Origin of the sequence: Aeromicrobium sp. A1-2 (genome assembly GCF_003443875.1) — a bacterium.
GTDB lineage: Bacteria > Actinomycetota > Actinomycetes > Propionibacteriales > Nocardioidaceae > Aeromicrobium.
Map to the genome: position 1 here is coordinate 2,839,552 of NZ_CP027482.1, position 55,866 is coordinate 2,895,417.

56 protein-coding genes and 1 tRNA gene (2 of these 57 cut by a window edge) are annotated in these 55,866 nt (G+C 68.1%); 19 read left to right on the top strand and 38 right to left on the bottom strand.

Translation table 11 applies throughout. From position 1 onward, the window contains the following. Nucleotides 1–115 carry the 3' portion of a diacylglycerol kinase family protein gene (locus C6I20_RS13945; protein ID WP_118396853.1) on the top strand. Its footprint begins 776 nt before the window's first position, so the window shows 115 of its 891 coding nt (coding positions 777–891); the start codon falls outside the window, past its left edge; the stop codon is at nucleotides 113–115. Between the two features lie 13 nt (nucleotides 116–128). Here the strand turns inward: C6I20_RS13945 and C6I20_RS13950 are convergent, their stop codons facing one another. From C6I20_RS13950 to C6I20_RS13985, 8 genes are all read right to left on the bottom strand, one after another. Beyond that, on the bottom strand, nucleotides 129–542 hold the full coding sequence (locus C6I20_RS13950) for a DUF3151 domain-containing protein (protein ID WP_118396856.1): 414 nt from the start codon (nucleotides 540–542) through the stop codon (nucleotides 129–131). A gap of 129 nt (nucleotides 543–671) precedes the next feature. Beyond that, nucleotides 672–1,664 carry a type IV toxin-antitoxin system AbiEi family antitoxin domain-containing protein gene (locus tag C6I20_RS13955; RefSeq protein WP_118396859.1) on the bottom strand — a complete coding sequence of 331 codons (993 nt, stop codon included), beginning with the start codon at nucleotides 1,662–1,664 and terminating at the stop codon, nucleotides 672–674. Nucleotides 1,665–1,839: 175 nt separating this feature from the next. After that, a complete protein-coding gene (gene fbaA / locus C6I20_RS13960; protein ID WP_118396862.1) occupies nucleotides 1,840–2,859 on the bottom strand; it encodes a class II fructose-bisphosphate aldolase in 1,020 nt (339 codons plus the stop codon). A gap of 68 nt (nucleotides 2,860–2,927) precedes the next feature. Beyond that, nucleotides 2,928–4,304 (bottom strand): FAD-dependent oxidoreductase, encoded by a 1,377-nt coding sequence (locus C6I20_RS13965; RefSeq protein WP_118396865.1) that lies wholly within the window; start codon nucleotides 4,302–4,304, stop codon nucleotides 2,928–2,930. 35 nt (nucleotides 4,305–4,339) lie between these two features. After that, on the bottom strand, nucleotides 4,340–4,960 hold the full coding sequence (locus C6I20_RS13970) for a TrmH family RNA methyltransferase (RefSeq protein WP_118396869.1): 621 nt from the start codon (nucleotides 4,958–4,960) through the stop codon (nucleotides 4,340–4,342). Further along, the gene (pyrE, locus tag C6I20_RS13975) at nucleotides 4,957–5,613 is read right to left on the bottom strand and encodes an orotate phosphoribosyltransferase (protein WP_118396872.1); all 657 of its coding nucleotides are present in this window, start codon (nucleotides 5,611–5,613) and stop codon (nucleotides 4,957–4,959) included. Before pyrE ends, C6I20_RS13970 begins: the two co-directional genes overlap by 4 nt. A 16-nt stretch (nucleotides 5,614–5,629) precedes the next feature. Continuing rightward, nucleotides 5,630–6,307 carry a sortase gene (locus C6I20_RS13980; RefSeq protein WP_118396875.1) on the bottom strand — a complete coding sequence of 226 codons (678 nt, stop codon included), beginning with the start codon at nucleotides 6,305–6,307 and terminating at the stop codon, nucleotides 5,630–5,632. Nucleotides 6,308–6,535: 228 nt separating this feature from the next. Continuing rightward, complete coding sequence (locus C6I20_RS13985; RefSeq protein WP_118396878.1) at nucleotides 6,536–7,702, bottom strand: MFS transporter; 1,167 nt, start codon at nucleotides 7,700–7,702, stop codon at nucleotides 6,536–6,538. 39 nt (nucleotides 7,703–7,741) lie between these two features. Here C6I20_RS13985 and C6I20_RS13990 point away from each other — a divergent pair, with 39 nt between their 5' ends. Beyond that, nucleotides 7,742–8,908 carry a pyridoxal phosphate-dependent aminotransferase gene (locus C6I20_RS13990; protein WP_118396881.1) on the top strand — a complete coding sequence of 389 codons (1,167 nt, stop codon included), beginning with the start codon at nucleotides 7,742–7,744 and terminating at the stop codon, nucleotides 8,906–8,908. A gap of 39 nt (nucleotides 8,909–8,947) precedes the next feature. On the opposite strand, the gene C6I20_RS13995 is transcribed toward C6I20_RS13990, so the two are convergent. Next, complete coding sequence (locus C6I20_RS13995; RefSeq protein ID WP_118396884.1) at nucleotides 8,948–9,451, bottom strand: Lrp/AsnC family transcriptional regulator; 504 nt, start codon at nucleotides 9,449–9,451, stop codon at nucleotides 8,948–8,950. Between the two features lie 120 nt (nucleotides 9,452–9,571). Between C6I20_RS13995 and hppD the strand changes: the two genes are divergently transcribed. Next, nucleotides 9,572–10,771, top strand: coding sequence for a 4-hydroxyphenylpyruvate dioxygenase (gene hppD, locus C6I20_RS14000; protein WP_118396887.1), 1,200 nt, complete (start codon nucleotides 9,572–9,574; stop codon nucleotides 10,769–10,771). Between the two features lie 251 nt (nucleotides 10,772–11,022). Here hppD and C6I20_RS14010 read toward each other — a convergent pair whose 3' ends face one another. Next, on the bottom strand, nucleotides 11,023–11,460 hold the full coding sequence (locus C6I20_RS14010; RefSeq protein WP_118396892.1) for an Lrp/AsnC family transcriptional regulator: 438 nt from the start codon (nucleotides 11,458–11,460) through the stop codon (nucleotides 11,023–11,025). Between the two features lie 135 nt (nucleotides 11,461–11,595). Here C6I20_RS14010 and C6I20_RS17645 point away from each other — a divergent pair, with 135 nt between their 5' ends. Genes C6I20_RS17645 through C6I20_RS14020 form a run of 3 tightly spaced genes read left to right on the top strand, consistent with a single transcriptional unit; the run spans nucleotide 11,596 to nucleotide 13,479 of the window. Continuing rightward, nucleotides 11,596–11,934, top strand: a complete 339-nt coding sequence (locus C6I20_RS17645; RefSeq protein WP_254052146.1) for a hypothetical protein — start codon at nucleotides 11,596–11,598, stop codon at nucleotides 11,932–11,934. Then, nucleotides 11,897–12,439, top strand: coding sequence for a dimethylarginine dimethylaminohydrolase family protein (locus tag C6I20_RS17650; RefSeq protein ID WP_254052147.1), 543 nt, complete (start codon nucleotides 11,897–11,899; stop codon nucleotides 12,437–12,439). The genes C6I20_RS17645 and C6I20_RS17650 overlap by 38 nt, the downstream gene beginning before the upstream one ends. Further along, nucleotides 12,436–13,479, top strand: coding sequence for an ornithine cyclodeaminase (locus tag C6I20_RS14020; protein WP_118396895.1), 1,044 nt, complete (start codon nucleotides 12,436–12,438; stop codon nucleotides 13,477–13,479). Before C6I20_RS17650 ends, C6I20_RS14020 begins: the two co-directional genes overlap by 4 nt. A gap of 94 nt (nucleotides 13,480–13,573) precedes the next feature. Here the strand turns inward: C6I20_RS14020 and C6I20_RS14025 are convergent. Then, nucleotides 13,574–13,649 (bottom strand) — tRNA-Thr (locus C6I20_RS14025). Nucleotides 13,650–13,745: 96 nt separating this feature from the next. On the opposite strand from C6I20_RS14025, the gene C6I20_RS14030 reads away from it, so the two are divergent. Then, on the top strand, nucleotides 13,746–14,033 hold the full coding sequence (locus tag C6I20_RS14030) for a chorismate mutase (RefSeq protein WP_216822898.1): 288 nt from the start codon (nucleotides 13,746–13,748) through the stop codon (nucleotides 14,031–14,033). Between the two features lie 3 nt (nucleotides 14,034–14,036). Here the strand turns inward: C6I20_RS14030 and C6I20_RS14035 are convergent, their stop codons facing one another. The 6 genes from C6I20_RS14035 to topA are packed head-to-tail and all read right to left on the bottom strand — an operon-like array spanning nucleotide 14,037 to nucleotide 21,753. Continuing rightward, a complete protein-coding gene (locus C6I20_RS14035; RefSeq protein WP_118396920.1) occupies nucleotides 14,037–15,557 on the bottom strand; it encodes an alpha/beta hydrolase in 1,521 nt (506 codons plus the stop codon). Beyond that, nucleotides 15,554–16,696, bottom strand: a complete 1,143-nt coding sequence (locus C6I20_RS14040; protein WP_118396923.1) for a DNA polymerase III subunit delta' — start codon at nucleotides 16,694–16,696, stop codon at nucleotides 15,554–15,556. Before C6I20_RS14040 ends, C6I20_RS14035 begins: the two co-directional genes overlap by 4 nt. Next, entirely contained in the window at nucleotides 16,693–17,331 is a 639-nt protein-coding gene (gene tmk / locus C6I20_RS14045; protein ID WP_118396926.1) for a dTMP kinase, read from the bottom strand. The genes C6I20_RS14040 and tmk overlap by 4 nt, the downstream gene beginning before the upstream one ends. A gap of 9 nt (nucleotides 17,332–17,340) precedes the next feature. Then, a complete protein-coding gene (locus C6I20_RS14050) occupies nucleotides 17,341–17,751 on the bottom strand; it encodes an MmcQ/YjbR family DNA-binding protein (protein ID WP_118396929.1) in 411 nt (136 codons plus the stop codon). 9 nt (nucleotides 17,752–17,760) lie between these two features. Beyond that, the gene (locus C6I20_RS14055) at nucleotides 17,761–18,936 is read right to left on the bottom strand and encodes a low temperature requirement protein A (RefSeq protein WP_118396932.1); all 1,176 of its coding nucleotides are present in this window, start codon (nucleotides 18,934–18,936) and stop codon (nucleotides 17,761–17,763) included. 30 nt (nucleotides 18,937–18,966) lie between these two features. Beyond that, on the bottom strand, nucleotides 18,967–21,753 hold the full coding sequence (topA, locus tag C6I20_RS14060; RefSeq protein WP_118396935.1) for a type I DNA topoisomerase: 2,787 nt from the start codon (nucleotides 21,751–21,753) through the stop codon (nucleotides 18,967–18,969). Nucleotides 21,754–21,819: 66 nt separating this feature from the next. Between topA and C6I20_RS14065 the strand changes: the two genes are divergently transcribed. Further along, entirely contained in the window at nucleotides 21,820–23,037 is a 1,218-nt protein-coding gene (locus C6I20_RS14065) for an MFS transporter (protein WP_162891337.1), read from the top strand. 10 nt (nucleotides 23,038–23,047) lie between these two features. Then, nucleotides 23,048–23,542: a GNAT family N-acetyltransferase gene (locus C6I20_RS14070; RefSeq protein ID WP_118396941.1), complete on the top strand. Its 495-nt coding sequence runs from the start codon at nucleotides 23,048–23,050 to the stop codon at nucleotides 23,540–23,542. A 1-nt stretch (nucleotide 23,543) separates the two neighbouring features. Here the strand turns inward: C6I20_RS14070 and C6I20_RS14075 are convergent, their stop codons facing one another. The 5 genes from C6I20_RS14075 to C6I20_RS14095 all read right to left on the bottom strand — a co-directional run bounded on the left by C6I20_RS14075 (nucleotide 23,544) and on the right by C6I20_RS14095 (nucleotide 30,180). Further along, nucleotides 23,544–24,434 (bottom strand): maleylpyruvate isomerase N-terminal domain-containing protein, encoded by an 891-nt coding sequence (locus C6I20_RS14075; RefSeq protein WP_118396944.1) that lies wholly within the window; start codon nucleotides 24,432–24,434, stop codon nucleotides 23,544–23,546. Between the two features lie 46 nt (nucleotides 24,435–24,480). After that, entirely contained in the window at nucleotides 24,481–25,590 is a 1,110-nt protein-coding gene (locus C6I20_RS14080) for an ice-binding family protein (protein ID WP_118396948.1), read from the bottom strand. Between the two features lie 199 nt (nucleotides 25,591–25,789). Then, on the bottom strand, nucleotides 25,790–27,256 hold the full coding sequence (locus tag C6I20_RS14085; RefSeq protein ID WP_118396951.1) for a methyltransferase: 1,467 nt from the start codon (nucleotides 27,254–27,256) through the stop codon (nucleotides 25,790–25,792). An 80-nt stretch (nucleotides 27,257–27,336) separates the two neighbouring features. After that, the gene (locus C6I20_RS14090; RefSeq protein WP_118396954.1) at nucleotides 27,337–29,727 is read right to left on the bottom strand and encodes a sodium-translocating pyrophosphatase; all 2,391 of its coding nucleotides are present in this window, start codon (nucleotides 29,725–29,727) and stop codon (nucleotides 27,337–27,339) included. 111 nt (nucleotides 29,728–29,838) lie between these two features. Continuing rightward, the gene (locus tag C6I20_RS14095) at nucleotides 29,839–30,180 is read right to left on the bottom strand and encodes an STAS domain-containing protein (protein WP_118396957.1); all 342 of its coding nucleotides are present in this window, start codon (nucleotides 30,178–30,180) and stop codon (nucleotides 29,839–29,841) included. A 92-nt stretch (nucleotides 30,181–30,272) separates the two neighbouring features. Between C6I20_RS14095 and C6I20_RS14100 the strand changes: the two genes are divergently transcribed. After that, nucleotides 30,273–32,702 carry a DEAD/DEAH box helicase gene (locus tag C6I20_RS14100; RefSeq protein WP_118396961.1) on the top strand — a complete coding sequence of 810 codons (2,430 nt, stop codon included), beginning with the start codon at nucleotides 30,273–30,275 and terminating at the stop codon, nucleotides 32,700–32,702. Here the strand turns inward: C6I20_RS14100 and C6I20_RS14105 are convergent. From C6I20_RS14105 to ssd, 8 genes are all read right to left on the bottom strand, one after another. Further along, on the bottom strand, nucleotides 32,608–32,967 hold the full coding sequence (locus C6I20_RS14105) for an Rv3654c family TadE-like protein (protein WP_118396964.1): 360 nt from the start codon (nucleotides 32,965–32,967) through the stop codon (nucleotides 32,608–32,610). The genes C6I20_RS14100 and C6I20_RS14105 overlap by 95 nt on opposite strands. Next, nucleotides 32,964–33,314, bottom strand: a complete 351-nt coding sequence (locus C6I20_RS14110) for a TadE family protein (protein ID WP_118396967.1) — start codon at nucleotides 33,312–33,314, stop codon at nucleotides 32,964–32,966. The genes C6I20_RS14105 and C6I20_RS14110 overlap by 4 nt, the downstream gene beginning before the upstream one ends. After that, entirely contained in the window at nucleotides 33,311–33,520 is a 210-nt protein-coding gene (locus C6I20_RS14115) for a DUF4244 domain-containing protein (protein ID WP_118396970.1), read from the bottom strand. Before C6I20_RS14115 ends, C6I20_RS14110 begins: the two co-directional genes overlap by 4 nt. 57 nt (nucleotides 33,521–33,577) lie before the next feature. Next, entirely contained in the window at nucleotides 33,578–33,751 is a 174-nt protein-coding gene (locus C6I20_RS14120; protein ID WP_118396972.1) for a DUF4244 domain-containing protein, read from the bottom strand. Nucleotides 33,752–33,865: 114 nt separating this feature from the next. Next, nucleotides 33,866–34,561 carry a type II secretion system F family protein gene (locus C6I20_RS14125; RefSeq protein ID WP_118396976.1) on the bottom strand — a complete coding sequence of 232 codons (696 nt, stop codon included), beginning with the start codon at nucleotides 34,559–34,561 and terminating at the stop codon, nucleotides 33,866–33,868. Next, on the bottom strand, nucleotides 34,561–35,355 hold the full coding sequence (locus C6I20_RS14130; protein WP_118396979.1) for a type II secretion system F family protein: 795 nt from the start codon (nucleotides 35,353–35,355) through the stop codon (nucleotides 34,561–34,563). The genes C6I20_RS14125 and C6I20_RS14130 overlap by 1 nt, the downstream gene beginning before the upstream one ends. Beyond that, a complete protein-coding gene (locus tag C6I20_RS14135; protein ID WP_118396982.1) occupies nucleotides 35,352–36,494 on the bottom strand; it encodes a TadA family conjugal transfer-associated ATPase in 1,143 nt (380 codons plus the stop codon). Before C6I20_RS14135 ends, C6I20_RS14130 begins: the two co-directional genes overlap by 4 nt. Beyond that, nucleotides 36,491–37,531 carry a septum site-determining protein Ssd gene (gene ssd, locus C6I20_RS14140; RefSeq protein ID WP_162891339.1) on the bottom strand — a complete coding sequence of 347 codons (1,041 nt, stop codon included), beginning with the start codon at nucleotides 37,529–37,531 and terminating at the stop codon, nucleotides 36,491–36,493. The genes C6I20_RS14135 and ssd overlap by 4 nt, the downstream gene beginning before the upstream one ends. Nucleotides 37,532–37,636: 105 nt before the next feature. Here ssd and C6I20_RS14145 point away from each other — a divergent pair, with 105 nt between their 5' ends. Continuing rightward, nucleotides 37,637–38,440: an HAD family phosphatase gene (locus tag C6I20_RS14145; RefSeq protein ID WP_118396987.1), complete on the top strand. Its 804-nt coding sequence runs from the start codon at nucleotides 37,637–37,639 to the stop codon at nucleotides 38,438–38,440. 335 nt (nucleotides 38,441–38,775) lie between these two features. Continuing rightward, nucleotides 38,776–39,636 (top strand): TylF/MycF/NovP-related O-methyltransferase, encoded by an 861-nt coding sequence (locus tag C6I20_RS14150; RefSeq protein WP_118396990.1) that lies wholly within the window; start codon nucleotides 38,776–38,778, stop codon nucleotides 39,634–39,636. A 35-nt stretch (nucleotides 39,637–39,671) separates the two neighbouring features. Here the strand turns inward: C6I20_RS14150 and C6I20_RS14155 are convergent, their stop codons facing one another. Then, complete coding sequence (locus C6I20_RS14155) at nucleotides 39,672–40,889, bottom strand: oligosaccharide flippase family protein (protein WP_162891340.1); 1,218 nt, start codon at nucleotides 40,887–40,889, stop codon at nucleotides 39,672–39,674. A 237-nt stretch (nucleotides 40,890–41,126) separates the two neighbouring features. Between C6I20_RS14155 and C6I20_RS14160 the strand changes: the two genes are divergently transcribed. Then, nucleotides 41,127–41,774, top strand: coding sequence for a CatB-related O-acetyltransferase (locus C6I20_RS14160; protein WP_118396996.1), 648 nt, complete (start codon nucleotides 41,127–41,129; stop codon nucleotides 41,772–41,774). 57 nt (nucleotides 41,775–41,831) lie between these two features. On the opposite strand, the gene C6I20_RS14165 is transcribed toward C6I20_RS14160, so the two are convergent. From C6I20_RS14165 to C6I20_RS14190, 6 genes are all read right to left on the bottom strand, one after another. Then, the gene (locus C6I20_RS14165; protein WP_118396999.1) at nucleotides 41,832–43,061 is read right to left on the bottom strand and encodes a hypothetical protein; all 1,230 of its coding nucleotides are present in this window, start codon (nucleotides 43,059–43,061) and stop codon (nucleotides 41,832–41,834) included. Then, on the bottom strand, nucleotides 43,058–43,822 hold the full coding sequence (locus tag C6I20_RS14170; RefSeq protein ID WP_162891341.1) for a bifunctional 2-polyprenyl-6-hydroxyphenol methylase/3-demethylubiquinol 3-O-methyltransferase UbiG: 765 nt from the start codon (nucleotides 43,820–43,822) through the stop codon (nucleotides 43,058–43,060). The genes C6I20_RS14165 and C6I20_RS14170 overlap by 4 nt, the downstream gene beginning before the upstream one ends. Before the next feature lie 104 nt (nucleotides 43,823–43,926). Next, nucleotides 43,927–45,141, bottom strand: a complete 1,215-nt coding sequence (locus tag C6I20_RS14175) for a DUF563 domain-containing protein (RefSeq protein ID WP_118397005.1) — start codon at nucleotides 45,139–45,141, stop codon at nucleotides 43,927–43,929. Then, nucleotides 45,138–45,947 carry an FkbM family methyltransferase gene (locus C6I20_RS14180; RefSeq protein ID WP_118397008.1) on the bottom strand — a complete coding sequence of 270 codons (810 nt, stop codon included), beginning with the start codon at nucleotides 45,945–45,947 and terminating at the stop codon, nucleotides 45,138–45,140. Before C6I20_RS14180 ends, C6I20_RS14175 begins: the two co-directional genes overlap by 4 nt. Further along, nucleotides 45,944–47,275: an O-antigen ligase gene (locus C6I20_RS14185; RefSeq protein ID WP_162891342.1), complete on the bottom strand. Its 1,332-nt coding sequence runs from the start codon at nucleotides 47,273–47,275 to the stop codon at nucleotides 45,944–45,946. Before C6I20_RS14185 ends, C6I20_RS14180 begins: the two co-directional genes overlap by 4 nt. Nucleotides 47,276–47,297: 22 nt before the next feature. After that, the gene (locus C6I20_RS14190) at nucleotides 47,298–48,755 is read right to left on the bottom strand and encodes a polysaccharide biosynthesis tyrosine autokinase (protein WP_118397015.1); all 1,458 of its coding nucleotides are present in this window, start codon (nucleotides 48,753–48,755) and stop codon (nucleotides 47,298–47,300) included. Between the two features lie 283 nt (nucleotides 48,756–49,038). Here C6I20_RS14190 and C6I20_RS14195 point away from each other — a divergent pair, with 283 nt between their 5' ends. Both C6I20_RS14195 and C6I20_RS14200 read left to right on the top strand, forming a co-directional pair. Beyond that, nucleotides 49,039–50,004, top strand: a complete 966-nt coding sequence (locus C6I20_RS14195; protein ID WP_118397018.1) for an NAD-dependent epimerase/dehydratase family protein — start codon at nucleotides 49,039–49,041, stop codon at nucleotides 50,002–50,004. Between the two features lie 4 nt (nucleotides 50,005–50,008). After that, nucleotides 50,009–51,226 carry a glycosyltransferase family 4 protein gene (locus C6I20_RS14200; protein WP_162891343.1) on the top strand — a complete coding sequence of 406 codons (1,218 nt, stop codon included), beginning with the start codon at nucleotides 50,009–50,011 and terminating at the stop codon, nucleotides 51,224–51,226. Here the strand turns inward: C6I20_RS14200 and C6I20_RS14205 are convergent. Next, complete coding sequence (locus C6I20_RS14205; RefSeq protein WP_118397026.1) at nucleotides 51,214–52,224, bottom strand: GDP-mannose 4,6-dehydratase; 1,011 nt, start codon at nucleotides 52,222–52,224, stop codon at nucleotides 51,214–51,216. The genes C6I20_RS14200 and C6I20_RS14205 overlap by 13 nt on opposite strands. 110 nt (nucleotides 52,225–52,334) lie before the next feature. Here C6I20_RS14205 and C6I20_RS14210 point away from each other — a divergent pair, with 110 nt between their 5' ends. The 4 genes from C6I20_RS14210 to C6I20_RS14225 all read left to right on the top strand — a co-directional run. Continuing rightward, nucleotides 52,335–53,207, top strand: a complete 873-nt coding sequence (locus C6I20_RS14210) for an SGNH/GDSL hydrolase family protein (RefSeq protein ID WP_118397029.1) — start codon at nucleotides 52,335–52,337, stop codon at nucleotides 53,205–53,207. A 200-nt stretch (nucleotides 53,208–53,407) separates the two neighbouring features. Continuing rightward, complete coding sequence (locus C6I20_RS14215; RefSeq protein ID WP_118397031.1) at nucleotides 53,408–54,244, top strand: methyltransferase domain-containing protein; 837 nt, start codon at nucleotides 53,408–53,410, stop codon at nucleotides 54,242–54,244. A 76-nt stretch (nucleotides 54,245–54,320) separates the two neighbouring features. Then, nucleotides 54,321–54,578: a phosphopantetheine-binding protein gene (locus tag C6I20_RS14220; RefSeq protein ID WP_118397034.1), complete on the top strand. Its 258-nt coding sequence runs from the start codon at nucleotides 54,321–54,323 to the stop codon at nucleotides 54,576–54,578. Next, on the top strand, nucleotides 54,575–55,866 hold the 5' portion of the coding sequence (locus C6I20_RS14225) for a class I adenylate-forming enzyme family protein (RefSeq protein ID WP_118397037.1). 61 nt of this gene lie beyond the right edge of the window; the window shows 1,292 of its 1,353 coding nt (coding positions 1–1,292); its start codon is at nucleotides 54,575–54,577; the stop codon falls past the right edge of the window. The genes C6I20_RS14220 and C6I20_RS14225 overlap by 4 nt, the downstream gene beginning before the upstream one ends.

Consider the following 55,866-nt stretch of genomic DNA (forward strand, 5'->3'; position numbering starts at 1 on the left):
GGTCACCGTGCGGGGCGACGAGCTGGCGTGCACCAGCGACGGCGAGCTCAGCCCACCAGCCGCCGAGCACGCCTGGCGGATCGAGCCGGGCGCGCTGACGATGTACGTGCCCTAGTCGTTCGGGGCGGTCAGGCCTTCGGGGCGACGAGCTCTTCGTACGCCTCGGGGCTCGACTCGTGCAGGAACTCGCGGCAGCGGTGCGCCTCACCGTCGTCGCCGAACCGTTCGGAGGCGTCGGCGAGGGCGACCAGCGCACGCAGGAAGGCGCGGTTGGGCTCGTGGTTCCACGGCAGCGGACCGTGCCCCTTCCAGCCGTTGCGTCGCAACAGGTCCAGCGACCGGTGGTAGCCGGTGCGGGCGAAGGCGTAGCCCTCCAGGTCCTTGCCGTCGGCCAGCGCCAGCTCCGACAGCACGATCCACGCGAGTGCCGAGTCGGGGTGGCTTGCGGCGACGTTCTGCGGCGAGTCACCAGCGTCCAGCGACGCGGCCCCAGGATCTTCGGGCAGCAGGGTTGCGGGCGGTTCACCGAACAAGTTGGTCATGTCCGCACCCTACGGCCCGGCCGCAACCGGATCCCGCACCCACCTGGACGGTTTACCAGGAGATCCGGGTAAACCGCCATCTCTCGAGGCAAATTTGCCCGGCGCGGCGGCGCCTTGCCCGGAGAAGTGTCAAACAGCCAGCGGGATGTGGGTCGCGTTGCGGGCGTACAGGCGCTTCGAACGCTCAAGGCCGCGGTGGATGTCCCGGGCAGTGGACTGGCGGCGGTCGGGGTTGAGCCCTTCCCACGTCCATCGGGACATGCCGAGCATCAGGGAGCGGACGAGGTCCTCGCGCTTCTTCTCGTCGGTCACGGCGCGCCCAAGATCATCACGGTAGGGGTTGAGGCGCCCGTACTTGAACAACCCGTCAAACTCACCGGTGTGCCGGTGGAGCAGCCAGGCAAAGTCTGTCCGCGCGACTACTCGGCCGTCCTCCGTGCGGACAACGACCTGGAGCTCCGGTCGGGGGATGCCTTCGCGCCAGAACATGTGGAGCGACCGGGACTCGCCGACCGACTCGCAGCGGCTGTCGGCCAGCCGGATGGCCAACCGGGCATGGCGGCCACCTGGCCACCGCTCGAGCCGCTCGCCGACCTCGACCAGCTCCTCGCGAGTGCAGTGACGGTCGTGTAGCACCGCGCTCATCGTGACCATCCCGGACTCGGTCGGTGCGATGCAGGCGGTCTCGAAGGCAGCGCGCGCCGGCGCCACGATCAACCGGCCGCCGATCTCGACGAGGTCCGCGTCACGAACATGCCCGACGTGAAACACCACACCCGCTTCCCGCCGCCCGTGGACACCATTGAGCTGGGTGACGTGAACCGTCTTGAGGTCCAGGCCGAACGAGTGACCGCTGTGGACCAACGCCGCCGAGTGGTGACTCAGCGCCACACCCGGACCGAGCTTGTCGGCTACCGAGTACGCGACGAGGACATGCCGCTCCTCGGGGCTGAGCGGCGCGACGAGCGCGGAGGGCGCGTAGGTGCCATGCCTCAACCGGGCCAGCCGACCCGCTCGAACCGCGGCACGGATCTGCGGATCTCCGAAGCCGCACGCGATCAGGTCGTGGCGGAAGAAGTAGCCACCGCGTTGTACGGCGAGGGCCAAAAAGACGTCGTCCATGCCTCGACCCTCGTACGAACGACTCTGCGTCGGTGACCTTCGCCGCCGCGCTGTGGACAGCGCTGTCGGCCACCCGGCGTGTGGACGGAGGAACTCCACCGGGTGAGCCTCCACTCATCCGGGTGAATTCACCCGGATGAGTGGGGTTTACCAGGATCTCCTGGTAAACCGTGGGTCAGAGACGGGTGCCGGCACTCCGCAGCGCGGCGCAGGCCTCGGCGACGCGGGTCGCCATCCCGGCCTCGCCGGCCTTGCCCCAGGCCCGCGGGTCATACGCCTTCTTGTTGCCGACCTCGCCGTCGACCTTGAGGACACCGTCGTAGTTCGCGAACATGTGCCCGACGACGGGTCGGGTGAAGGCGTACTGCGTGTCGGTGTCGACGTTCATCTTGACGACGCCGTAGTCGACCGCGGCCGAGATCTCCTCGGGCAGCGAGCCCGATCCGCCGTGGAACACCAGGTCGAACGGGGCGTCCTTGCCGTACTTCGCGGCGACGGCCTGCTGTGCGGCCTGCAGGATCTCTGGGCGCAGCGTGACGTTGCCCGGCTTGTAGACACCGTGCACGTTGCCGAAGGTCAGCGCCGTCAGGTAGCGGCCCTTCTCACCCAGGCCCAACGCTGCGGCGGTCGCGAGCGCGTCCTCGGGTGTCGTGTAGAGGTGCTCCCCCATGCCGCCCTCGACACCGTCCTCCTCGCCACCCACGATGCCGATCTCGACCTCGAGGATGATGTTCGCGGCGACGCAGCGGGCCAGCAGGTCCTGCGCGATCTCGAGGTTCTCCTCCAGCGGTACCGCCGAGCCGTCCCACATGTGCGACTGGAAGTACGGCAGCCCGCCACCCTTGACCCGCTCCTCCGACGCCGCGATCAGCGGACGGACGAAGCCGTCGAGCTTGTCCTTGGGGCAGTGATCGGTGTGCAGAGCGACGTTGACGGGGTACTTCTTGGCGACCTCCTGGGCGAAGGCCGCAAACGCCAGCGAGCCGGACACCATGTCCTTGACCGTCGGGCCGGAAAGGTATTCCGCGCCACCGGTCGACACCTGGATGATGCCGTCGCTCTCGGCCTCGGCAAACCCGGCGAGCGCGGCATTGAGCGTCTGCGAGGACGAGACGTTGATGGCCGGATAGGCGAACGACTCGCTCTTGGCCTTGTCGAGCATCGCGGCGTAGACCTCGGGTGTGGCGACGGGCATGCAGTTCTCCTGGAATGGCTGGCGGGGGTGGCAGAGCCAGTATCCCAGTCCGTTCGGCTATTGGCGAGTCACCCTCGCAGCGCCTTGACCATCGCGCGCGCAGCAACTTGGATCGGGCTCCAGACCGAGGAGAACGGCGGAGCGTACGCCAGGTCGAGCATCACGACGTCGTCGACGGCCAGCCCCGCGGCGAGCGCCGTGGCCGCGACGTCGATGCGCAACGCAGCGTCCTCGGCCCCGACGATCTGGGCGCCCAGCAGCCGGCGTGTCGAGCGGTCGGCAACCATCACGACGGTCATCGTGCCCGCACCCGGCATGTAGCCGGCAAAGTTGGTGGTCTCGACGTGCACCATCACGGGGTCGAAGCCGGCGTCGCGGGCCTGTTGCTCCCCCAGGCCGGTCCGCGAGATCTCCAACGAGCAGAACTTCGTGATCGCGGTCTGCACGACCCCGGGGAAGGTCAGCGAGGGCTCACGGTCCAAGAGGTCCGCGCTCAGGCTGTCCGCCGCGACCATGCCCTGCTTGTTTGCGTGAGTGCCCAACGGCAGGTGGATCTGCTCCCCCGTGACGCGATCCTTCGACACCACGCAGTCTCCGGCCGCCCACATCTCGGGAAACCCGATGACGCGCTGGTGCTCGTCGACGACGATCCCACCCTTGACCCCGAGCGGTAGTCCGGCCTGCGCCGCGAGCGCCGAGCGGGCCGTCACGCCGAGGCCGAGCACGACCAGGTCGGCCGCGAGCGTTCCACCGTCGGTCATGACCCCTTCCACCTGGCCCGAGGCATCGAGGGCGAACCCCGTCACATTGGTGCCGACCCGCAGGGTGATGCCCCGGCCGCGCATCGCCTCGGCAATCTGGGTGCCGAGCAGGGGCTCGACGATGGCTAGAGGCGCCGAGCCGCGTTCGACCACCGTCGTGTCGAAGCCGCGGATCACGCACGCCTCCGCGATCTCGAGCCCGACGTACCCGGAGCCGACCACCACGACGCTCCCCGGGCCCGCCGCAAGGCCGTCGATCAGGGCCTGCCCGTCGTCCAGGGTCTGCACGCCGTAGATGCCGGTGCCGTCGATACCGGGAAGCGCCGGGCGTACGGGCTCTGCCCCGGTCGCAATGACCAGGCGGTCGTACGTCAGGACGTCGACCGATCCGTCGGGGTCACGGAAGGTGACCGTACGACGTGCCGGGTCGATCGCGGTCGCTTCGACACCGAGCCTCAGGTCGATGCCGTTCGCGACGTGCTCAGCGGCGGTGCGCGCGACGAGATCCTGCGGCTCGGCGACCTCCCCCGCAATCCAGTAGGGGATGCCGCACGCGGAGTACGAGGTCCACCCCCCCCGCTCGAGGACCACGACCTCGTCACCTTCTGGCAACGTCCGGCGGAGTGTGGCGGCGGCCGTCATGCCGGCCGCGTCACCACCGATGATGACCACGCGGGAGCTCATGCCGACGAGCCTAGAGGGCATGCGCCAACCGCGGATCAGAGCTCGGCGTGCTGACGGATCCAGGCGTGCATCGCGATCGCTGCCGCGGCGCCCGCGTTGATCGACCGGGTCGAGCCGAACTGTGCGATCGAGAGAGTCCGTTCGCACGCGGCGCGCGCCTCGTCCGAGAGCCCCGGCCCTTCCTGACCGAACACCAGCACGCATGCCCCGGGCAGGTCGGCGGTCTCGATCGGGGTGGAGTCCGCGACGTTGTCGATGCCGATCACAGCCAGTCGCGCCTCCCCGGCCCACGCGGCGAAGTCCTCGACCGATCCGTGGTGCCGGACGTGCTGGTAGCGGTCGGTGACCATCGCGCCGCGCCGGTTCCACCGCCGCCGCCCCACGATGTGCACCTCGGCGGCGGCGAAGGCGTTCGCGGTCCGCACGATCGAGCCGATGTTGAAGTCGTGCTGCCAGTTCTCGATCGCGACGTGGAACCCGTGGCGACGCAGGTCGAGGTCGGCGACGATCGCCTCCAGGCGCCAGTAGCGGTAGCGGTCGACCACGTTGCGGCGGTCTCCGTCGCGCAGCAACTCATGGTCATAGCGCTCCTCAGCGGGCCACTCGCCGTCCCACGGACCGACCCCGACCTCGGCCACGATCTCGGGCTCGGTCATGCCGGCGCGGTCGCGATCCCGAACTCGTCACGGTAGGCCCGGATCGAGTCCAGGTGCTCGGCGTGCTGGCCGGACTCCTGGACGTATTCGATGATCTGCCCGAAGTCGATGATCGAGAGAACTGGTACGCCGAAGTCGCGTTCGACCTCCTGGATCGCCGAGAGCTCCCCGCGGCCCCGCTCCTGCCGATCCAGGGCGACCAGGATGCCTGCCACCTGTGCGCCCTCGGCCTTCACGATCTCCATGACCTCACGGATCGCGGTGCCGGCAGTGATGACGTCGTCCACGACGAGGACCCGCCCGGCCAGCGGAGCGCCGACGATCAGACCACCCTCGCCGTGGTCCTTGGGCTCCTTGCGGTTGAAGCACCACGGCACGTCCCGGCCGAGCTGCTCGGAGAGCTGGACCGCCGTCGCCGACGCAATCGGGATGCCCTTGTACGCCGGGCCGAGCAGCACGTCGAACGCGATCTCGCTCCGATCGATCGCCGCTGCGTACGACCGGCCCAGGGCAGCGAGTCGCCCGCCGGTGTTGAACAGGCCCGCGTTGAAGAAATACGGTGAGGTCCGGCCCGACTTCAGGGTGAACTCCCCGAACCGGAGCACCTCGTGGTCGAGGGCGAACTCGATGAACTCACGCTGGTAGTCGTGCATGCGCCCAGCGTAGGGCTCAGTCGGTCTCGACCGGACGGGGCTTGCTCTTGTCGATCGTCTCGACCAGATCGCCAATCACGATGTTGCGGTTGTTGGTGTGGAACAGCTCCGAGCAGGTCAGCATCGTGATGACGGCCCGGTCCGGCTTCTTGTTGCGCGCGTCCGGGTCGGGGACCCGCCACAGCGGCCAGGACACCGAGAAGTCGACCTTGATCGAGGTGCCGGAGTTGCGCAGCTGGTAGGTGTAGATGTGCGTGCGGGTCTCGACCTCGACTTTGTCGCCGCGCTTGAGCTTGGGGAACTTGCTGAACGGCTCGCCGTGGGTCACCCGGTGGCCGGCGATCGCGAAGTTCCCGATCTCGCCGGGCTTGGCGCTCTTGGTGTCCCAGCCGACGCCCCGTGCCAACGCCTCGTCGTCGAAGCCCTTCACGATCGGCACCTCGAACTTGTCGCCGAACCGCTTGACCCGCAGGAGTCCTATCGCGTCGCTGTCGATGCCCTTGCCCCAGTCGACGGCAAGGCTCTGCTTGATCTCGGACTGCTTGTGCTTCGAGACGACGTTGGTGCCGTAGTACTGCCAGCCGAAGTAGACCAGAAGTCCGAGCCCGGCCAGGATCAGCGTCACGCCCACGCCGGTCGTGACCCGACGCCCTGCGCTCTTGGGAGGTCGCCCCGGGGCAAGCGTCGTCGTCATGCGGAGATTGTGTCATCCCCCGCCAGCCTGTGTGAGGCGGACAGTCTGACGCGAATTTACGGCGGATTCCGGGCTTCGGAATCTTCAAGAAACGGTCCACGTGAGTTGGACTGCCTGCGTATAGTTATGACCTCAGGGTCGATGTGCTTCACGCCGTCGGCGCCTGTTGTCGCCCCACCGTTTCACCCCCCGAGAACGGTGGGGCGACTTATGTCCCGAGCCGTTCCGTCACACCGCGTCGAGTGTGTCCGCGTCGGCCGTCCGGAACGAGCGGACGAAGAGCAGCACGAGCGGGATCAGCACCAGGGGAATCACGAACGCCCAGCGCAGGTGGTCCGACGAGGCCGCGGCCCCGATCAGCCCGCCGCCCAGGATCGCGCCGAGGTAGTTGGCGATGTTCATGCGGGCGATAGCGACGTCGAGGGACTCCGCCGGCACGGCACCGGCCAGTGCCGCGAAGGACAGCGGCGCGAGGATGGCCAGCCCGAGACCGACGACGAAGAAGCCGGCGATCGCGATGGCCGGGGTCGCTGCGGACACCACGACCGCGAGGCCGACGATGCCCGTGATCGTCCCGAATGCCACGACCATCGTCGCGCCGACCCGGCGCACCAGGTGGTCACCGCCGAACCGCGAGACCAGTGCGCCGGCCTCGTACGCGCCGTACGCCAGCGGCGCGACGCTCTTGGTCGAGTCGAGCGCATCCTCCAGGTAGACGCTGCTCCACGTCAGGATGCCGGTGTCGGCCGCATAGAACAGCAGGATCACGAGCCCGAACACCAGGATCGGACGCCACGGCAGGTCCAGTCCTTGCGCAGACAGACCCGGATCGTGCTCCTGTGCCTCGATGAAGTGCGGTGCCGCCAGCATGACCACGACCCACGTGACGATCGCGATGATGAGCAGTGAGAGCGCCAGGGGCAGATCGATCTTGGCTGCGCCTGCCGCGTACAACGCGCCGACGATACCGGCGACGGACCACATCCCGTGGAAGCTCGCCATGACGCTGCGACCGTACGCGTGCTGCACCCGCACGCCCTGCATGTTCATGCCGGCATCGACGGCGCCGACCCCCAGCCCGTAGACGACGAAGGCCGCGACAACCAGCGGCAGGCTCGGGGCCAGACCCACCAGGAGTGCGCCCAGGCCGATCGTCAGGAGGGCGAGCCGGAAGGCCGTCGCGCTGGTGCGGCGCTCGGCGACCATGCCGGCGAGGATGCTGCCGACGCCCGACAGCACGGCGACGAGCACGAGGATGCCGGTCAGGCCGCCGTCCCCGATGTCGAACTTGTCCTTGATCCGCGGCGCCTGGGTCACGATCGCGGCGAACACGAGCCCTTGCAGGAAGAAGCCGGCCGCCACTGCGATGCGGGTCCGCCGCAGGTCCGTCGTCACTGCGCCATCGTAGGGCTGGCGGGACTAGTGTCGATGGCAATGAAGACTTCCAGTGCCCGGATCGCCGGCCTCGGTACGACGATCTTTGCTGAGATGAGCGCCCTCGCCGTCCGGACCGGATCGATCAACCTCGGCCAGGGCTTCCCCGACACCGACGGCCCGACCGAGGTCATCGACCGCGCCGTCGACGCGTTGCGGAGCGGCCGCAACCAGTACGCACCGGGGACCGGAGTCCCTGAGCTCCGCCAGGCGATTGCCGCGCACCAGCAACGGTTCTACGGTCTGGCGGTGGACCCGGACACCGAGGTCGCCGTCACCACGGGTGCGACCGAGGCCATCGCGGCGATGCTGCTGGGACTGCTTGACGAGGGCGATGAGGTCATCGTGCTTGAGCCGTACTACGACTCGTACGTCGCGATGCTGCAGATGGCCGGGGCCGTCCGGCGGCCGGTGACGCTGCGTGCGCCGGGCTTCCGCCTGCCGATCGACGAGCTGCACGCGGCCGTCTCGCCGCGGACGACCGCGATTCTGCTCAACTCACCACACAACCCGACCGGGACGGTGCTGCGCCGCGACGAGCTCGAGGCCATCGCGGCGATCGCGATCGAGCACGACCTCGTGGTGATCAGCGACGAGGTCTACGAGCACCTGACCTTCGACGGCCTGCCGCACATCCCGATCGCGACGCTGCCGGGGATGGCCGAGCGGACGCTCACGATCTCCAGCGGCGGCAAGAGCTTTTCGTTCACAGGCTGGAAGATCGGCTGGGCCACAGGCCCGGCGGCCCTGATCCAGGCGCTGCTCGGCGCCAAACAGTTCATGACGTACACCTCGGGCTCACCCCTGCAGCCGGCGATCGCCCACGCCCTGGTGGCCGACGACTCGTACTTCGACGGGTTTCGCGCCCAGCTACAGTCCCAACGCGATCTGCTCTGCACAGGGCTCGCCGAGGTTGGCCTCGAGGTGTTCGTCCCCGAGGGCACGTACTTCGTGACGACCGACATCCGGCCGCTGGGCTTCGACGACGGTGTCGAGTTCTGCCGGATGCTGCCGGAGCGGGTCGGAGTCGTCGCGATCCCGCACCAGGTCTTCTACGACCACGTCGACGTCGGGCGACCGCTCGTACGCTGGGCGTTCTGCAAGCGTCCCGAGGTCATCGCCGAAGCCCTCACGCGGCTCGCTGGCCTCCGACCCCACGATTCGTGACCTTCTGCATCGTCTGGGGCCCGGACACGGTGCAGTCCGTCACAAATCTGGGGGACGACGGTAGTTGGGAGCCCGGCTGCTGCCGGCCAACGCACCCTTCCTGAGCATCGGATCGACGCGCGGCTTGACCAGCTCCGACAGCACGATCACGCTGGTCGACCTGGCGACCGATCCGGACCGGCTGATGTGCAGCAACGTCGTCTGGAGGTCCTCGTGCGAGGTCGCGGCGATCTTGCAGACGACGTCGGCATTGCCGCTGGTGACGTACGCCTCCAGGACGTTGGGCAAGGAGTCGAGCTCCGCGGTCACTGCCTCCAGCAGTCCCTGTGCGATCTCCAGCGTCACGAACGCCAGCACGGGGTGGCCCGCGGCGACGAGGTCGACGTCGGGGCCGTAGCCAGTGATGATCCCGGCCTGCTCCAGCTTGGCGAGCCGGGACTGCACCGTGGCCCGAGCGACCTGCGTGATGCGGGACAGCTCGAGGTCGCCGACCCGCGGATGCTCACGCATTGCCGTCATCAGCGCGACATCGAGCTGATCCATACGTCCTCCAGGTGCTCACATTGCTAAGTATTTTGTCGAAAGCCTCGGCTGATATGTCACATATGTGTACCAGATGCTGGTCCGCTTGCCCATCGTCACGAGATGCGTTGATGTGGGGTCATGACCCTCGACCTGACTGACGCCGAACGCCTTGCCGAGCTCGACCTCTCCCAGCTCAAGCAGCTGGTGGGACTCGTGGAGTACGACACCACGACCGACCCCTTCCCGGTCACCGGCTGGGACGCCGTCGTGTGGGCCGTCGGCAACGCGACCCAGTCCGCGCACTTCTACATGACGGCCTTCGGCATGGACCTCGTCGCCTACTCAGGCCCCGAGACCGGCAACCGCGACCACCACGCATACGTGCTCGAGAGCGGCGCCGTGCGCTTCGTCCTCAAGGGCGGCGTCGACCCGGACAGCGCCATCCTCGACCACCACCGCGCGCACGGCGACGGCATCATCGACATCGCCCTCGAAGTGCCCGACGTCGACACCTGCATCGATCACGCCCGGACCCAGGGCGCCACGATCCTCGAGGAGCCGCACGACGTCACCGATGAGCACGGCACCGTCCGCATCGCCTCGATCGCGGCCTACGGCGACACCCGCCACACGCTTGTCGACCGCAGCGCGTACACGGGCCACTACCTGCCCGGCTATGTCGAGCGGGCGTCTTCGCTGGTGCGCCCGGCGGACGCCCCCAAGCGCATCTTCCAGGCTCTGGATCACGTCGTCGGCAACGTCGAGCTCGGGCAGATGGACGAATGGGTCGACTTCTACAACCGGATCATGGGCTTCACCAACATGGCCGAGTTCGTCGGTGACGACATCGCGACGGAGTACAGCGCCCTGATGAGCAAGGTCGTCGCCAGCGGAAACCATCGGGTCAAGTTCCCGCTCAACGAGCCGGCCGTCGGCAAGCGCAAGTCCCAGATCGACGAATACCTGGAGTTCTACCGCGGCCCCGGCGCGCAGCACCTGGCCCTCGCGACCAACAACATCCTCGACACCGTCGACCGCCTCCGCGCGGCCGGCATCGACTTCCTCGACACCCCCGACTCGTACTACACCGACCCCGCGCTCCGCGAGCGGATCGGCGAGGTGCGGGTGCCGATCGAGGAGCTCCAGCAGCGCGGCATCCTGGTCGACCGCGACGAGGACGGCTACCTGCTGCAGATCTTCACCAAGCCGATCGGCGACCGGCCGACCGTGTTCTTCGAGCTGATCGAGCGACACGGATCGCTGGGCTTCGGCAAGGGCAACTTCCAGGCCCTCTTCGAGGCGATCGAGCGTGAGCAGGAGAAGCGCGGCAACTTCTGAGTCCTTGGGGTTGACGTTTCGCCCTCACGGGAGAGACTGACAGGGCAGGTGATCGACCCTCGTCGTGACCATCGGGTGGCGACATCGTTGTTCACCGCGAGGGTCCAGTCACGAGAGACGGTGGTCATGGTGTCGAACGAAGCAGCGGTCGTGACGATCCTGATCGAGATCTTGGCACTGCTGATCGCGTGGGGCATATACCCGTTGATCTTCGGCAACTCACCGCGCAACTGACCGCTCCGGCCCCGGCTTCACACTCGGGGACGGTCCAGCACGCGTGACATCACGATGACGCTGCGCGTCCGGTCCACGTTGCGGATCTCACGCATGCTCTCGACGGTCTTCTCGATCTCGGCCATGCTCGCGGCCATGACGTGCACCAAGGCATCCGCATCGCCCGACACCGTCCAGACACCGACGACCTGCGGGATCTGCTCGAGATCGTGCTTGAGGCGCTTGGTCGAGACGTTGCCCTGGTAGGACAGCTCGATGTAGGCCTCGGTCTCCCAGCCCAGCGATGCGGGGTCGATCACCGCGGTGAAACCGGCGATCTCCTTGCGAGCGATCATCTGGTCGACGCGACGCTTGACCGCGGGCGCGGACAGGCCGACCCGCTGGCCGATCTCCTGGTAGGTCGCGCGGCCGTCGCGCAACAGGTACGAAATGATCTCGCGGTTCACCGAGTCCATCCGCTCACCTTTCGATTCGTTAAGCAAGACCATCGATCATGCAATGAATCGCCTCATTCTTCACAACAGATAGCGATTGATTGCACTCTGATCCTCGCATACGTTCGTGGCATCCCACCTTCCTCAGGAGCGTAGATGACCACGACCAGCCTTGCCACCGACGTCCGTACGGAGCGACTGGCCACGCCGCAGCACTATCTGATGTGTCGGCCCGAGCACTTCGCCGTGACGTACGCGATCAACCCCTGGATGGACCCGAGCACGCCGGTGGATGCGGGCCGCGCGATCGCGCAGTGGGATGCCCTGCGCAGCACGTACGAACGCCTGGGTCACCGCGTCGACGTCATCGAGCCCGCGGCGGGGCTGCCCGACATGGTCTTCGCCGCCAACGGTGGGATCGTCATCGATGGCAGGGCCATGGCCGCGCGGTTCACCCATGCCGAGCGCCCAGGCCGAAGGTGCCCTCTATCGTGACTGGTTCGACGCCGCCGGCATGAGCCCCGCGATCCAGGCCATCGAGCTGAACGAGGGCGAGGGCGACTTCCTGACGATCGGTGACATGATCCTGGCCGGCACCGGATTCCGTACCTCGTTGACCGCCCACCGTGAGGTCGCCGAGTTCTTCGGCCGCGAGGTCATCTCGCTGACGCTGGTCGACCCGCGCTTCTACCACCTCGACACGGCTCTGACGGTGCTCGACGAGAACACCATCGCGTACTTCCCCGACGCGTTCAGCGCTGCGAGCCAGGAGCAGCTGCACGATCTGTTCCCCGACGCCGTGATCGCGACCCAGACCGACGCCGAGGCATTCGGGCTCAACGCGATGTCGGACGGTCTGCACGTCGTGCTGTCGGCCACGGCGGTCGACCTGCACGCGACGCTGCGCGACCGTGGCTTCGAGCCGATCGGCGTCGACACCTCCGAGCTGATCAAGGCCGGCGGGTCCGCCAAGTGCTGCACGCTGGAGCTGCGCTCATGAGCGCCGTGCCCTTCGTCGATGTCGACGCCATGGCGCGCTGGATCCGCACCACCGGACCTGAGCAGATCATCGCCGGCATCGCTGCGACCATCGAGTCGGACTTTCGACGGTGGCCCGCCTTCGACAAGACACCCCGTGTCGCGGCCCACTCGCCCGAGGGTGTCATCGAGCTCATGCCGGCCAGCGACGGCGAGACGTACGCCTTCAAGTTCGTCAACGGCCATCCGCTGAATCCCAGCCGCGGACGTCAGACCGTGACAGCCTTCGGCGTCGTCGCCGACGTCGCCACCGGCTATCCGGTGTTCGTGGCCGAGATGACGTTGCTGACCGCGCTGCGTACCGCCGCGACCTCCGCTCTGGTGGCGCGCTGGTTGGCACGGCCGGACTCGCAAACCATGGCGATGATCGGGACCGGATCGCAGGCCGAGTTCCAGGCGCTGGGATTCCGCGCCCTGCTCGGCATCGATTCACTCCGCGTGTGGGACACCGATCCCGCGGCCATGGCCAAGTTCGTGCGCAACGTGGAGCCGCTCGGCTTCACGGTGCACGTCGCGGCGAGCGCCGCCGAGGCCGTGCAGGGCGCCGACATCATCACGACCTGCACGGCAGACAAGACGTACGCCACGGTGCTGACCGACTCGATGGTCGGTGCCGGCGTGCACGTCAATGCGATCGGCGGCGACTGCCCCGGCAAGACCGAGCTCGAGGCCGCGATCCTGGAGCGCTCGACGGTGTTCGTGGAATATCCCGAGCAGACCCGCATCGAGGGCGAGATCCAACAGATGCCAGCCGACTTCGCCGTGACCGAGCTGTGGGAGGTCGTGTCGGGACTGGCCGACGGACGCACCTCCGACACGCAGATCACGGTGTTCGACTCGGTCGGGTTCGCCATCGAGGACTTCTCGGCGCTGCAGTTCATCCGGGCATCGGTGGCCGGGTCTGACTACGAGACGCCGCTCGACCTGATCGCCGATCCGTCCGACCCGAAGGATCTGTTCGGACTCGTGGTCCCTGTCGTGCAGCTCCAGTCCACTCATTGACCCGCTGGGTGCGGCTTGGCGAGAACTGCCCCGAAGCACGAAAGGCTTCAGCCGATGGCGCTTGTCGCCGATCAACCGAAGCCTGGGGTTTTCGTGGAGCCGCTTGTCAGAATCGAACTGACGACCTTTTCATTACGAGTGAAACGCTCTACCAACTGAGCTAAAGCGGCCGAGGTCCAGCGAGGATCGCCCGCCGAACCGATCACTGAGTCTACCGGGTGATCGCGCCGACACCACATCGGCCTCTCCCCCGTAGAATCGCTCACGTGACTGACGCGACGAAGGCCGAGCTCGAAGAGATCCGGGCGAGCATCGACAACATCGATGCTGCCCTGATCCATGTCCTGGCAGAACGCTTCAAGTACACCAAACGGGTCGGCCGGCTCAAGGCCGCGCACGACCTCCCACCCGCCGATCCCGATCGTGAGGCGCGCCAGATCAAGCGCCTTCGGGCACTGGCGATCGAGGCCGACCTCGACCCTGCCTTTGCGGAGAAGTTCCTCAACTTCATCATCGACGAAGTCATCCACCACCACGAGGCCGTGCGTCACTAGCCGCTACTTGCAGGTCAACCCGTCCTCAGGCACGGTGCCGTCGGTGAAGAAGGTGTCGACGGCCGACGTGATGCAGGCGTTGCCGGAGTTGTAGGCCGTGTGGCCGTCGCCGAAACGGGTCACGAGCACACCCGACGACAGCTGGGACGCCAGCGACTTCGCCCACTCGTACGGCGTCGCGGGATCTCGGGTCGTGCCGATCACGACGATCGGAGGCGCGCCCTCCGCGCTGATCTTCGGCAACGGGTTGGTTGACTTGATCGGCCAGTCGGTGCACCCGAGGCCCCCCCAGGCCAAGGACCGCCCGAACACCGGCGAGACCTCCTCGAACCGCGGGATCAGGGCCTCGGTCTGCGCCTGGGTCAGCCGATCGGGCGCGTCGAGGCAGTTGACCGCATAGATGACCTGGCCGAGGTTGCCGCTGTAGCTGCCCTTGCTGTCGCGCATGAAGTAGGCATCCGAGAGCGTCAGCAGGATGCTGCCGTCGCCCGCGAACGCCGCAGTCAGGGCCTGGGTGAGATAGGGCCACGTCTCCTGGTCGTACAGGGTCACGGCGATGCCGTAGAACGCCTGGCCCTCGGTCAGCACGCGGGAGCCACTCGTCTTCATGGGCCTCTGGTCGAGCTGGGCGAGCAGGTCGGCGATCCGGTTCAGCCCCGTTTTGGTGTCGGTGCCGATCGGGCAGCCCGCCCGGGCCACACAGTCCCTGGCGTACGAGTTGATCGCCCGCTGGAAGCCCGTCGTCTGACCCAGCGCGGAGTCGGCGGCACTCAGCGCAGGATCGACCGCGCCGTCCAGGACCATCCGTCCGACCTTCTTGGGAAACAGCTGCGCGTAGACCGCGCCGAGCTCAGTGCCGTAGGACGCCCCGAACCAGTCGAGCTGCGACCTGCCCAGCAGGGCTCGCACGACATCCATGTCCTTGGCGACCTCGACCGTCGACACGTGCGCGGCGAGCTCGCCGGAGTTCTTCGAGCAGGCCGTGCCGAGATCCGTGACACTCTGCCGCAGGGCCGCGACCTCGCTCGCGTCGTCGGGATCGGGATCCACCGCGGTGAAGGAGTCGAACGCCTTGTCCGAGAGGCAGGTCAGCGGCGTGCTGCGGCCCACGCCGCGTGGATCGACGCCGACGATGTCGTACATCTTGCGCACATCGGCGCCGAAGCTCGCCGCCATCGACCCGGCGAAGTCGATCGCCGATCCCCCCGGACCGCCCGGGTTGACCAGGATGCTTCGAGTCGCAGCCCCGCCGGTTGCGGGGTGCACCACAGCGCGCAGACGGGTCGTCTCACCGTCGGGCTTGTCGTAGTCGATCGGCACGGTGATCCACGCGCAGTGCGCGGAGCCGCAGTCCGACCACGAGACGTCCTGCGTGTAGAAGCTTTCGAGCGCCGCCGGGGCCGGGGTGGAGACCGGCTGGGGATCGGTCCAGCCGTCACGGGTCACGACGGCGGTCGCGACCACGCCCGCGACCACGAGCGCGAGGACTGCGACGACTGCGATCACGGCTCTGGTTCGATTCACCGGCGAAGTCCCATCATCATGCGTTCAAGAGCGAGGAGCGGAGCAGCATTGGCGGTCAGCGACTCACGGCACTCGACAATGGCATCGATCGTGTGGATCGTCGACTCCGGAGTCCACACCCCGGCGATCTCCTCGATGTCGGCGGCGATGTCGGCGTTGACCAGCTCGACCCCGGTGGCGAGCTGGACCGCCAGGACGTCGCGGCAGAACGAGAGCAGGTCGAGCAGAACCCCGTCGATCGAGTCGCGGGCGAGCCGGGTCCGGCGCCGCTTCTGCTCCTTCTCGAGCGTCGACATCGCGCCGGCGTATCCGGCCGGTCGACGTCCGCGCTCCTCGACTCCCCAACCCTGACGCAGGTCCGCGAGCTCACGCTCGTCCGCAGCGTCTGCGACGCCCGCGGCCCGGGACGTCGCTGCGTCGTTGACGGCCTGCGCGGCGGTCATGCAGTCGCCCAGGTCGTGCAACGACATCGGTAGGGACAGGATCGACCGGCGCCGCTCGCGCGCCTGTGGATCGGTCGCCAACCCACGGGCCCGACCGATGTGGCCCTGGGACGCTGCTGCGGCCGCCGCTGCCAGCTGGGGCTCGATGCCGTCACGCTCGACCAGCAGCGTCGCGATCGCGGCCGTGGGCGGGGTGCGCAGGAGCACGGGTCGACAGCGGGACCGGATCGTGATGATGACGTCCTCGACCGCGGGCGCGCACAGCATCCAGATCGTGTGCGGCGACGGTTCCTCGACGGCCTTGAGCAGGGCGTTGGCGGCCTGGTCGGTCAACCGGTCGGCGTCCTCCACGATCAGTACCTGCCAGCGGCCCAGGGCCGGGCGCAGCGCGGACTTGCGGACGTACTCGCGCGCGACGTCGGTGCCGATCGACAGCCCGTCGGTGCGGATCACGGTGATGTCGGGATGGCTGCCGACGCGGGCGGTGGTGCACGAGTGGCACTCGCCGCAGCCGCCGCGCTCACACTGCAACGCCGCCGCAAACGCCCGAGCCGCATTGGAACGGCCCGATCCGGGCGGCCCCGTGAACAGCCACGCGTGGGTCATCGACCGACCGTCGCCGCCGGCCGAGGCGACGGCGGACTGCAGGGTCTGGACGACCGGCTCCTGGCCGACCAGGTCGCTCCAGACAGTCATGACGCCTGGCCCAGCCACGGCTCGATCGCAGCCCGGATGTGTGCATGGATCTCCGCGGGAGTCTCGCCACCCTCGACGACAAGATAATGCGCCGGATCGGCGGCTGCGAGGTCGAGGAAGTGCTGGCGTACGCGTTGGTGGAAGTCCAACGGCTCGGACTCGATGCGGTCCGCACCCTCGAACCGGGCGTGGCCGATCGTGGGGTCGATATCGAGGACGATCGTCAGGTGAGGGCGTAGGGAGGACGTGGCCCAGCGAGCGACGTGCTCGACCTCGGCCGGGTCGAGATGCCGTCCGGCACCTTGATAGGCCAGCGTCGAGTCGACATATCGATCCGTCAGGACAATGGTGCCCTCGGCGAGAGCCGGCAGGATGACCTGGTCTACGTGCTCGGCCTTGTCCGCGGCATAGAGCAGGACCTCGGTGCGGGGAGACAGCTCGCCGGTGTCGTTGTCGAGCACGATCCGACGAAGGATCTTGCCGACCTCGGTGCCACCGGGCTCGCGGGTCAGCAGGACGCGGTGTCCCAGGCTCTCGAGCCACTCGAGCAGGAGCGCGGCCTGGGTCGACTTGCCTGCGCCCTCGCCGCCCTCCAGCGCAAGGAACACCCCGGTTTCGGTGAAGAGCGGATCCATGGGGCGAGCCTAGTGCGCCGGTCCAGGCCGCTCGACCCGGTCCACGAGCTTGCGGGGCGCCATGACACAGAAGCTGTCGGTCAGGAGCTCTGCCAGCTCGTCCCAGTCGGTGTCCTCGCGGAGCTCCAGACCGACGACGTCGCGTCCCCACCGCGCGACGAAGTAAGGCGGCCCGGCCTGCCGGTGGGCCTCGAGCTCATCGCCCGGCGCTCGGAAGGTCACGACAGTGACCGGCCCATGATCGGCCACGAACCGGGCATAGGCGTCCGGCCTGCCGTCGTCGATCAGCAGCACATGGGCGAACGTCCTGGTGCGGACCCGCCACCGCACGCCGGTCCAGGCGGTCTGCTCATGCGCCTCGGGCAGCGCGAGGCAGATCGCCCGCAGGCGCTCGACGATCTCGCGTGACACATCGGCCATGCGCCCAACCTAGGACGTGGCGCCGACAGTCCGCTCCGATGCGTTCGCGAGCCGTACCTCAGCCACCAGCAGCACCACGATGATCAGCCCCACCCACAGCTCGGTGTACGGCACGAACGTCACGGCGACAAGAGCGACCACTGCCGAGCCGAACGGCGCCAAGGTACGCCAGGAGGAGTCGTGCAGCCGGATGCTGACGAACCACAGCGCCGAGAGGAAGACGACCCCCGGGCCGGTCACAAAAGTGGCACTGACGACATCGGAGACCTCGGCATGGTCGGTGTAGTAGTCGACCCTGGCCGCGAGTCCTGCGCCGACCGCGGCAGCTGCGCCGAAGATCGCGTAGTGGCCGAAGCCCCACGCGAATCCGATCGAGCTGTTGGTCAGGATCTCCGCGTTGTCGCGGGAGAAGTAGAGCCACCACGCGCAGAACGTGATGAGCACCCCACCCGCGACGACGTACCAGAGCTCGCGAGGCGGGTGCGCCTCGTCGAGCGCGACCTGGATCGCGATCGTCGTCGAAAGCACGGTCTCACCCAGCACGATGATGAAGAACAAGCCGTACCGCTCGGCGATGTGCTGTGGGTGCCAGGGCGTGGCGCCCGCGCGCTCGGCGAGGAGCGGCACGGCGAAGTCGGCCGCCGCCAGCACGAGAAACTCCCAGATCGACAGGTCGCCCTGGGTCAGGAGAAGCGCGCCGACCCAGCAGGTCTGCACCAGGATGAGCCCCCCGGCGTAGCGCAGGGCAGTCCGCCGGCCCTCCGGGTGGCCCGCAGCAGCGCGCAGCCACATCAGCACCAGGCCGACCCGCATGACGACGTAGCCGATCACGACGAGGGTGAAGTCCTGCTCGAACATCCGCGGCACCCCGGCCGCCAGCACCAGCGCGCCGAAGATCTGCAGCAGGGTCAGCGTGCGATTGAGTGTGTCGTCGGGATCGTAGGCGGAGTTGAACCACACGAAGTTGAGCCAGGCGAGGAAGATCGCGAAGAACGTGACCCCGAACCACAGCAGCCCGTGGGCTGGACGACCGACGACGATCTCGTGGTGGAGCGTCAGCGCCCCCTGCGCGATCGCCACGACGTAGCAGAGGTCGGTGAACAGCTCCAGCGGCGACGCAGTCCGGTGACGCTCCTGCGGATCGCGCGGTGAGAGAGGCCGGATCTGCCGGAGCGGGGCAATCATGGCCCGATTCTGGCAGGTCGGCGACGGGGTCTACTGCTCGGCGGGAACCTTTTTTGCCGTCGTCTTCTTCGCGGCCTTCTTGGCTGGCGTCTTCTTGGCGGCTGTCTTCTTGGCGGCAACCTTCTTGGCTGGCGTCTTCTTGGCCGTCTTCTTCGTGGCAGTCTTCTTCGTGGCCTTCTTGGCGGTCTTCTTGCCGCCCTTCTTGGCCGGTCCCTTGGCGCGCCGCTCGGCGAGAAGCTCGAAGGCGCGTTCGGGCGTGATCGTCTCGATCGAGTCGTCCTTGCGCAGGGTGGCGTTGTACTCGCCGTCGGTCACGTACGCGCCGAATCGGCCGTCCTTGGCCACGACGGGGCTGCCGCTGACCGGGTCAGCGCCGAACTCCTTGAGCGGAGCCGCTGCGGCCCGACGACCGTAGGTCTTGGGCTGCGCGTAGATCGCCCGGACCTCCTCCTCGGTGATCGTCAGGAGCTGCTCCTCGCGGTCCAGCGAGCGTGAGTCCGTGCCCTTCTTGAGGTAGGGGCCGTAGCGACCGTTCTGCGCCGTGACCTCGACATCGTCCTCGACGTAGACCACGCGCGGCAGGGTCAACAGCTGCACGGCCTGCTCGAGCGTGATGGTGTCGAGGTCCATGTCCTTGAACAGGCTCGCGGTACGCGGCTTGTCGGCCTTCTTGGCCGTCTCGGGCAGCGCCTCGGTGACGTACGGGCCGAACCGGCCGCTCTTGGCGACGATCGCGAGACCCGTCTCGGGGTGTGAGCCGAGCTCCTTCTCGACGCCGGACGGCGAGGCGAGCAGCTCCTTGGCCTTGGCGAGGTTCAGCTCGTCGGGGGGCAGGTCGTCCGGCACGTTGGCACGCGTCGGGATCCTTTTGCCCTCGGCGTCCTCGGTGAACGGAGGCCCCTCGACGTACGGACCGTAGCGGCCGACCCGCACGTCGATGTCCTCGCCGAGCGGGAACGTTGCGAGCCCTCGGGCGTCGATGTCGGGCAGGTTCTCAACCAGGCGCTTGAGGCCCGTGTTGCCCTCACCCTCACCGGTCCAGAAGTCGGTCAGGACCTTGAGCCGGTCCTCGCGGCCGCCGGCCACCTCGTCGAGCACGTCCTCGAGCTCGGCGGTGAAGGAGTACTCGATGAGCCGGCCGAAGTGCTGCTCAAGCAGACGGATGACCGAGAAGGCGATCCACGCCGGGACGAGCGCGGTCCCCTTCTTGTAGACGTAGCCGCGGTTCTGGATCGTGCCGACGATCGACGCGTACGTCGAGGGGCGTCCGATCTCGCGGGTCTCGAGCTCGCTGATCAGGCTGGCCTCGGTGAATCGCGAGGGCGGCTTGGTCTCGTGCCCGGCCTTGCCGAGCTCGGCGGCCGTGACGGTCTGCCCCTCGGACAGGTTGGGCAGCTTGGTCTGCTGGTCGTCGCCCTGGGTGTCGGAGTCGTCGTGCGACTCGACGTAGGCCTTGAGGAATCCGTAGAACGTGATGGTGCGTCCGGAGCTCGAGAACAGGACGTCCTCGCCGGTCGTGGCCGTCGCGCCAACGCGTACCGACACCGAGTTGCCCTTGGCGTCCTTCATCTGGGAGGCGATCGTGCGCTTCCAGATCAGCTCGTAGAGGCGGAGCTCGTCGCCGGACAGTCCGGTCTGCTGCGGAGTCTGGAAACGCTCGCCGGCCGGGCGGATCGCCTCGTGGGCCTCCTGCGCGTTCTTGACCTTGCTGGCGTAGACGCGAGGGGCGTCGGGCAGGTAGTCGGCACCGTAGAGCTCGGTGACCTGTGCCCGCGCACCGTTGAGCGCGGTCTGTGACAACGTCGTGGAGTCAGTACGCATATAGGTGATGTGGCCACCCTCGTACAGTCGCTGGGCGACCTGCATCGTGCGGGCGGCACCGAAGCCGAACTTGCGCGAGGCCTCCTGCTGCATCGTCGTGGTGCGGAACGGCGCGTAGGGCTTGCGGGTGTAGGGCTTCTCCTCGACGGACTTGACCGTGAAGGGCTGGTCGTTGAGGGCATCGGCCAGAGCGCCGGCCTTCGCCTCGTCGAGGTGGACGACCTTGTCGGACGTCAGCGCGCCGGTGTTGTCGAAGTGGCTGCCCGACGCGACCCGCTTGCCGTCGACGCTCGACAGCTTGGCCGGGAACTGGCGTGGGTCGAAGCCCTCGCCGGCGTCGAACGAGGCCTCGAGGTCCCAGTAGGAGGCGACGTGGAACAGCATCCGCTCGCGCTCGCGCTCCACGACCAGGCGGGTAGCGACGGACTGCACCCGGCCCGCGGACAGGCCACTCATGACCTTCTTCCACAGCACGGGGCTGACCTCGTAGCCGTAGAGCCGGTCGAGGATGCGACGAGTCTCCTGCGCGTCGACCAGGTCCATGTCGACGTCGCGGGGGTGCGCAATCGCGTACTGGATTGCTTCCTTGGTGATCTCGTTGAAGACGATGCGCTTGACCGGCACCTTGGGCTTGAGCTCGTCGAGGAGGTGCCACGCGATGGCTTCTCCCTCGCGGTCCTCATCTGTCGCCAGGACGAGCTCGTCGGCGTCCTTGAGCAGCTTTTTGAGCTTGGTCATCTGCGACTTCTTGTCGGCCGAGACGACGTAGATCGGCTCGAACTCGCTGTCGACGTTGACGCCCAGGCGGGCCCAGGTCTCACCCTTGAACGCGGCCGGGACCTCGTCCGCGCCACGTGGGAGGTCACGGATGTGACCGACCGAGGAGTCCACGACATAGCCGTCCCCGAGGTAGCCCGCGATGCTGCGGACCTTGTTGGGTGACTCGACGATGACAAGGCTGGTCAAGGAAACTCCTGTGGTGGGTAGGCGTGCCATACGCTAACGCGTGGTGTCAAGGGATCGCGCACCGCAGGGTGTCAGATCACGGTGTCAGAATGTCCTGTGGCCTTTTCGGGATACGCGGAGCTGTGGGCGAACAAGCCGGTACGGGCGCTCTACGCGGCGGCGTTCTTCGCCCGCATCCCAGCCCTGGCGGCTCCCCTGGTCTTCACGCTCTACGTCGTCGGCGAGCTCGAAGGGACCTACGCCCAGGCCGGCTTCGTGGCCGCCTCGACGACCGTCGGTGCCGCGATCGGGATGCCGTGGCGCGGGCGCCTCATCGACCGCATCGGCATGCGGCGGACGATCCTCCCGTCGATCATCGGGGTGGGCGTCCTCTATCCACTGGCGACGATCGCGACGTACGCATGGCTGATCCCGGTGTCGTTCCTGATGGGCGTCTTCCTGATCCCGATCTTCTCGATCGTGCGGCTGTCCCTCAGTGTCATGGTCGAGGAGCGGCAACGCCGCACGGCGTTCGCTGCCGACAGCGTCATGGCCGAGGCGAGCTTCATCATCGGCCCGGCGGTGGGGGTGCTGCTCGTGACCCAGGCCGGCGCGGCCACGGCGCTCTACGCGATCGGCGCCTCGGAGGTCATCGCCGGACTGATCTTCATGCGCCTCAACCCGCCGACCCGGTCGAAGCCCGTCGCCGATGTGCCGCCGACCGAGGCGCCCGCGGTGAAGACGTCCTTCATGTCCGTGCCACTGGTCTTCCTCTTCCTGATCTCCGGCGGCACGATGGCGAGCCTGATCGGCACCGACCTCGGCATCGTCGCCGAGCTCCGCGAGCTCGACCAGGTCAAGGTCATCGGCCTGACCTACGGCCTGTGGGGGGTGTCGTCGCTGCTCGGCGGCCTGCTCTACGGCTCGCTCGACCGCTCGATCCGTCCGACCTACCTCCTGCTCGCCCTCGGCCTGACCACGATCCCGGTCGGGCTCGGCAATCACGCCTGGTCCCTGTCCTTGTGGGTCATCCCGACCGGCTTCCTGTGTGCCCCGACGATGACGGCGGCGGCGGAGTGGATCGCCAAGCTGGTTCCGGAGGAACGTCGGGGTGAGGCCATGGGCTGGCAGGGCACGGCCTTCACGGTGGGCGGCGCAGCCAGCTCACCCGTCATCGGCGCTGCGATCGATGGGGTCGGTGCATGGGGCGGCTTCGTCGTGGGAGGCTCGATCGCCACCGGCATCGCGCTGGCCTGCTGGATCGGCCAGCTGATCCCAGCCTTCCGGCCCGAGCGCCACGCCATGGTCGACCCACCCAGAAGCAACACGACATGAAGGAGATTCCATGATCGTCCGCGCCGCCGAGCAGGGCGACCTGGCCGCGATCCTCGAGATCCACAACGATGCGATCCGCGCGACGACGGCGATCTGGGACGAGGTCGAGGTCGGCATCGAGGAGCGGGAGCAGTGGTTCCGCTCACGCTGCGACGCCGGCCTGCCGGTGCTGGTCGCCGACGTCGGCGGCGTCGTGACGGGCTACGCCTCGTACGGGCCGTGGCGGGTCAAGAGCGGCTACCGGTTCACGGTCGAGAACTCGGTCTACGTCCACCCCGACCACCAAGGCCATGGTGCGGCGAGTGCACTGATGTCCGCCCTGATCCAGCATGCCCGGGCCGGCAACGTGCACGCGATGGTGGCTGGCATCGAGGCGTCCAACACCGTCTCGATCGCGTTGCACGAGAAGTACGGCTTCGTCCGGGTCGCGCTGCTGCCGGAGGTCGGCTTCAAGTTCGGCCGCTGGCTCGACCTGGCCTACCTCCAGCTCCAGCTCACGACCTGAGTCACCGCAGCCGACCGAGGAGCGAACCCACGCCGCCGAGACTCTTGGCGGCAAAGGCCAGGCTCTTTCCTCCTGGCAGTCCCGGCACTGAGTCGAGGACCGGCGTCAGCGCCATCAACCCACCCACGTGGGCGACTTTGAGCCGGCGCCGTGCGACGAGCCGCACCGGGTCCTGGCGTCCCGACGACGCCTCCAGCAGATCGGTCGCACTGCCCGAGACCCTGGGGCCACTGGGGTCGCCGACCACCTGCTCCGTCGTCCACCCGCTGTCCGCCATGGAGGTGAAGCTCCACGCCGCCTCGTCTGCGATGACACCGACGGTCGCCTCCGCGCTGCTGCGCGCCGCGAGGCACCCCGTGGAGTCAGCGAGGGCAGCAATGCCGTGTCCCAGCAGCGCCGGGTCGACCTCCCCCTCCATCGCGTCGGCGATGTCCAGGGCGTGCAACGCCAGCTCGTAGCAGCCGGCATGCATCACGGTCAGGAGCGGCATCGCGCCCGTCACGCCGACAACCAGCTCCGTGCCGCGTTGCCTCGCGACATCGGAATCCAGCAGAGCGACCGCGGCATCCCGTGATCCACGCAGCGCATCCCGCACGTCGTCGTCGCTCGCGCCGCCGTGCGCATCGATGAGCGCGGCATTGAGGGAGTCCGGGTCGGTGTGTGGCGCCGTCTCGTCGGCGCCGAGCGTCTCGACCACCTCAGTCATCGCCGAGCGCCCGTCCCACGTGCCCAGGTGTACGACGATGTCGCGCACGGTCCAGCCGTCGAGCCGTGTCCTCGCCGACAGGTCCACGCTCTCCACCTGGGTGAGGAAGGCATCCCAGCTGTCTCGCACGACACCTGACAGGTCGTAGTCACCATGATCGATCAGGCCCTGCGGTGTCGACGTCATGCTCCGAGCATCCCGGTTCTTGGCTGACGCCGCATCCGGAACCCCGTCAGTCGGGCAAGCGGTGTCGGCCCACCAGGACTCGGGGGCGTCCCGCCGCGACCAGCGCCAACCCCGCGAGCAGGAGCAGCACCCCGAGCCACTGCGCGCTACGGACGTTGCTGCCCAGGCCCGTGTCGGGCAGGCCCGTGGCAGCCACGCTGCCGCTCGGCTCACTGAGCCCGCTGCCGCCACCGCTCGAGCCGTCCGAGCCGGTCGAGCCGCCGTTGCCGCCGCCAGCCCCGTTCGACCCTCCGGAGCCCGACCCGCCGCCGCCGGCACTCCCGCCGCTGCCGCCGCTACCGCCCGTCCCGCCACCGGCACCACCCGCGTCGTCATCGTCATCGTCGCCGTCCGGGGGCGACGTGCCGCACTTCTTGGTCGTGAACGTGTTCTTGGCGAGGGTGATGGCGGAGCCGGCGAGCGCCCGTCCCTCGACTTCGGAGTCCGCGCCGACCGTAATGGCGGCCGCCGCCAGGATCGTCCCGACGAAGTCCGAGGACGCCCCGACCGTCGCGGCGCTCCCGACCTGCCAGAACACGTTGCATGCCTGAGCGCTGTTGATCAGCCGCACCGAGGTCCGTGCGCCGAAGTTGAGCGCAGAGCCGACCTGGAAGATGAACACCGCATCTGGATCGTCCTCGGCATCCAGCGTCACGATCCCGTCGGCACTCACGTCGAGCGCCGCGGCCGCCGCGTACACGCCGGACTGGAAGGTCTGGCCGGCCTGATCACCCAGGATGGTTGCGGTGAAGATGCGATTCTTGGCGTCCGTGAACGCCGCATCGGCTGCATGACGCGCCTCAACGGCCGCCGTGGTGTTGATCTCCTTGCTGCCGTTCGTGACCCCCGGCGGGAATCCGGTGATCGCTGTCCCGGGACTGACCCCAAGATCTCCGCCCAGGACGCTCTCGAGCGTGTTGGTGATCTCCGATCCGGCCAGGACCGAGAATGTCCCGGCCACGCCCAGATCCACAGGAAGCGGAGGTACTGCCGCGCGCGCCGGTGACGCGCTGGTCACGGCTATCGCGGCGATCAGCATGCCGGCCGCCGTCAGGCCCCCGACTATTCCGAAGCTTCGGGTCGACGGCTCGGTCAGGGTACGGCGTGAGAGCGCCATCAGGGGGGCCTTCCCCCATGGCCGGGCCACTGATTCCTCCCGTGATGAAACCTCGGAGGATCGGCAGTCAGGTGCGGGGATCGCGGTGCTCGGAAACGGGACCGCGCTGTAGATGGTCAGTCAGCCAGCGAAGCTGTGAAACTCCTCAGAGCGTAGGTCACACGTCGCGCATACCCGGGTTGAACGCGCCGCAACGCCACTACGTCAAAAAGCCGTCAGCGACGAGCTCGCGGACGGAGGCGGCATACGCGCTCCGCAGCTCGCCCGCGTCTCGCTCGAGCAACGTCGCGAGCGCGTCGAGGATCTGGCCGGCCGTCAAATCGCCGTCGCTCGCGCTGACCAGCCCGGCCTCCACCGTGTCGACCTGCCGGGCACGTCGCACGCCCTGCTGGAGTCGGAAGACGATCGACTCGGGATGCTCGGCGCCCGCAGCTCCGCGCGTCTCCTCCACGACATCGGGCGCATGCCGGAACGCCGTGCTGAGCACCGCGTCGTCGTCGAGTCCGCGCAGCAGCTCCGCGCGTCGACCCCATCCGGCAACCGACGGCCCGATGGGCGGCGCGATCTCGCCGCTCCACTCCTCGATCCGGAGAACAGGTGCAGCCGACGTCTTGCGCAGGCTCAACCAACCGAAGCCGATGGCCTCGATGCGCTCGGCGGCGAACCAGTCGAGCCAGGCGTCGTACCGCTGTACGTAGTCGGGCGCCGCGGCAAGCCCAGCATCAGCCAGCCACATCTCGACGTACGCCGATGGGTCGACCAGCTCCCGCTGGAGGATCCACGCGTCCAGCGGCTGCCCATCAAGCCACTCCCCCAGACCGTCTCTCCAGTCAGTGTCCCCATGGTGGGCCCAGTTGGCCAGGATCTGGCACCAACCGCCGTCGTTGAGGTGGGTCGCAGCGTTCTCGACCAGGTGCCGCACGACGCTGTCACCGGGCATCCCGGAGTCGCGATAGACCAGGACATCGCTGCCGGGAGGTGAGATGACAAATGGCGGGTTCGTCGCGATCAGGTCGAACTTCTGGCCGGCGACCGGTTCGAACAGGCTGCCGTCCCTGACGTCGATGTCCAGCGCGTTGAGCCCGGCGGTAAGCCGGGCCATTGAGAGGGCCCCCGGGTTGACGTCCGTCGCGACGACGCGCTCGGCATGCTGCGTCAGGTGGAGCGCCTGAACTCCGCAGCCCGTGCCGAGGTCGAGAGCCTGGCCCACGGGCTCGCGGACCGTCAGCTGGGCGAGTGACGACGAGGCCTCACTAATCCCGAGGACGTACTCGGGATCCATCGGAGCGGCTCGACCATCCAGGCCCGGGGTCGGATCGCACACGATCCACCAGTCATGGGTCTCGTCGCCGTACGGACGAACGTCCACCAACGCCCGCACCTCACCGCCGGAAGCCTGGAGCATCCCGGCCGCGATCAGGGGCTCGACCAGGCCTGGAAGAGCGGCATCGGCGCGCGCCCGCTCGACCCCGACCTGCAGGGCGAACAGCCGCACCAAGGTGGCCAGATCGCTCCCGCCGTTGGTGGCCCGCCGCGGGGGCACGGTCTGGTTGCGGCCGAGGGCGCGGTGGGCATCCTCGCCCAGCAGGGCGAAGACCGCGTCGACGGTGAAGTCCGCGCGAGTCAGCGCGGCTCGGAGGGCCTGGACGTGCGGGGCGTCGATCACGCCCCCACCTTGTCAGAGTTCGCCGGACGTGCGAACGGCGCAGACCCGGAGGTCTGCGCCGTTCGTGTTCTCGTTCGTGCCTAGGCGACGGGGACGGTCTCCTCGACCGGTCCGGCCTCCAGAGCGATCGGCCGACGCTTGGACACGTAGACCGCGATCGCGATGATCAGCGTGGCGCCGATCGCGATCGAGTAACGGATCCAGTCGTTGGCCTCGTTGCCGTAGCTGTACTTGACGACCAGCGGGACGACCAGCAGCGCCACCAGGTTCATGACCTTCAGCAGCGGGTTGATCGCCGGTCCGGCGGTGTCCTTGAACGGGTCCCCGACGGTGTCACCGATGATCGTGGCCTCGTGGGCCGGCGATCCCTTGCCACCGTGGTTGCCGTCCTCGACGAGCTTCTTGGCGTTGTCCCACGCACCACCGGAGTTGGCGAGGAACACCGCCATCAGGGTGCCGGTGGCAATCGCGCCAGCGAGGTACGCGCCGAGCGGTCCCACGCCGAGGCCGAAGCCGACGGCGATGGGCGCGAAGATCGCCAGGATGCCCGGCGTCGCCAGCTCACGCAGTGAGTCGCGCGTGCAGATGTCGACGACCTTGCTGTACTCGGGACGACCTGTGCCCTCCATGATGCCCGGGATCTCCTTGAACTGGCGGCGCACTTCGTAGACCACGGCGCCGGCAGCACGGCCGACGGCGTTGATCGCCAGACCGGCGAACAGGAAGACCACTGCGGCACCGATCAGTAGACCGACGAGGTTGGCCGGATCAGCGATGTTCAGCACGCCGGTGAGGGCCTGCTGGTCGCTGATCGACAGGGTGTCGGCGAAGGCGCTCTTGGCGGCGTCACCCTCCAGTCCCTGGAACACCAGGACCAGCTGGCCCTTGATGTTGTCGGTGAACGCGCCGAACAACGCGGTCGCGGCCAGTACGGCCGTGGCGATCGCGATGCCCTTGGTGATGGCCTTGGTCGTGTTGCCGACAGCGTCCAGCTCGGTGAGGATCTGGGCACCTTCCTCGTCGACGTCGCCGGACATCTCCGCGATGCCCTGTGCGTTGTCACTGACCGGGCCGAACGTGTCCATCGCGACGATGACGCCGACGGTCGTGAGCAGACCACAACCGGCCAGCGCGACCGCGAACAGCGACACGATGATCGAGCCGCTGCCGAGCAGGAACGCGCCGAACACGGCTGCACCGATCACCAGCGCGGTGTAGACCGCCGACTCGAAGCCGACCGACAGGCCGGACAGGATGACGGTGGCCGCGCCGGTCAGCGAGGTCTTGCCGACGTCCTTGACCGGACGGGTCTCGGTGCCGGTGAAGTAGCCCGTCAGCGCCAGGATCAGCGCGGCGAGGACGATGCCGATCAGGACCGCAACGATCGCGATCGTGCGCGGCGATCCATCGAGGTCCGCGGTCGGGTCGCCGAACAGCTGGGCGGTCAGGCCCGTCGGCGCCGGGATGTTGAGATCGTCGAACGACTTGGGCAGGTAGAACCACGCAAGGACGCTCGAGGCGACGGCCGAGATGCCCGCGGAGAGGTAGAACGAGCGGTTGATCGTCGTCAGACCCTTCTCGCCGACCCGCGGACGGGTCAGGTAGACACCGATGATCGCGGTGACCGCACCGATCGCCGGGACGATGAGCGGGAACACGAGTCCCTTCTCGCCGAAGGCCACCGAGCCGAGGATCAGGGCCGCAACCAGGGTCACGGCGTACGACTCGAACAGGTCGGCCGCCATGCCGGCGCAGTCGCCGACGTTGTCGCCCACGTTGTCGGCGATCGTCGCGGCGTTGCGCGGATCGTCCTCGGGGATGTTCTGCTCGACCTTGCCGACGAGGTCTGCGCCGACGTCAGCGGCCTTGGTGAAGATGCCGCCGCCGACTCGCATGAACATCGCGAGCAGCGCCGCACCGAAGCCGAAGCCCTCGAGCACGTCCGGGGCGTCACCCTGGTAGATCAGGACGACGGCCGAGGCGCCGATCAGGCCGAGGCCCACCGTCAGCATGCCGACGGTTCCGCCGGTGCGGAACGCGATCCGCATGGCCTTCTCGCGACCTTCATTCTGGGCGGCTGCCGCAACCCGGATGTTGGCGCGCGTCGCGAGCCACATGCCGAGGTATCCGATCAGCGCGGAGAAGCCGGCACCCAGCAGGAAGAACATCGACCGGCCGATCCGGATCTCGGCGTCACCGGGCAGCAGGAACAGGAGTCCGAAAGCCAGCACGGCGAAGACGGCCAGGGTCTTGAACATACGGCCGAGGTACGCCGAGGCGCCCTCCTGGACCGCGAGTCCGATCTCCTGCATCTTCTCGGTGCCTTCAGAGGCCTTGAGTACTTCGGCGCGGAAAACCGCCGCCATGATCAGCGCAACGACGCCGATGCCCGCAACGACCGACACGATGATCGTGTTGTCGCTCGAGAGATCGAGATCACTGGCCGCCGCAACAAAAGTCGCGTTCGCCATGAAAAATCCTCCAAGAGATGGGGTCAGACATACCACGGGCAATCAACCACCCGCCGTGACGGAGGTTACATGCCGTCGCGCCGGAAATGTCTCAGGGGTGTGTCCCAGGTCTCATACGGCGCTGCGACGCGCCTCGTCGATCGTGGTGTGCAGACCGAAGACCTTGTCCAGCCCCGTGATCTCGAAGATCTTCAGGATCCGCTCCTGGGTGCAGACAATGTCGAGCGAGCCACCGTCAGCGCGCACGCGCTTGAGGGCACCGACAAGGACACCCAGACCTGTTGAGTCGAGGAAGTCGACCTTCTGGACGTCGATGACCAGCCGGGTGTGGCCCGCATCCACCGCCGCCACGATCGCCTCGCGGAGCTTGGGCGCGGTATAGACGTCGATCTCACCACCGGCCTCGATGATCTGGAACTCATCCTCGGTGCGTGACGTCAGCGTCAGCTCCATCTGCACTCCCTCTCTCGATCAGCATTCAATCACGATCGGCGCTCCACCGCCGGTGGGCGGGACCGTCATGGCGCATCTGGGAGAATCGGTGGGTGGACCCCGCCGATCTCGTGCTGCGCTACGGCGATCGGGTCACCCATGTCGAACGGGTTCCCGAACGACTGGCCGTGATCGAGCCCTGGCCGACGTGGATCGCGCCGGCCGTACGGGAGATGTACGAGGCCGAGGGCATCACCGCGTTGTGGGGTCACCAGGCCGAGGCACTCCACCATGTGCACACCGGCCGACATGTCGTGATCTCCACCGGCACGGCCTCGGGCAAGTCCCTGGCCTTCCAGGCGCCCGCGCTGACGGGGCTCGCGGAGGGGCGGGCCGGTAGTGCCCTGCGCGGCAACCGGATGCCGACCGTCCTCTACCTCGCGCCGACCAAGGCGTTGGCCGCCGACCAGCTGCGCCGACTTGCAGGCGCCCGGGAGTTCGCCCGGCCGGCCACGGTCGACGGCGACAACTCCCGTGAGGAACGAGCCTGGGCCCGCGACCACGCCAACTACCTGTTGACCAACCCGGACACGCTGCACCACTCGATCCTCCCGGGCCACGCACGTTGGGCCAGGGCACTCGGCGGGCTGACCCACGTCGTCGTCGACGAGTGCCACCACTATCGGGGCGTGTTCGGTGCGCACGTGGCGCACGTCCTCCGTCGGCTGCGCCGAATCTGTGAGCACTACGGCGCCGACCCGGTCTTCGTCCTGTCCTCGGCGACGGTCGCCCAGCCCGAGGTGTTCGCGGCCCGACTGACAGGCCTCGAGGTCGTGCCGGTGACCGACGACGCCTCACCGCATGCCGCCCGCACGATCGCCCTGTGGGAGCCGCCGCTCCTGCCCGGCCGCGACCCGTTGAGCGGCGCCGAGACCGAGGGCGTCGTGCGCAGGGCCGCCACGACCGAGGCCGGCGAGCTCATGACGGACCTGGTGATCGGCAAGGTGCGGACCCTGGCGTTCGTCCGCTCGCGTCGCGGCGCCGAGTCTGTCGCGTCGACCGCGCAACGTCGGCTCGCTGAGGTCGACCCCGAGTTGGTCGCCCGCGTCGCGACGTACCGCGGCGGCTACCTGCCCGAGGAGCGGCGCGCCCTCGAGCAGCGGTTGCGCAGCGGCGACCTGCTTGGACTGGCCAGCACCAATGCCCTCGAGCTCGGCATCGACATCGCGGGTCTCGACGCTGTCATCAGCGTCGGCTTCCCCGGGACGCGGGCCGCGCTGCAGCAGCAGTTCGGCCGGGCCGGCCGCTCGGGCCGTGACTCGATCGGCATCCTGGTGGCCCGCGACGACCCGCTCGACACGTACCTCGTGCACCATCCGGAGGCGCTCCTCGGCACCCCGGTTGAAGCCTCGGTGTTCGACCCTGACAACCCCTACGTCCTGGGCCCTCACCTGGCCGCCGCTGCCCAGGAGATGCCCCTGACCGAGGCGGACTTCGCACTGTTCGGACCCCGCACGTCAGAAGGTGTGCAGGCGCTCGAGGCCGCCGGCTGGCTTCGGAAGAGGCCGGCCGGCTGGTTCTGGACCAAGCGGGAGCAGGCCAGCAACCTCGCCGACATCCGGTCGAGCGGTGGGTCGCCCGTCCAGATCGTCGATGCCGCGACGGGCCGGTTGATCGGCACGGTAGACGCCGCCTCGGCGGACTCGACGGTGCACGCCGGCGCCGTCTACGTCCACCAGGGCGACGCGCACCTGGTCGACGACTACGACGTCGAGCACGGGGTCGCTGCCGTGCACCGCGACGATCCCGACTACTCCACGATGGCCAGGTCGGTCACCGAGATCACGGTCACGCAGATCGAGCGCACCGTCGAGTGGGGCGAGGCGGCGATGTCCTTCGGCGCGGTCGACGTCGTCAACCAAGTCGTCTCCTACATGAAACGGAGCACGAGCGGCGGAGGCATCCTTGGCGAGGAGCTGCTCGACCTGCCGGCCCGCACCCTCCAGACCAAGGCCGTGTGGTGGACGCTGAGCCCCTCGGCTGTCACTGCTGTGCTCGAGGACGCCGACGTGCCGGGTGCGGCCCATGCCGCCGAGCACGCGGCGATCGGTCTGCTGCCGCTCCTGGCCACCTGCGACCGGTGGGACATCGGCGGGGTGTCCACGGCGCTGCATGCGGACACCGGAACCCTGACGGTCTTCGTCTACGACGGCTACCCGGGCGGTGCTGGCTTCGCCGAACGTGGGTACGAGCTGGCCGGACGCTGGCTGCGGGTCACCCGCGACGCGATCGTCGCGTGCGAGTGCGCGACCGGCTGCCCGTCGTGCGTGCAGTCGCCCAAGTGCGGCAATGGCAACGAGCCGCTCGACAAGGCTGCCGCCGTACTCCTGCTCGACGCCCTGCTGGCCAACGCCCCCGCCGACCAGTCCGACCACACCGGCCCGGCACTCAGTCAGCGAGATAGTAGTCCGGGGCCGCACGGGCCTCCTGCTCGAACGCCCACCGGTGACCCCACCACGTGCGGCTCGTCGCCCACGTCGTGATGGTGGCGACGTCGTAGTCCATCCGGCACCGACGCACCGCAGCCTCGTTGCGCTCGGCGATCCGACGTGCCTCCGCGCACGGGTCGCGCCCGTTGACGCTGGCCTGGGTCGCCGACAGGGCAGCCAGGTCGGCCGCGGCGGCGACACGATGCCGCAGTCGCACGAGACCGGCCATCTCGGTGACCACGACCGCCACCAGGACCAGGACGACGGCCAGGGTCGCGACCTGGGCCGTCGCGGCACCTCTCTCGCTGCGCCGCTTCACGGCGTCTCGATCGCGGCGACCGAGGTCGACCGCAGCTGCCGAGAACCGATGCCGGAGAAGTACGGGAGCGGCATCCGCGACCGGGCCGCGACCGAGACCTCGACGGTGCCCGCACCGATGTCGACCGACACGGTGGCCCCAGCCGGCGACTGCCTCCGAGCGACGCTCATGGCTGCCGTCTGGGACTCGCCCCGCGCCAGCATGCGAGCGGCCTCGCGGGAGGCATCCGTGATGCGGATCTGGGTCAGCCCGAGGGAGACCACCCACAGCAGGAGGAAGGTGAGTGCGACGAGGAACGGCGCGACCGTGGCAAGCTCCGCGGTCACCATGCCGCGCTCTCGCTTCACATGAGCCTCATACCGAATCCCGGGAGGATGCTCTTGATCGTGCCCCAGCCCAGGGCTCGCTCCAAGATGTCTTTGAGGGACTCGATCCAGGGATTGTTGTTGTCGAGCAGCCCGAACTTGTAGAGGACTACGGCGATCATGACGGCGCCGAGGGTACCGACTGTGTATTCCGCGGTCACCATGCCGCGGTCGTCGTGCTGGGACATCGGGACTCCTTTGCAGAAGGGGCCCGGGGCGGCACCGGCCGCCCCGGGCCGAGCGGGTTAGAACGGGAGGATGCTGGGGATCTTGCTGATCAGGTCCTCGACGAGCTTGCCGAACCACGGCGACTGCCCCACTTTGACCAGGACGCCACCGATCGTGCAGGCCCCGAGGGTGCCCACGGTGTACTCGGCGGTCGTCATGCCTCGCTCGGCTTGGTGCAGGAAGTACTTCATGGTGTGTCCTTTCGACGGGTGAATGTGTCATCCAGAAGATGGGTCCGACAGCACGGTGATCTGCGAAGCAACATCGCGGCTGGGGACGGCCGCCGCTGTGCGGCCGGTTGTGGATCAGAGGCTGAACGAGCCGAGCGTGGCGATGATCGTCGGCACGATCCCGACGAGGAAGAACGCGGGCAGGAAGCACGCGCCCAGTGGAGCCGCGGTCCTGACCGCGACCTTGCGGCTGTCCTCGCGCCGTCCAGCCCGACGCTCACGGCGCAGCTCGTCGGCAACCCCCGAGACGATGCGAGCAACGGGCATACCCGACGCCTCGGCCCGCCGAAAAGCCCTGGCGACCGGGGCCAGGGAGGGATCTCGGGTCAGCCCCCGCCAGACCGCATCCGGATCGGCGGCAATCGCCAGGCGGCTGGCCACCACGCCGAGCTCGGTGCCCAGCGGATCGGCCGTGGCCTCGGCCGCGAGCGCGAACGCCGTGACGGGAGGGCGCCCGACCGCCAGCGCGGCGACCATCAGGTCGAGGGCGGTCGGAAGCTGAGCAGCGATGCGTGCCGCACGGCGGCGTGAGGCCCCCGACTCCAGCCGACTCACCGATCTGTGCACGACCGGCGCGAGTGCGATGCCGAGCAGCGGCCCGAGTGGCATGCCCAGGATCAGGACTATCGCCACGGGCGCGATGAGGGCCGCAAGCAGCGCCGGATCAACCCCGGTGCGGTCCGCCTGCCCGCCGAAGAGGCTGCGCCGCCGGGACCTTGTGCCGCTGGGCAGCAGGCAGGACACCGCGAGCGCGGCCAGGATCGCCGCCATCACGCGGACCGCTCGGCATCCGCGGCGATCCGCTCGACCCAGGCGACGCCCAGGCACGCGAGCGCGCACCCAGCGGCAAGGCAGAAGGCGCCTGGCCACGTGCCAACGAGAACCGCGAGCGGATCACCACCCATGCCGGAGCCCAGCGCTAGACCGAACACTGGCAGGACTGCCATCAGGCGTCCGGTCGCCCGGGCCGGCGCCAGGCCCGACTCGACCTCTCGCTCGATCTCCTGATCCTCACGAGCGGTCTCCTGCAACCGGTCGAGGACGTGCGCCAACGGAGCACCGGCCCGCTCGGCAACGAGCCAGGCCCCAGCCAGTTCGTCGAGGAGCTCCGCGCCGTGCTCGACCGCCGAGGTGCGCAGCGCGACCGGAACGTCGCCTCCCAGCCGGGCCGCGTGCGCCGCGGGTGCCAGGAAGTCGAACTCGCCGGCGAGGCCCGCCAGTACACGCTGCGGTAGCAGCCCCGCGCGTAGCTCGGCCGAGATCAACCCGATCGCCGCGACGACCTCCGCGCGACGCTCGCGCAGGTTGCGCCGACGGCGCTCGGCCCGCCACTGACGTAAGCCGAAGGCCGCGACGCTCGCTCCGGTGAGCAGCAGCACCAGCAACGGACCGGTCAGCCCGATCGCGACCGCCCCGATGAGGCACGTCGCCACCGCCGACCCGACCGGGCGCCGGGCCCGCCACCGGGGGCTCCCGAGCCCGAGCCGCTGCCGCACCAGCCACCGATCAGGCGGCCGACAGAGGACGGCCGCGATCGCGGTCATGAGTGCCGCGACGACCGTCATCGAAACAACGTCTCCAGACGGGGGTAACCGGGACCCCGCTCTGCACCGGAGTGGCCCAGTGTCAACGCAGGCACGCAGGCCACTGCACCGTCCCGTCCCCGCTCGAGCGTTGCGATCTGCTCGACCCGCCGCACTCCATCACGACCAGAGGCCAGGTGGATGACCAGGTCGACGCTCGCCGCCAGCTGGCTGTGCACCGCATCCCTCGGCAGCCCCGCCGCGACCCCGAGTGCCTCGAACCGGGCTGGCACGTCACGCGGCGAGTTCGCATGCAGCGTGCCGCATCCTCCCTCGTGCCCCGTGTTGAGCGCAGCCAGCAGGTCGACGACCTCGGCGCCGCGGACCTCTCCGACGACGAGACGATCGGGGCGCATTCGCAGCGCCTGCCGCACGAGGTCACGCACCGTGACGAGCCCCGCACCCTCGACATTGGCGGGCCTGGCCTCCAGGCCGACGACGTGCGGATGGTCCGGTCGCAGCTCGGTCGCGTCCTCGACGATGACGAGACGCTCATTTGGGTCAACCGCCGCAAGCAGCGCCGCAAGCAGCGTCGTCTTGCCGGAACCCGTGCCGCCCGTGACGACGAACGCGGCACGCGCCGCGATGATCCTGCGTAGCAACTGCACAATGTCGTCGGTGAGCGACCCGGAGGAGCGCAGCTCGTCGAGGCTGAACGACCGGCGTGCCGGGACCCGCAGCGACACCAGCGTTCCGGGCCAGGCAACGGGCGCCAGGACCGCATGCAGCCGCGTGCCGTCGCCGAGCCTCGCGTCGACCCACGGGCTCGCGTCGTCAAGCCGCCGGCCGGCCTGTGCTGCGAGGCGCTGGGCCAGCCGGCGCACAGACTCCTCGTCGGCGAACCGCACTGCAGACCTCTCGAGCCCCCTGCCCCGGTCGATGTAGACCTCGTCAGGTCCATTGACCAGGACATCGGTCACTCCCGGAGTCGCGAGCAACGGGTCGAGCAGGCCCGCCCCACGGGTCTCGCTGCGGAGCTGGTCGACCAGCGCCAGCACGGTGGCGCTGCCCGCGACGTGGTGCTCGGCACGCAACGCCGCGGCGACGCTGTGCGGACTCGGCTCCGAGGTGTCGACAGCGAGCCGCCGCCGTACGCGCTCGAGGATCGGCAGGTCCGTCACGGCGCTTCCAGACCCAGGGTGTCCAGCAAGGCCCGGGCAGTGCACCGCGACGTGCGCGAGCGCCCCGGCCCGAGCCCACGGTCGAGCGCCAACCGCATCCGCCGATCCGCGCGATGCCTGGCCAGCACCGGAAGGCCCAGCACCTCGGACACAGCAGCCGGTCCGATGCCGCCGCGCCTAGCAACGCTGACCACCGCGATCGAGGACGCCACCTGCTGCAGCCGCGAGAGGACCTGCCGGGCGGCGCCCACACCGCACATGTCCTCGGCCACCAGCAGCACCGTCAGGACCGATCGACCGATGATGTCGACACCGGCGGCATCCAGATGCCTCGGCACGTCGGCAACGACCAAGTCAAAGCCACGCACTGCCGCCGTGAGGACGGGAGCGATCGCATCGGGCAGCCCCGTCGTGTCCGCCGCACTCCACGACAGCGACGACACCCCGTCGTGGAGCGGCAGCACATCGGCGAGTGACCCGGCGCTCAGCCGTCCCCGAGCGGAATCGAAATCGTGCCACCGGAGCCCCTCGGTCCGCTCGGCACCCAGCAACAGCTCGAGCCCCCCGCCGAGCGGATCGGCGTCGAACAGAAGCGATCGAAGCCCTCGCCGCCCAGCCGCGAGCCCGGTCGACACCACGAGCGTCGAGCCCCCCACACCTCCGGAGCCCCCGACCATGCTGACCAGACACGCCTCGCCGCGACCGTCCAGTGCCGTGCTCAACGCCTCCAGGATGCGATCCTCCTCGTCCGGCGCACACACCACCGAGGCGCCCAGCGAGATCGCATCGGGCCACCATCGTTGGGTGTCCCGGACGAGCAGCAGGACATGCTCGCGGCGCGGCAGGGCGGCGCCCACGAGCTCGTGGGCGAGGTCTTCGCCCACGACCACGACCGGAGCCTGCCGCCACGACCGCCGGGCAGCGGTCAGATCGGGTGCAACCTCGGCGACTACCCCCACCGCCGCGCACCAGCGCAAGGCGTCGTCTAGGAGCGTTTCGTCTGCGGTCACGACCAGGGGGGAGTCAAGATCGGGCATGTCCTCGAGCATGCGACGCGCCGATGCCGAACGAAACCAGCGGCTGTCGGCCTGTGGACGGCCAAGCCTGAGCCGGCCGGGTGTGGACCGGCCTATCCTGATCGGGTGATCCCCACGAGGTCCGCGGCGTTCTTCGACCTGGACAAGACCATCATCGCGAGATCCAGCACGCTCGCGTTCAGCCGGCCGTTCTACCAGGGCGGGCTGCTCAGCCGCCGCGCCGTGTTGCGCAGCGCCTACGCCAACTTCATGTTCGCCATCAATGGCGCCGATCACGACCAGCTCGAGAAGATGCGCGCCTACATGACTCAGATGGTCACCGGCTGGGACGTCGATGTCGTCCGACAGTCGGTTGCCGAAACGCTGCACACGATCATCGATCCCCTGGTCTTCGAAGAGGCGGTCGACCTGATCGAGCAGCACCAGGCGGCCGGGCGCGATGTCGTGATCGTGTCGGCCTCGGGCTCGGAGGTCGTCGGGCCTATCGGAGACATGCTGGGCGTCGACCACGTCATCGCCACAACGCTGGTCGTCGACCGCGGCCGCTACACCGGCGAGGTCGACTTCTACGCGTACGGCCCGAACAAGGCCGTCGCGATGCGCGAGCTCGCCGCCGAGCGCGGCTACGACCTGGCCATCTCCTACGCCTACTCCGACTCCGAGACCGACGTGCCGATGCTTGAGGCGGTCGGGCACCCGTTCGCGGTCAACCCCGACAAGACCCTGCGCCGGCAGGCCGAGGAAAACGGCTGGCCCATCCTGATCTTCGCCCGCCCCGTTGCGCTCCGCCGGCGGCTGGGTCTGGACACCAAAGTCGGCAAGGCTGCTGCCGCCGCCGTCGTGGCGAGCGCTGTCGGCGCGATCACGATGGCGTTGGTGACGCGTCGCAAGCACCGCATCGCGGCCTGATTGTGAATCGAAGCGCACAACGTTACGAATGAGTAGCCCTGTTGCCATCATCCGATGTGGCGTACACATGGAGCAAGAACTCCACAGCGGCACAGCACACCGGTACCCACGCGGCGATCACCCGTCTCAATGGGATAGTCGCTCGCCGGACTCCTTTCCACTCAGGGATTCATGAGGAGCCGCGACGACGCAGATCCAGCACGCCTGGTAGCCGAAAGTGTTGGCCAGGCGGCGCCATTCCCCCGGGGATCGGCGCCGCCGCTCTGTGAGGCGCGGCACAACTGCCGTTTCCGATGACGCGGCCAATCGCACGAACCGGCTGATAACCTCCTCGCGTGACCGACACCAAGACGACTGCCGATGACCTGCGCGAGTATTACCTCGATCTGATCAAGCGGAGCCTCACCGGCGCGCTTGCCGAGGACAATGACTCGATTCTGGGTGGCGTTCGCATGCAGGGCGCCAAGTCCATGAAGAAGCGCGCCGCGAACGCTGTCGCCAAGGCGGCCGGCCGGCTGGACCTCGAGATCAGCTACAAGAAGCCGTACGACCCCGCGGCCCGCGAGTCAGGACAGGACTGGCCGGCACGCGCCGAGTCGATGATCGGCCTCAAGCGAATGACCAACATCCAGGACTGCATTGCGGCGGTCATCAAGGACGGCGTACCCGGCGACCTGATCGAGACCGGCGTGTGGCGTGGCGGCGCGACGATCTTCATGAAGGCCAACCTCAAGGCTTGGGGCGACACGACCCGCAAGGTCTGGGTCGCCGACTCGTTCGAGGGCCTGCCTGCACCGGACTCCTCGCGCTATCCCGCCGACTCGGGCGACGAGCTGTACACCCAGACGGGACTCGCGGTCGGCCTAGAGACGGTCAAGAACAACTTCCGTCGCTACGACGTGCTGGACGACCACGTCGAGTTCCTCGTCGGCTGGTTCAAGGACACCCTGCCGGTCGCTCCGTTGGGCGATCTCGCCCTGATGCGCCTCGACGGCGACATGTACGAGTCCACGATCCAGGCGATCGAGGTGCTCTATCCCAAGCTCTCTCCCGGCGGCTTCTGCATCATCGACGACTTCGGGAGCCACGCCTCGCAGGCCGGCCAGGCCATCCATGACTACCGCAAGCAGCACGGCATCACCGAGGAGATCGTGCAGATCGACGAGTTCGGCGCGTACTGGCGCAAGACGTTCTGAGCTGAAGCCCGTCGCCCGGGTGTCAGTCGGCGGTTCTACTCATCCCTCGTGTGTCGGTGGAACACCACAGCCCACATGACCAGGCCAATCGCACTGGCCGCGGCGGCTCCCCACATCGCCGGCTCGGCACCACCGGCAAACGCTCCGGCGGTCGAGAAGACCAGAGCCAGTACCGTCGTCGCGACATCGATCACCACGGCCCGGTCGATTGCTCGCATGCCGAGCATCCCTGTCCGGAACCCGGTGATCAGGCCGAGGACAAGAATCTGTGCCGCGGCCGCCCATACGAGGTGCTGCGCAACGGACCAGGTGTCACCGAGCACTGCCCGACCCACACTGTCGGGCACCAGCACCAGAAGGACACCGTTCAGCAGAGCGGCGCCACCGGTCAAGATGGTCAGCTTGCGCACCATACGACGGACCAACGCCCGATCATCGGCCACGCGAGCGACCTCACCGACGCCGCTCGCCATCACAGCGACCTGGAACGTCATGAACGGCCGCTGGAGCAACAGCGCCCCCTGAACGCCGCCGAGTGCCCGTGCGCCCGCGATCGCCCGGATCAGGATCGCCGCGAGCAGCCCGCTGCCCTGCGTCGCGGTGTACGACACGAAGTATCGCCAGGAGAACCCCCACGTCTCCTTGAGCCAGCTGATGTCGAGGCGCGGACGCACACCACGGTGCTGCCAGAAGACGATGAGTCCGGCGAGCGCTCCGGCACCGGCCCACGCGGCGACGTAGGCCTGCAGGGAGCTCAGGTCGGAGGCAACGAGGCTCGCGATGGCGCCGAGCTGCAGGGTGAGCCAGGTGACGTCAAGCGTCAGCGCCGAGGACGGTCGCCGGGTCGCGAACCCGAGGTAGCGGCCCACATCCTGCAGCACCATCAACGGCGAGAAGACGCCGAGGATCATCAATCCCTCGCCGAGATCGCCGTCCAGCGGCCGAGCCGCCAGACCACACAGGACCAGGATGACCCCGATCGACAGTCCCAGCACGCAGGCACTGCTGATCACGTCACCGGGACGCTGCTCGGCCTCCTCGGGGTGCAGCAGCAGAGGCTCACTGACCAGCGCTCGGGCCCCACCCAGCACCACGACGTTGACCAGCAAGATGATGCCGAACAGGCCGAACGACTCGATGTCGAGGAGCTGGGCCGCGAGCAGCGCGATCAGGAAGTTCGAGGCGCCCGAGATGATCTGGTCGATCGTCGCGACGCCGAGCCGCCGGCTCGCGGACTGCTCACTGGATTTCACATGGTTCCTGGCCTGGGACATGGCGCGGGAGTCGCCCGCCTGACACAGCTTGACATGCTGCCGACACACATCGTAGGTCGTGCTCACCGTCCCCGCGGCGGGAAATCGCTCACGGCGCCGCCACGATCAGGAGTTGTCTGCTGCGGCCCCGGGCTCTGGGCTATCGTGCCGTAGTGCCGCGGGCGGCCGCTGCCTGATGGCCTCTCGCCGAAGATCCCCATCACAAGGAGAATTTCGTTGTCGACTGTCCTTCAATACCTCAAGCATGCGGCCCGCAGGGCACGCTACGCCGCACCGATCAAGGGACAGGATGGTGCCAACCTGCTCCGTCTGCAGAAGTCAGGTCGGGTCGTCTACGGCCCACACACCTACGGGATTCCGAAGGTCATGACCTACCACTACGGCACCGAGCGGGCGATCTTCGGCAGCTATTCATCGATCGGAGGAACCTACCTGCTCGGCGGCCAGCACGGCGTGGACCGGGTCACGACGTATCCGCACCGCATCAACTGGGGCATGGAAGGCGCCGGGACCGACGGCTTCCCTAACTCCGGACCCGACACACATGTCGGTTCCGATGCGTGGACCGCAGAGAACTCGCTCATGATGAGCGGCATCACGATCGGGGACGGCGCGATCATCGCCGCCGGCGCGGTGGTCACGAAGGACGTCCCTCCTTACGCGATCTTCGGCGGCAACCCCGCCAAGCTGATTCGCTACCGCTTTGACGAGGACCAGATCGCGGCTCTGCTCGAGATCGCCTGGTGGAACTGGTCCGACGAGGAGGTTCGTGAGGCGGTGCCGCTCCTCGCCGAGCGGGATGTCGATGCGTTCATCGAGCGCGCCCGAGCCAACGCAGCCCCCCGCACGCCGACGGCGGGCTAGGTGGTGGAACTTGCGTGCCCCATCGTCTGACCCTCCGTCCTCAGCGAGTCGCGGCACCTAACGCCAGGCGCCGACACCCTTGGTGAACAGGGGGCGGAGCTTCTCGATGACCTTCGGGAATCGCTTGCGCGCGCGGTCGTACTCCTCCGGGAGCACCAGACGGACGCTCTTGCCGGTGTCGGCCAGCAGGCTCCGGGCGACTGGCCTCCACGCCGACCGTCGCCAGGTGTCGTAGGCATCGGCCTCAGCGGGGACGAACGGGGACGGCAGCGTTGCCTCGAGCGATCCGATCCGGTGGGCCCGGCGAAGCTGGCGGGAGATGCGACGACCACGCGTGTCGGTGAGATATGGGTACGCCGGGGCAGGCGGCAGGACCCGCTCATGCTCGACGATCAGGCCGGCGTACTCCTTGCACAGGCCCTCTATCGCGGCTGGGTCGCCCAGTACCGACTGATCGTCGTGCTGGAACCGCACCGAAAGCCGCTCAGGTTGGGTGGCGTCGAAGGCATGGAAGTGGAACAACCGCAGCCGTTCGCCGTTGGCTGAGTTGTAGAAGCCGTCGGCATCCCGGGCCAGCGGTCGCTCCGGGAGATTGGTCACGCCGACGTTGTAGCCGGAGTGCCGCAGGCTTGCGGCCTGCCAGAGGGTGCTGCCGATGTCCATCCACTTCTGGTCCACGAACAGACCCGCCATGGGATCGTAGAGGCATTCATCGCGTAGGTGGCCCCACCACCAGTCGAGGAAGTCGCGCGCGCGGCGGTCGACACCACAGAAGCCGAGGTTGAAGACACCGACGGTGAGCAGGTGGCCCTCGTTCTTGCCGGCCTCGGGGGGCGTCGGCAACAGGAAGTGCGGGGTCAGCAGGATTCCGCCCACAGAAGCCGTCAACGCCGGTGCCAGCTCAGACATGGGAGAGGTGAGGTACGTGTCTGGATCGAGATAGAAGACCTGCTCGGTCTCCTCGAGCAGCGACTTCAGCAGCAGCGGCTTGACCGCGGTGGCGAACTCGACGAGGTCGTAGCCCATCGCGAGCGTCAAGACCTCGCGCTCGGTCAGGCCCAACGACGCGGTGCTCCGGCACACGACGCCCGCGAGCTGTGGCAGCTGGTCGTCGCGCGCGACATCAGTGAACAGGATGGTCAGCCCCGCCCCGTCTTCGTGCTCCCGCAGCGTCTCGGCCAACACAAGTGCCTTGGGCAGGTAGTTCGTCGAGAGAATCGTGCAGTAGGTGACGCCTGTCGTCATGGCCATCCCGTCGTGTTGTTCAGTGGCGATCGCCGTCGTCATGCGGCCTTCTTCTGGACGAAGATCATCAATGTCGGAGCAAGTCGTGTGGGCGTGAAGTGGTCGATCGCGGCCGCGACCCGCCACGCAACCGCCGAGCGACCGAAGTACACCGGCTCGCTGCTGTGACCGTAGACGTGGATGGCGTGGGGGGCGAATAGCCGGTTCAGGTCACCTCGGGTGTTCATCGAGTAGCGGGTCGGGAAGACATCCTCGGCCTTGCGCCCGGGCTGGAGCTTGTCGAGTATCCGCACGTGCATGCTGTTGGGGATGGCCCGCGCGCCCAGCCCGATCATGCCCCACTTGTTCGGTGTCCTAGCCGCGAACCATCCGCCCGGCTTGAGCACGCGCATGATGTCCTCGGCCAGGGCCGGCGCGTCCTCGGCGTTGACGTGCTCGAGCACGTAGTCCGCGACCACGAGATCAACCGATGCGTCCTCGAGCGGCAGCGGCTCGCCCAGCCCGACTACGTGGGCCACGTCGAGCGACGGGTTCGACGTCACGACCGGATCGACGTCGGTGCCGACCACCTCTGCGACTCGACCACGCATCCAGCGCAGCTGCTTGGAGATGCGCGGCATGGGGTCGACGGCCCAGTGCCCTCGCCCGGCGCCGAAGTCGAGCACCCGGCTGCTCTCGTCGACGAGGGCGTTGATGCGGGTGTAGAACTCGATCTGGCCGTCCTTACGCGAGTACCCGCCCACTGCCGCCTCGGGATACAGTCGGGTGAGGGTGCTGTTGGGCTCGAACTCGTCTGCGCTCATGTGTCTCTCCTGAACTCGTGGGCGTTCTGGCGAACGTCCAGTAGGGCGCCGAGCGCACATCGTTGCATGATCCTCGTGCGCGCGCGGCAACAGCGGATGGTCGGTCAGCTCGCGATCAGCCGATCGACCGCATCGATGATGATGGCCGGGTCGACGTCGATGTCGGCCTGGATGCGGTTCATAGGACTTCCGGGACCGTACGGCGTGGTGTCACCGGCGACGAGGTACGCGTACTGGGAATCGGGGATGCTGTCGGTGATCGCCCAGAAGCACGAGTTGACGTAGCTCGCTGGGAAGATCTCCAGCACCTTGACCCCGGCACCCGCGAACACGAGGTTCGTCAGCGCCGCTCCGTGCGGCGCCACGACGACCTCGGCCGCAGCGTAGTGGTCGATCTGGTCCCGCACGGACATCCCGCCAGGCTCGATGCACACGAACCCGCGATCCTCGAGCAGCGCCATCAGGGCCTCCTCCTGGACGATTCGTCGCGTGTTGCGCTGCGATCCTCGGGTGACGTAGATCCGTCGCGGCTTGTCGCTGACGTCGTGCGGCACCAGGCGTGAGCGCAGCCAGTCCACGGTCGAGCGCGGTGCGACTTCCTTCGGGTTCGGCAGGCTCGGCACCACGAGCTGGTCAGCCCGGACGGCCCGGTGCTTCTGCGTCTCCACGATGTGATGGTCGCCAAGTCCGACCAGCTCCAGCAGATCCCGCTGCCAGCCGGTCCCGGCAGGCACGTAGAGCGCATCGGCGACACGCCCCGGCATAGTCTCCTGGAAGACCCCGAAGCGGGGCAGGACGTCGAGCAGGAAGTGGTAGTAGTTGCCGCTGCCGCCGCGCGTCGCGAGCGAGACCAGCGTGCCCTCGACATGCTCGACCGGCGGCAACCTGTGGCGCAGGAAGATCGGGTGCTCACGCCAGCGGGTGATGCCGAAGTACTCGCTGGTCTCGTAGTCCAGCGTTCCGCCGGGGGTCACATTCGCGCCGTAGTCCCCCACCACGATGCCGCGGTCGATCTCCAGCGAGTACCGCGGCGCGACGTCGAACATCCTGGCCTTGTCGAACACCCAGTGCCCCGCCGGCGTGCCCTGGGCGGGCTGGCGCCGGATCTGCTCACCGACATCGAGCCGGTGCAGCGTCACGGCGTCGGGCTCGAGCGCGGCGGTCGCACCGACCGTCGCGGTGGCTCGCCGGGGCAGCGCACGTGCTCCCTGCAGACGGGACAGCGGTCGCGCCACCATGCCCGCCGCGAGGGACGCCAGTCGGTGCAGACGCTTGAGCAACGGCCACGCCGGTTGCAGCGCGTTGGGGAGCCGGGTCATGCTCCGACGGTGTCCCGCGACAACCAGGCCATGCCGAGGCGGGGCAGGAACTGCTCACGCTCGACCAGGTTGAGGCCCGCCGAGGTGAAGAACGCCTCGAGCTCCTCCCAGGAGTGTCCCGGGAGGTCGTGGTACTCCAGCACGACTCGTCGGACTCCGGCCCAGTCGGCCGGGTCCGAGCCGAGCACCATGTCGTACTCTCCACCCTCGGTGTCGATCTTGACGATGTCGGCCGTGCGTCCGCTGATCGTGAGGGCCTCGGCCATCGACACGCTGCGGACCGAGACCTTGGCGGCGTCGGCGGTCAGGTGCAACACGCCGTTGTGCCCGCTCGCGGCGCCGTTGTCTGCCAGCTCGAGCACGCCTGCCTCGCCCTGGACTGCGAGGTTGTTGCCGTGCACCCGCGCCTGCAGCGCATTGTCACCGATGTTGCGGGTGAGGTACTCCGCGGTCGACGGCGACGCCTCGTAGGAGTCGACCCGGGCGCCGGGGTGCTTGCGGGCGAAGGCGACCGAGAAGCAGCCAACGTGCGCTCCGATGTCCAGGGCCACCGGCTGCTCACCGAGGTCGGATGTGAACCACCCGAGGCGGTACTCGTCCTCGACGAAGATCTCGTAGACCGGCACGCGGGCGCCTGGGCGGTTGGGCACCGTGATGCTCGTGTCGGCGTCCATCCGGAAGACCAGCTCCTCCGGCTTGCCGGTGACGCTCTGGCGCGCCATGGCGACCAGCAGCGCGGCACCGTTGTCGAAGCCGCGAACGGTCTGACGGACCCTGCGCAGGGCGAGGGGGAGACTGCGGTTCATGCTGAAGTCCTTGTCGTGGTGAGGGAGCGGCGTGGCCGACCCGCGGGAGTTGGTGTGACGTCGTTCGACGGTGGTGGTCGGTCCAGGTTGGCGGCGAACGTCAGGGCGATCACCGACCAGATCAGACGATCCCACAAAGTATTGGTCAGCGGGCCGATTGTGCCGTAGGCGAGGACCGGATACGCGAGTCGATGGTTGATGCCCTGCCAGAACAGCGGACGGAGCGCAGTCCACAGCACCAGCAGATAGCCGAGCAGGCCGAAGATCCCCACCGCCGTGGCCACCTGGAGATAGATGTTGTGAGAGCCCAGCCCCCCGTCGAAGCCGTTGCCGAGGAACGGGTGCTCGAGGAAGAGCTTCCACGCCTCGGCCAGGACGTTCTGCCGCTCGATGTCCGAGCCGCTGGCTGACCCGTTGCCGAACAACCGACCAAGTGCGGAGTTTCCGTCCTCCTGGAGCAGCCGCCCCGAGAAGGCCAGCACGCCGGCGACACCCAGCATCACAGCGCCAACGGCGCGGATCGAGCCCTCTACGAAGGGGTAGATCACGACGAGCATGCCTAGGACCAGCAGCGCCGCACGACTGCCACTGATGTAGACGCCATAAGCGTTGATGATCGCCGCGAACCAGAAGATCCAGCGGTAGCCCGGGCTGATCTTCGCCACCAGGTACGGCGTGAGCGCTGCCGCCAGCAAGCACTCCAGGCCGAGGTAGTTGGGGTGGTACGTGAAGCCGACGTAGCGAGCGTCGCCAGCCACCGGCCCGCTCAGCAGACCCCAGCCGACGCTGAAGACGCAACCGAAAACGTACGCAGCGGCAAGCCGGACGGTGATCTTGATCTGTGGGCGCCAAATCATGAAGAAGATCGGCAGCATGAAGGCGCCTACCAGCAGCCGTGCGACCTGATTGATGCTGACCACGGGGATGGCGCTGGCGACACTGGCCACAACGCCCATCGTGAACAGGATTCCCAGCCCAAGCAGGAACAGCGGGGGGATCGAAACCTTGTTGCGCAGGAGCGTTGGCGCCAGGATCGCGATGCCGATCACGAACATAATGTCGGACCCAGTCACGTACGAAGCACCTAGGCGCAGGTCGTTGAGTGGCGCGAGGAACATCGCGAGGGTGATGGCGCCCGTGCCCACTCTCGCCAGGTCGAAGCAGACCAGCAGCACGAGAAGAGCCGCGAGGAAAACTGTGACGGCGCCCAGCAGTGGGGCTCTCGTACCGACGAACGTCAGCCCGGCCAGGACCACCAACGCAAGCAGGTAGGTCCACGACTCGCCGAGGACCCGACCCGGGAGGGTGATGCTCAGGGGACGCGCCATGCTCAGTCGGACCTTGCGCCCGTCACCGGGTCCGCTCGTGCTGCGACTGCTTGCGCTCGCCTCGAGAGGCACGACGGGGCTTGGTCGCGGCGCGCATCGAGCGGCCTGCCTCGATCTCCTCGCCGTATCCGTATCCGTAGCCGTAGCCGTAGCCGGAAACCGCGCGGCGCGGTGTCATGTTGAGCACGACGCCGACGATGCGCCCATCGACCGCGTCCAGTCGGTCGACGGCCTCCTGGACCAGGTCCTTGTCGGTCTTGGCGTAGCGAGTCACCAGCAGCACCCCGTCGGCCATTGGCGCGATGATCGCAGGATCAGCAACGGGAAGCAGAGGAGGCGCGTCGATGATCACGACGTCGTAGGCGTCGCGGACCTTCATCAGCAGGTCGCGCATGGCCTGGGTCTCGAGGACCTCGGCCGGGTTGGGCGGCGTTGGTCCTGTCGCCAGGAAGTCGACGCCGCTCTCGTGCTGCTGGATGCACTCCTCGACCGGGGCACGGCCGACAAGGACCGTCAGAACCCCAACGGAGTTCTCCAGACCGAGCAGACGGGCGACCCGGGGCTTGCGGAAGTCCGCGTCGAGGATCAGGACGCGGCGGCCGGTCTGAGCGAGGGTTATCGCCAGGTTTGTCGCGGTGACGGTCTTGCCCTCGTCGGGGACCGCGCTGGAGATCATCAGCATCTGTCGCTTGGAGTCCAGCTCCACGAACTGCAGATTGGTGCGCAGCACGCGGAAGGCCTCGACCCGCTCCCGCGAGCCCTCGTCATCGCTGATCAGAGGGTGCTTGGGCACCGATGAATCGAACGGCACGATTGCCATGACGGCGGAGTCGGTGACCTCGCTGAGGTCCTGCGGAGTCTTGATCGAAGTGTCGAACATGTCGCGCAACACCGCACCGGCGACGCCTATCAGCAGGCCGAGAATCGCGCCGACGGCGAGGTTGATCGTCAGGTTGGGGGAGACCGGGTTGGCATCGTAGGAGGCGTCTCCGGCGAGCCGAGCGATGATGGGCGATGCCTGCTCTTCACCGTCGGCGGTCTTGCCCGGGGCCTCGAGGGTCGCCACGAGCTTGACGATCTCGTTGCCCTCGGCGCGTGCAAGGTCGCGCGCGACCTGCGGGTCCTCGTCGGTGACCGTGATCTGCAGGATCACGGTGTTGGGTACCGCCGTGGCGGAGACACGGGGGCCGAGCTCATCGGGCGTGATGTCCAGGCCGACCTGCTTGATGACCCGCTGGAGAACCGCGGGGTCCTTCGCGAGGTCAGCGTACGAGGCGACCCGCTGTGCGGAGTAGATGCTGAGGTTGTAAGCGTCCAGCGTGCCCGTCGAGGTCGCCGTGACGTAGATCCGCGCCTGCGACTGGTAGGTCGGCGTGATCGCCGACGTCAGCACGGCCGCACCGATGATGCCCAGAAGGAACGACGCCACAGCAAACTTCCAGCGGCGCCGAAGCGTGCGCAGCAATTGACGTAGTTCCACTCAGGCCCTCGCTCGGGGGATCAGTCTCGCGTCGACAGGTCACCAAAGTGTAAGGGAGTGCCACCCCAGCGGGCCGCTGGCCTCGCTCGGCGGGTTGACCCGTCGATCCACCGCCTCAGTCTCCCCAGGTCGGTTGCCTAGTGGGCCCGCCCGTGAACCAGAACGGCGTCGAAGCGAAACTTCGGGGCAAGCGGGTCGTTAGGTGTCATGAGGCTGTGCGCGCGTAACGTTCAGTCAAAAAAAACCACGAAGTCCAGAAAAAATCACTCGGAGGACGAGAAACATGACGGTATTGGTCACCGGAGCCGGCGGATTCATCGGCGGGCACCTCGTTGCAGACCTGGTCAAGTCCGGCAAGAACGTACGCGCCGTCGACAAGAAGCCCCAGGACGAGTGGTACCAGGTCAGCACCGACGCCGAGAACGTCGTGGCCGACTGCGCCGACATGGCCGACGCCCACAAGATGGCGGTCGGCACCGAGGAGATCTACAACCTCGCCGCGGACATGGGCGGCATGGGCTTCATCGAGAACAACAAGGCCGAGTGCATGCTGTCGGTGCTCACCAGCACCAACGTCCTCGTCGCCGCCCGCGATGCCGGGACCCAGCGCTACTTCTACAGCAGCTCGGCGTGCGTCTACGCCGGTGACAAGCAGACCGACCCCAATGTCACGGCGCTCAAGGAGGCCGATGCGTACCCGGCCGACCCCGAGGACGGATACGGCTGGGAGAAGCTCTTCAGCGAGCGCATGGCCCGGCACTTCCGCGAGGACTTCGGCATCGAGACCCGGGTCGCCCGCTACCACAACGTCTACGGCCCTGATGGCACGTTCGGGGGGGGCCGCGAGAAGGCGCCGGCGGCGCTGGCGCGCAAGATCGCCCAGGCCAAGCTCAGCGGCGACCACACGATGGACATCTGGGGTGACGGCGAGCAGAGCCGCAGCTTCATGTACATCGACGACTGCGTTCGCGGCACCAAGGAGATCCTGGCCGGCGACAACCTCGAACCAGTCAACCTCGGCTCGTCCGAGCTCGTCACGATCAATCAGATGGCATCGATCCTCGAAGAGATCGCGGGCATCACGGTGACCCGCAGCCACGACCTGACTGCGCCGCAGGGAGTGCGGGGGCGCAACTCCGACAACACGATGTTCCACAGCATCTACGGCTGGGAGCCTTCGATCTCGTTGCGTGACGGGCTTGAGAAGACCTACTCCTGGATCTACGACCAGCTGAGTGCGCGGGGCTGACCCGGTGCGCATCACGGTTCATGACTTCTCCGGCCACCCCTTCCAGGCCGAGCTGTCCCGCAAGCTGGCCGACAAGGGTCACGCGGTCGACCACGTGTCGGCCGAGCAGTACGTCAGCGGCAAGGGCCATCTGGAGGTCCAGCCCGGCGATTCACCGACGCTGACGTTCACCGCCATCGCTTTGGACCTGCCCTTCCAGAAGTACGCCCCGCTCGCACGGTTGCGCTTCGAACGCTCCTACGCCCGTGAGTGGATCAAGCGGCTCAAGGCTGCTCCGCCCGAAGTCGTCGTCGCGTGCAACCTGCCACTGCTGTCGATGTTCCTGTTCGCCCGCTACGCCAGGCGCGCCAAGCTGCCGTACGTCTTCTGGCACCAGGACATCTACAGCGCGGGGTTGACCGATGAGCTTCGCCGCCGGCTCCCCCGGCCGCTCGCCTGGCTCGGTTCGCGCCTCTTCGTCCGGATGGAGGCCTACTGCGCCAAGCACGCCGACCACGTCGTCGCGATCGGCGATGCCTTCAAGGAGGTGTACCCCGGCTGGAAGGTCGCGCCGGCCAACGTCTCGGTGATCCCGAACTGGGCGCCACTGGACAAGGTCTTCCCAGTCGACCGGCACAACCCGATCTCGGAGCAGTTGTTCGACGACGAGAGCTCCCTCCGACTGGTCTACGCCGGCACGCTGGGCCGCAAGCACAACCCACACCTGCTGGTCGACCTGCTGCGCAACGCGCAGGACAACGACATCCCGGTCTCGATGGTCGTGATCTCCGAGGGCCAGGGCGCCGACGACCTCGCCGAGATCGCCCGCACCGAGGACGTCCCGCTCACGGTGCTGCCGTTCCAGCCGGCAGACGACCTGCCGTACGCGCTCGGCTCGGCCGACGTGCTGGTGGCGCTCCTGGAGCCCGACGCCACCAAGTTCTCGATCCCCAGCAAGGTCTTGTCCTACATGGCCGCCGGTCGGCCGATCCTCGGTCTCATGCCGGAGGACAACCCCGCCGCGCTCGACATCGTCGCCAGCGGCGGCTACGTCGTCGATCCAACCGAGCTCGGTGCCAAGTCGGCAGCGGTCTGGCTGGCAGACCTCGCGATCGAACGGGCGTTGATCGGCCAGATCGGTGGTTCGACCCGCGCGATCGCCGAGCTGAAGTTCGACGTGGAGCAGGTCTCCGACGAGTTCAGCATGATCCTCGTCCGGGCGATCGAGCTTCAGCGCACGTAGTCCGCCGACTCGGCGACACCCGAGCGGATGCGGCGCACGTCGACGTCGACCATGTCCGAGACGAGCGTCTCGAACGACGTAGCCGGGGCCCAGCCCAACTGCACCAGCGCTCTGGTCGCGTCGCCCTGGAGGGCTGCAGCCTGGGTCGAGCTCCACAGGCTGTGATCCAACTCCAGATGTGGCATCGGGTCGTCGACACCAGCGGCCGCGAACGCCGTCGTCAGCATCTGACGCAGGGTGCGAGTTGTGCCGGTCGCGATGACGTAGTCGTCCGCGCGGTCGTGCTGCAACGAGAGCCTCATCGCGTCGACGTAGTCGACCGCCGCACCCCAGTCCCGCTCGATGTCGATGTCACCCAACGAAACCTTCGCATCCCGGCCGCAGGCGATCTCGGCCGCGACCCGGGCGATCTTGCCCGCCACGAACTGGTGGCCACGGAATGGACTCTCGTGGTTGAACAGGATCCCGTTGCAGGCAAACAGGTCGTACTTCTCGCGGTAGCTGACCACCGCGTGGTGCGCGGCACTCTTGGCGATCGCATAGGGCGTGCGGGGCCGGTGGGACGTCTCCTCGTTGAGCGAGCCCTTGACATCGCCGCCGAAGACCTCGGCGCTCGAGGCCTGGAAGAACCGGACCTCGCGGCCTCCGACGTCACGATGACGCAGCAGGGCCTCCAACATCTCCACGACCGCAGTCGTGTTGGTGCGCAGGACGAGTTCCGGATCGCTCCAGCTCCTGCCGACCGAGCTGAAGCCGGCCAGGTTGTACACCTCATTGGGCGCGTGACGGTCGAGCAGCCCGGCGAACTCAGCGGAGTCGGTGAGCTCGTGCTCGACCAGCTCCACGCCGGCTAGGTACGGCGCCGTCCTGGCTGTCGACTGGCTGTCGGGACGCACCGTGCCGACGACACGCCAGCCGTTGGAGCGCAGGAGCCTGGCGAGATACATCCCGTCCTGCCCCGCGACACCCGTGATGAGCGCGGTGCGATCGTCCTGCATGCCCTACCTCTGTCTCGTGTCGACTGACCCAGCAGGGACCGATGCGGCGCCGGCGACGCTGCCGGGCGAACCGCTCTCATGGTATCCGCACCGTTGGCTAGGCTGGACGAATGCGCGTTTTCCGACAGCCGGCGACGATCGCTGTGCTTACGGCGCTGCTCGTCGCGATGGCCTTGGCGTCGTGCCGGGACTCCGGTCCCGGGACGACCAAGGAGACAAGGTACGTCGCACTGGGGGACTCGGTGGTGGCTGGGGCCGGCATCGCACGCTCGTCAGGGCCTTGCCAACGCTCCGACCACAACTACCCGTCGCTACTCGCAAAGGACCTTGAAGTCGACACGTTCGTCGACCAGAGCTGCCCCAACGCGACCACCGCCGACGCACTGAACGGGATGGAACGAGCCGACGGGATCGACCTGCCGCCGCAGCTCGACGCTGTCACGGAAGACACCGACGTGGTGACGATCAGCATCGGCGCCAACGACGAGGCCTTCATCCCGACGGTGTTCGCGTGCCGAGTCCCTGTGCACAGCACGTCGACCGACTGCGCCACCTACGAGGAACAGATCCCCGAGGCTCTCACCACGATCGAGGAGAACGTGGCGTCCCTGCTAAAGGAGATCAAGCAGCGGGCCCCCGACGCGACGATCGTGCTGGTGAGCTATCTACGACTGATGCCCGACTCCGGCACGTGCTCCACTGTGCCGATCGCGCTGGAGGACGTCCGCACCGCTGCGGAGCATGAAGGACGGCTCGAGGCCGCTCAACGCAATGCCGCCCAGGCGGCGGGGGTGCGCTACCTCTCGATGCGTTCAGCGTCGGCGGGCCACGACGCCTGTCGCGGCGCCGACGACGCATGGGTCAGCGGGGCCACCGCGGCCGAGGGCGACGGAAGCCAGCTGCACCCGCGGGCCTCGGGCATGAGAGCTGTGGCCGAGGCCCTGAAGCCAGAGATCGCGGATGCCCTGACCCCGGCCCGATGAAGTGTTGACGAGCCGGTTCGGAGTTGGCAATACCGCAGGTCACAGGCGCCGCCAGTGCTAGCATCGAGCCTCGTCCCCCCTGCTCGAACCTGAACCCAAGGTCGCGCTTTGCTGCTCCGGGCGATCGTTGAAGACGTTCGGTCCGTGTGGACGCCGCCGCCCGCTAGCCCGGGCTCCTTCGACACCAACGGTAGGAAAACATGACTCAAGAGCACTACGAGCCCGAAGTCCACTACGACAGGGTCACCGAGGCCTGGGCGCTGCTGCTGGGTGCGGAGCTCCACTACGGGGTGTTCCCGACCGGGTCCGAGCCGCTCGACGTCGCGACCGGTGAGCTGACGGCACGGATGATCCAGGCTGCGCAGCTCTCAGCGGGCCAGCGGGTTCTGGACGTGGGCTGCGGCTCGGGCGCTCCTGCGGTTCGCCTGGCGCTCGATCACGGCGTCGAGGTCGTCGGCATCACGACAAGCCAGATCGGCGTTGACGCAGCCACCGCACGGGCCGCGCGGGCCGCCGTCAGCGGTGTGACCTTCGAACAGCGCGACGGCACCGACAACAAATTCGCGGACGAGAGCTTCGATCGCGTCTGGGTCCTCGAGTCCTCCCACCTGATGCCGGCGCGAAACAACCTGATCGCGGAGTGCGCCCGGGTCCTTCGACCCGGTGGCCGTGTCGTGCTGTGCGATCTCATCCGCCGCAGGGAGATTCCATTCACCGAGGTCCGTAGTCGGCGCGATGACTTCGCCACGCTGCGCGCGGCCTTCGGAGCCGCCCGGATGGATCCGCTCGACGACTATGTCGCGCTGATGGAGGGCGCTGGCCTCGTCGTCGACACGGCCGTCGACCTCACGCTCGAGACCCTCCCGACGTTCGACCGGTGGCGCGGCACCGCCGCTCAGCACCACGACGCCGTCATCGACATCCTCGGTGCCGATGCGCTGGCCGCCTTCGAGGCGTCGTGCGACATCCTCGAAGGATTCTGGCGAGACGGCACGCTCGGCTATGGCCTGGTGTCCGCCTCCAAGCCTGCCTCCTGAGCCGATCGCGTCGCGATAACCTTTCCCCGCGCTACTCGTTGAGTCGCGTGTCCCCCCACCACCACACTTGGAGCACATGAGCATGGGAAGCCCCCGCAGCCTGGCCTCGGAGACCATCAACCGCTTTCTCGTGAGGGCCGGCAAGAACACGGACGTCACCCCCGAGACGTCGCTCTATGCCGAAGGACTCGGCCTGGACTCGCTGGAGACAGCCGAGCTGTCCTCGATGCTCGAGGACGACCTCACCAGGGACCCGTTCAGCGAAGGCATCATGGCGGCGACGATCGGCGAGATCCTCGATTTCTACAGCGCCGAGGAACCCGCCTCCGCGTGATCGAGCTGTTGCGCCGGGCGGGCCGGGACAACCCTGACCAGACGGCGGTCGTCACCCCCAGAGGTTCCACGACCTTCCACGAGCTCCAGGAGTCGGCCGAGCGAGTTGCGGCCAATCTCGTGTCACTTGGCATCGAACGTTTCGCCGTGCTGGACGACGACGCTGCGCACGTCATGGCGATCCTGGCCGGGTCCGCCCTGGCCGGTGCGGAGTCCTGCGTCTATCCGCTCGCCGCGACTGATGAGGCTGTGGCGGAGAATCGCGAGCGATTCGACCACACCCACCTGATCAGTTCTCGTGAAAGCCTGATCGCGGCCGGCGCGATCGACGCGAACGACGTGCTGAACGAGAATGGCGCGCCCCGCATCCCCGTGGCCTCCGCGGATGCACCCCTGCTCGTCATGACCAGCGGGACCACGACCGGACAGCCCCGGGCGGTCCGCAACACGTGGGACCGCATCCTGCGCCAGGTCGACCGGATCGAACCGACACCCGACCACCGATGGCTGCTGGCCTACGGGATCAACCAGTTCGGCGGGCTCCAGATCCTGATCCACGTGCTGGCCGCCCAGGCCACCCTGGTGGTGGGAGAGACGTTCCAACCGCGCGACGGACTGACTGCGATGCGCAGGTGGGACGTGACCCACGCGAGTGGCACACCGACGTTCTGGCGTTTCCTGCTCGTCGAGATGCGTGGGGACGGCGGGCCCACTCCGGAGCTTCGCCAGGTCACGATGAGCGGCGAAGCCATCCCCCCGACCCTGCTGGAGCAGGTGCGCGAGCAGTCCCCCCGAGCCAAGGTCTCCCAGATCTACGCTGCGACCGAGTTCGGCCAGGCGATCACGGTCCGCGACGGTGTCGCCGGGCTGCCGACCAGCATGCTCGACGCCAACGCCGACCTGGCGTTCAAGGTCGTCGACGACGAGCTCTGGGTCAGGTCCCGCGCCGCGATGCTCGGCTACTACGGCGAGGACCCCTTCGACAGCGACGAGTGGCGCGCAACGGGCGACCTGGTCGAGATAGTCGGCGACCGCGTCGAGTTCCGAGGACGCAAGACCGAAGTCATCAACGTCGGCGGAGTCAAGATCCACCCCCTGCCGATCGAGGACCGCATCAGCAGGGTTCCCGGGGTCGCCCTCGTGCGGGCCTTCGGTCGCCCCAATGCCATGGTGGGCGCGATCGTCGCGGTCGAGGTCGTCACGTCCCCCGGCTACCACGACGATGATGTCGATGCCCAGATCCGCGCCACCTGCGCGGACCTACCCCCAGCCGCCCGGCCACGGAGCAT

Coding starts and splice junctions, on each gene's coding strand:
- C6I20_RS14115 (WP_118396970.1), bottom strand. CDS start 33,520: ATGTCCCAGCACGACGACCGCGGCATGGTGACCGCGGAATACACAGTC.
- C6I20_RS14130 (WP_118396979.1), bottom strand. CDS start 35,355: ATGACGGTCGTCGCGGCACTCATGACCGCGATCGCGGCCGTCCTCTGT.
- C6I20_RS14020 (WP_118396895.1), top strand. CDS start 12,436: ATGAGCGCCGTGCCCTTCGTCGATGTCGACGCCATGGCGCGCTGGATC.
- C6I20_RS14180 (WP_118397008.1), bottom strand. CDS start 45,947: ATGAACCGCAGTCTCCCCCTCGCCCTGCGCAGGGTCCGTCAGACCGTT.
- C6I20_RS14165 (WP_118396999.1), bottom strand. CDS start 43,061: ATGACGACGGCGATCGCCACTGAACAACACGACGGGATGGCCATGACG.
- C6I20_RS14170 (WP_162891341.1), bottom strand. CDS start 43,822: ATGAGCGCAGACGAGTTCGAGCCCAACAGCACCCTCACCCGACTGTAT.
- C6I20_RS14070 (WP_118396941.1), top strand. CDS start 23,048: ATGATCGTCCGCGCCGCCGAGCAGGGCGACCTGGCCGCGATCCTCGAG.
- C6I20_RS14175 (WP_118397005.1), bottom strand. CDS start 45,141: ATGACCCGGCTCCCCAACGCGCTGCAACCGGCGTGGCCGTTGCTCAAG.
- C6I20_RS14205 (WP_118397026.1), bottom strand. CDS start 52,224: ATGCAGGACGATCGCACCGCGCTCATCACGGGTGTCGCGGGGCAGGAC.
- C6I20_RS13955 (WP_118396859.1), bottom strand. CDS start 1,664: ATGGACGACGTCTTTTTGGCCCTCGCCGTACAACGCGGTGGCTACTTC.
- C6I20_RS14010 (WP_118396892.1), bottom strand. CDS start 11,460: ATGGACTCGGTGAACCGCGAGATCATTTCGTACCTGTTGCGCGACGGC.
- C6I20_RS14055 (WP_118396932.1), bottom strand. CDS start 18,936: ATGATTGCCCCGCTCCGGCAGATCCGGCCTCTCTCACCGCGCGATCCG.
- C6I20_RS14090 (WP_118396954.1), bottom strand. CDS start 29,727: ATGGCGAACGCGACTTTTGTTGCGGCGGCCAGTGATCTCGATCTCTCG.
- ssd (WP_162891339.1), bottom strand. CDS start 37,531: ATGCCCGATCTTGACTCCCCCCTGGTCGTGACCGCAGACGAAACGCTC.
- C6I20_RS13990 (WP_118396881.1), top strand. CDS start 7,742: ATGAAGACTTCCAGTGCCCGGATCGCCGGCCTCGGTACGACGATCTTT.
- hppD (WP_118396887.1), top strand. CDS start 9,572: ATGACCCTCGACCTGACTGACGCCGAACGCCTTGCCGAGCTCGACCTC.
- C6I20_RS14080 (WP_118396948.1), bottom strand. CDS start 25,590: ATGGCGCTCTCACGCCGTACCCTGACCGAGCCGTCGACCCGAAGCTTC.
- C6I20_RS14195 (WP_118397018.1), top strand. CDS start 49,039: ATGACGGTATTGGTCACCGGAGCCGGCGGATTCATCGGCGGGCACCTC.
- C6I20_RS14125 (WP_118396976.1), bottom strand. CDS start 34,561: ATGGCGGCGATCCTGGCCGCGCTCGCGGTGTCCTGCCTGCTGCCCAGC.
- C6I20_RS14040 (WP_118396923.1), bottom strand. CDS start 16,696: ATGACTGTCTGGAGCGACCTGGTCGGCCAGGAGCCGGTCGTCCAGACC.
- C6I20_RS17645 (WP_254052146.1), top strand. CDS start 11,596: ATGACCACGACCAGCCTTGCCACCGACGTCCGTACGGAGCGACTGGCC.
- C6I20_RS13950 (WP_118396856.1), bottom strand. CDS start 542: ATGACCAACTTGTTCGGTGAACCGCCCGCAACCCTGCTGCCCGAAGAT.
- C6I20_RS17650 (WP_254052147.1), top strand. CDS start 11,897: ATGCCGAGCGCCCAGGCCGAAGGTGCCCTCTATCGTGACTGGTTCGAC.
- C6I20_RS14215 (WP_118397031.1), top strand. CDS start 53,408: ATGACTCAAGAGCACTACGAGCCCGAAGTCCACTACGACAGGGTCACC.
- tmk (WP_118396926.1), bottom strand. CDS start 17,331: ATGGATCCGCTCTTCACCGAAACCGGGGTGTTCCTTGCGCTGGAGGGC.
- C6I20_RS13970 (WP_118396869.1), bottom strand. CDS start 4,960: ATGACCGAGCCCGAGATCGTGGCCGAGGTCGGGGTCGGTCCGTGGGAC.
- C6I20_RS14120 (WP_118396972.1), bottom strand. CDS start 33,751: ATGAAGTACTTCCTGCACCAAGCCGAGCGAGGCATGACGACCGCCGAG.
- C6I20_RS14095 (WP_118396957.1), bottom strand. CDS start 30,180: ATGGAGCTGACGCTGACGTCACGCACCGAGGATGAGTTCCAGATCATC.
- C6I20_RS14220 (WP_118397034.1), top strand. CDS start 54,321: ATGAGCATGGGAAGCCCCCGCAGCCTGGCCTCGGAGACCATCAACCGC.
- fbaA (WP_118396862.1), bottom strand. CDS start 2,859: ATGCCCGTCGCCACACCCGAGGTCTACGCCGCGATGCTCGACAAGGCC.
- C6I20_RS14075 (WP_118396944.1), bottom strand. CDS start 24,434: ATGACGTCGACACCGCAGGGCCTGATCGATCATGGTGACTACGACCTG.
- C6I20_RS14050 (WP_118396929.1), bottom strand. CDS start 17,751: ATGGCCGATGTGTCACGCGAGATCGTCGAGCGCCTGCGGGCGATCTGC.
- C6I20_RS13995 (WP_118396884.1), bottom strand. CDS start 9,451: ATGGATCAGCTCGATGTCGCGCTGATGACGGCAATGCGTGAGCATCCG.
- C6I20_RS13980 (WP_118396875.1), bottom strand. CDS start 6,307: ATGACGACGACGCTTGCCCCGGGGCGACCTCCCAAGAGCGCAGGGCGT.
- pyrE (WP_118396872.1), bottom strand. CDS start 5,613: ATGCACGACTACCAGCGTGAGTTCATCGAGTTCGCCCTCGACCACGAG.
- topA (WP_118396935.1), bottom strand. CDS start 21,753: ATGGCACGCCTACCCACCACAGGAGTTTCCTTGACCAGCCTTGTCATC.
- C6I20_RS14185 (WP_162891342.1), bottom strand. CDS start 47,275: ATGGCGCGTCCCCTGAGCATCACCCTCCCGGGTCGGGTCCTCGGCGAG.
- C6I20_RS13965 (WP_118396865.1), bottom strand. CDS start 4,304: ATGAGCTCCCGCGTGGTCATCATCGGTGGTGACGCGGCCGGCATGACG.
- C6I20_RS14210 (WP_118397029.1), top strand. CDS start 52,335: ATGCGCGTTTTCCGACAGCCGGCGACGATCGCTGTGCTTACGGCGCTG.